General features: G+C 47.4%; 59 protein-coding genes (2 of these 59 cut by a window edge). 38 read left to right on the forward strand and 21 right to left on the reverse strand.

Annotated features, from left to right (window positions below):
* The 6 genes from SIC45_RS04085 to fabF form a co-directional block, all read left to right on the forward strand.
* Window positions 1–627: the 3' portion of an acetylornithine transaminase gene (locus SIC45_RS04085; RefSeq protein WP_319631160.1), read on the forward strand. Its footprint begins 531 nt before the window's first position; the window shows 627 of its 1158 coding nt (coding positions 532–1158); its start codon lies beyond the left edge, outside the window; it ends in the stop codon at window positions 625–627.
* Between the two features lie 24 nt (window positions 628–651).
* Window positions 652–1731, forward strand: coding sequence for a carbamoyl phosphate synthase small subunit (locus tag SIC45_RS04090; protein ID WP_319631161.1), 1080 nt, complete (start codon window positions 652–654; stop codon window positions 1729–1731).
* Window positions 1724–4888 carry a carbamoyl phosphate synthase large subunit gene (locus tag SIC45_RS04095; protein WP_319631162.1) on the forward strand — a complete coding sequence of 1055 codons (3165 nt, stop codon included), beginning with the start codon at window positions 1724–1726 and terminating at the stop codon, window positions 4886–4888. Before SIC45_RS04090 ends, SIC45_RS04095 begins: the two co-directional genes overlap by 8 nt.
* Before the next feature lie 3 nt (window positions 4889–4891).
* Complete coding sequence (argF, locus tag SIC45_RS04100; protein WP_298783729.1) at window positions 4892–5842, forward strand: ornithine carbamoyltransferase; 951 nt, start codon at window positions 4892–4894, stop codon at window positions 5840–5842.
* A gap of 127 nt (window positions 5843–5969) precedes the next feature.
* Window positions 5970–6143 carry a hypothetical protein gene (locus tag SIC45_RS04105; RefSeq protein WP_298783730.1) on the forward strand — a complete coding sequence of 58 codons (174 nt, stop codon included), beginning with the start codon at window positions 5970–5972 and terminating at the stop codon, window positions 6141–6143.
* A gap of 153 nt (window positions 6144–6296) precedes the next feature.
* Entirely contained in the window at window positions 6297–7541 is a 1245-nt protein-coding gene (gene fabF, locus SIC45_RS04110; RefSeq protein ID WP_319631163.1) for a beta-ketoacyl-ACP synthase II, read from the forward strand.
* 37 nt (window positions 7542–7578) lie between these two features.
* Here the strand turns inward: fabF and SIC45_RS04115 are convergent, their stop codons facing one another.
* The 5 genes from SIC45_RS04115 to SIC45_RS04135 all read right to left on the reverse strand — a co-directional run bounded on the left by SIC45_RS04115 (window position 7579) and on the right by SIC45_RS04135 (window position 12707).
* Window positions 7579–10134, reverse strand: a complete 2556-nt coding sequence (locus SIC45_RS04115; RefSeq protein ID WP_319631164.1) for a CBS domain-containing protein — start codon at window positions 10132–10134, stop codon at window positions 7579–7581.
* A 13-nt stretch (window positions 10135–10147) separates the two neighbouring features.
* Window positions 10148–10426, reverse strand: coding sequence for a hypothetical protein (locus SIC45_RS04120; protein ID WP_022793239.1), 279 nt, complete (start codon window positions 10424–10426; stop codon window positions 10148–10150).
* Between the two features lie 83 nt (window positions 10427–10509).
* Complete coding sequence (trpS, locus tag SIC45_RS04125) at window positions 10510–11499, reverse strand: tryptophan--tRNA ligase (RefSeq protein WP_319631165.1); 990 nt, start codon at window positions 11497–11499, stop codon at window positions 10510–10512.
* A gap of 28 nt (window positions 11500–11527) precedes the next feature.
* Window positions 11528–11704, reverse strand: coding sequence for a hypothetical protein (locus tag SIC45_RS04130; RefSeq protein ID WP_319631166.1), 177 nt, complete (start codon window positions 11702–11704; stop codon window positions 11528–11530).
* A 7-nt stretch (window positions 11705–11711) separates the two neighbouring features.
* Window positions 11712–12707: a sodium:calcium antiporter gene (locus tag SIC45_RS04135; RefSeq protein WP_319631167.1), complete on the reverse strand. Its 996-nt coding sequence runs from the start codon at window positions 12705–12707 to the stop codon at window positions 11712–11714.
* Between the two features lie 174 nt (window positions 12708–12881).
* On the opposite strand from SIC45_RS04135, the gene SIC45_RS04140 reads away from it, so the two are divergent.
* Both SIC45_RS04140 and SIC45_RS04145 read left to right on the forward strand, forming a co-directional pair.
* On the forward strand, window positions 12882–13163 hold the full coding sequence (locus tag SIC45_RS04140; protein ID WP_319631168.1) for a YciI family protein: 282 nt from the start codon (window positions 12882–12884) through the stop codon (window positions 13161–13163).
* Window positions 13164–13168: 5 nt separating this feature from the next.
* Complete coding sequence (locus SIC45_RS04145) at window positions 13169–14044, forward strand: NAD(P)-dependent oxidoreductase (protein WP_319631169.1); 876 nt, start codon at window positions 13169–13171, stop codon at window positions 14042–14044.
* A gap of 54 nt (window positions 14045–14098) precedes the next feature.
* On the opposite strand, the gene SIC45_RS04150 is transcribed toward SIC45_RS04145, so the two are convergent.
* Window positions 14099–14626: an HD domain-containing protein gene (locus tag SIC45_RS04150; RefSeq protein WP_022793245.1), complete on the reverse strand. Its 528-nt coding sequence runs from the start codon at window positions 14624–14626 to the stop codon at window positions 14099–14101.
* A gap of 320 nt (window positions 14627–14946) precedes the next feature.
* Here SIC45_RS04150 and SIC45_RS04155 point away from each other — a divergent pair, with 320 nt between their 5' ends.
* From SIC45_RS04155 to pepF, 7 genes are all read left to right on the forward strand, one after another.
* On the forward strand, window positions 14947–16155 hold the full coding sequence (locus SIC45_RS04155) for a putative glycoside hydrolase (protein WP_319631170.1): 1209 nt from the start codon (window positions 14947–14949) through the stop codon (window positions 16153–16155).
* Between the two features lie 204 nt (window positions 16156–16359).
* Complete coding sequence (locus tag SIC45_RS04160) at window positions 16360–16932, forward strand: GNAT family N-acetyltransferase (RefSeq protein ID WP_091614512.1); 573 nt, start codon at window positions 16360–16362, stop codon at window positions 16930–16932.
* 267 nt (window positions 16933–17199) lie between these two features.
* The gene (aldA, locus tag SIC45_RS04165) at window positions 17200–18651 is read left to right on the forward strand and encodes an aldehyde dehydrogenase (RefSeq protein WP_319631171.1); all 1452 of its coding nucleotides are present in this window, start codon (window positions 17200–17202) and stop codon (window positions 18649–18651) included.
* Window positions 18652–19032: 381 nt separating this feature from the next.
* Window positions 19033–19428, forward strand: coding sequence for a transcriptional regulator SpxA (spxA, locus tag SIC45_RS04170; RefSeq protein WP_022795164.1), 396 nt, complete (start codon window positions 19033–19035; stop codon window positions 19426–19428).
* A gap of 300 nt (window positions 19429–19728) precedes the next feature.
* Window positions 19729–20391, forward strand: coding sequence for an adaptor protein MecA (mecA, locus tag SIC45_RS04175; RefSeq protein WP_319631172.1), 663 nt, complete (start codon window positions 19729–19731; stop codon window positions 20389–20391).
* A gap of 102 nt (window positions 20392–20493) precedes the next feature.
* A complete protein-coding gene (locus SIC45_RS04180) occupies window positions 20494–21684 on the forward strand; it encodes a competence protein CoiA (protein WP_319631173.1) in 1191 nt (396 codons plus the stop codon).
* A 29-nt stretch (window positions 21685–21713) separates the two neighbouring features.
* On the forward strand, window positions 21714–23528 hold the full coding sequence (gene pepF, locus SIC45_RS04185; protein ID WP_319631174.1) for an oligoendopeptidase F: 1815 nt from the start codon (window positions 21714–21716) through the stop codon (window positions 23526–23528).
* Between the two features lie 42 nt (window positions 23529–23570).
* Here the strand turns inward: pepF and SIC45_RS04190 are convergent, their stop codons facing one another.
* The 4 genes from SIC45_RS04190 to SIC45_RS04205 form a co-directional block, all read right to left on the reverse strand.
* On the reverse strand, window positions 23571–24491 hold the full coding sequence (locus SIC45_RS04190; protein ID WP_319631175.1) for a ClpXP adapter SpxH family protein: 921 nt from the start codon (window positions 24489–24491) through the stop codon (window positions 23571–23573).
* 21 nt (window positions 24492–24512) lie between these two features.
* The gene (locus SIC45_RS04195) at window positions 24513–24899 is read right to left on the reverse strand and encodes a globin (protein ID WP_319631176.1); all 387 of its coding nucleotides are present in this window, start codon (window positions 24897–24899) and stop codon (window positions 24513–24515) included.
* A 183-nt stretch (window positions 24900–25082) separates the two neighbouring features.
* Complete coding sequence (locus SIC45_RS04200; RefSeq protein WP_319631177.1) at window positions 25083–25802, reverse strand: lytic transglycosylase domain-containing protein; 720 nt, start codon at window positions 25800–25802, stop codon at window positions 25083–25085.
* 75 nt (window positions 25803–25877) lie between these two features.
* Entirely contained in the window at window positions 25878–26465 is a 588-nt protein-coding gene (locus SIC45_RS04205; RefSeq protein ID WP_319631178.1) for a CYTH domain-containing protein, read from the reverse strand.
* Window positions 26466–26615: 150 nt separating this feature from the next.
* Here SIC45_RS04205 and SIC45_RS04210 point away from each other — a divergent pair, with 150 nt between their 5' ends.
* The 4 genes from SIC45_RS04210 to SIC45_RS04225 are packed head-to-tail and all read left to right on the forward strand — an operon-like array spanning window position 26616 to window position 29384.
* Complete coding sequence (locus SIC45_RS04210) at window positions 26616–26993, forward strand: hypothetical protein (protein ID WP_319631179.1); 378 nt, start codon at window positions 26616–26618, stop codon at window positions 26991–26993.
* 33 nt (window positions 26994–27026) lie between these two features.
* Window positions 27027–27662 carry a GTP pyrophosphokinase family protein gene (locus tag SIC45_RS04215; RefSeq protein WP_298783779.1) on the forward strand — a complete coding sequence of 212 codons (636 nt, stop codon included), beginning with the start codon at window positions 27027–27029 and terminating at the stop codon, window positions 27660–27662.
* Between the two features lie 23 nt (window positions 27663–27685).
* Window positions 27686–28480, forward strand: coding sequence for an NAD kinase (locus tag SIC45_RS04220; protein WP_298784479.1), 795 nt, complete (start codon window positions 27686–27688; stop codon window positions 28478–28480).
* Between the two features lie 4 nt (window positions 28481–28484).
* On the forward strand, window positions 28485–29384 hold the full coding sequence (locus SIC45_RS04225) for an RluA family pseudouridine synthase (RefSeq protein WP_319631180.1): 900 nt from the start codon (window positions 28485–28487) through the stop codon (window positions 29382–29384).
* Here SIC45_RS04225 and SIC45_RS04230 read toward each other — a convergent pair.
* Window positions 29360–30097, reverse strand: coding sequence for a metallophosphoesterase (locus SIC45_RS04230; protein WP_319631181.1), 738 nt, complete (start codon window positions 30095–30097; stop codon window positions 29360–29362). The two genes, SIC45_RS04225 and SIC45_RS04230, sit on opposite strands and share 25 nt — an antisense overlap.
* A 114-nt stretch (window positions 30098–30211) precedes the next feature.
* On the opposite strand from SIC45_RS04230, the gene fabI reads away from it, so the two are divergent.
* The 3 genes from fabI to SIC45_RS04245 all read left to right on the forward strand — a co-directional run bounded on the left by fabI (window position 30212) and on the right by SIC45_RS04245 (window position 31720).
* Window positions 30212–30994 carry an enoyl-ACP reductase FabI gene (gene fabI / locus SIC45_RS04235; protein WP_298783785.1) on the forward strand — a complete coding sequence of 261 codons (783 nt, stop codon included), beginning with the start codon at window positions 30212–30214 and terminating at the stop codon, window positions 30992–30994.
* Between the two features lie 148 nt (window positions 30995–31142).
* Window positions 31143–31367: a hypothetical protein gene (locus SIC45_RS04240; RefSeq protein ID WP_319631182.1), complete on the forward strand. Its 225-nt coding sequence runs from the start codon at window positions 31143–31145 to the stop codon at window positions 31365–31367.
* Between the two features lie 53 nt (window positions 31368–31420).
* On the forward strand, window positions 31421–31720 hold the full coding sequence (locus SIC45_RS04245) for an HNH endonuclease (protein WP_319631183.1): 300 nt from the start codon (window positions 31421–31423) through the stop codon (window positions 31718–31720).
* A gap of 10 nt (window positions 31721–31730) precedes the next feature.
* On the opposite strand, the gene SIC45_RS04250 is transcribed toward SIC45_RS04245, so the two are convergent.
* Both SIC45_RS04250 and SIC45_RS04255 read right to left on the reverse strand, forming a co-directional pair.
* Complete coding sequence (locus tag SIC45_RS04250) at window positions 31731–32159, reverse strand: GNAT family N-acetyltransferase (RefSeq protein WP_319632925.1); 429 nt, start codon at window positions 32157–32159, stop codon at window positions 31731–31733.
* Between the two features lie 19 nt (window positions 32160–32178).
* A complete protein-coding gene (locus SIC45_RS04255) occupies window positions 32179–32904 on the reverse strand; it encodes an alpha/beta hydrolase (RefSeq protein WP_319631184.1) in 726 nt (241 codons plus the stop codon).
* Between the two features lie 127 nt (window positions 32905–33031).
* On the opposite strand from SIC45_RS04255, the gene SIC45_RS04260 reads away from it, so the two are divergent.
* Together SIC45_RS04260 and SIC45_RS04265 are read left to right on the forward strand one after the other, a co-directional pair.
* The gene (locus SIC45_RS04260; RefSeq protein WP_022795240.1) at window positions 33032–33586 is read left to right on the forward strand and encodes a phosphatidylglycerophosphatase A; all 555 of its coding nucleotides are present in this window, start codon (window positions 33032–33034) and stop codon (window positions 33584–33586) included.
* A 143-nt stretch (window positions 33587–33729) separates the two neighbouring features.
* On the forward strand, window positions 33730–33915 hold the full coding sequence (locus SIC45_RS04265) for a hypothetical protein (protein WP_022795241.1): 186 nt from the start codon (window positions 33730–33732) through the stop codon (window positions 33913–33915).
* A gap of 96 nt (window positions 33916–34011) precedes the next feature.
* Here the strand turns inward: SIC45_RS04265 and SIC45_RS04270 are convergent, their stop codons facing one another.
* The gene (locus SIC45_RS04270; RefSeq protein ID WP_319631185.1) at window positions 34012–34833 is read right to left on the reverse strand and encodes an SDR family oxidoreductase; all 822 of its coding nucleotides are present in this window, start codon (window positions 34831–34833) and stop codon (window positions 34012–34014) included.
* Between the two features lie 182 nt (window positions 34834–35015).
* Between SIC45_RS04270 and hemG the strand changes: the two genes are divergently transcribed.
* Window positions 35016–36401, forward strand: coding sequence for a protoporphyrinogen oxidase (hemG, locus tag SIC45_RS04275; protein ID WP_319631186.1), 1386 nt, complete (start codon window positions 35016–35018; stop codon window positions 36399–36401).
* A gap of 37 nt (window positions 36402–36438) precedes the next feature.
* On the opposite strand, the gene SIC45_RS04280 is transcribed toward hemG, so the two are convergent.
* A complete protein-coding gene (locus tag SIC45_RS04280) occupies window positions 36439–36906 on the reverse strand; it encodes an NUDIX hydrolase (protein WP_319631187.1) in 468 nt (155 codons plus the stop codon).
* Between the two features lie 241 nt (window positions 36907–37147).
* On the opposite strand from SIC45_RS04280, the gene SIC45_RS04285 reads away from it, so the two are divergent.
* The 4 genes from SIC45_RS04285 (at window position 37148) to SIC45_RS04300 (ending at window position 41684) form a co-directional block, all read left to right on the forward strand.
* Window positions 37148–37570: a universal stress protein gene (locus tag SIC45_RS04285; protein WP_298783805.1), complete on the forward strand. Its 423-nt coding sequence runs from the start codon at window positions 37148–37150 to the stop codon at window positions 37568–37570.
* 154 nt (window positions 37571–37724) lie between these two features.
* Window positions 37725–39200, forward strand: coding sequence for a Na+/H+ antiporter NhaC family protein (locus SIC45_RS04290; RefSeq protein ID WP_319631188.1), 1476 nt, complete (start codon window positions 37725–37727; stop codon window positions 39198–39200).
* A 224-nt stretch (window positions 39201–39424) separates the two neighbouring features.
* Complete coding sequence (locus SIC45_RS04295; RefSeq protein ID WP_319631189.1) at window positions 39425–40867, forward strand: SLC13 family permease; 1443 nt, start codon at window positions 39425–39427, stop codon at window positions 40865–40867.
* A 154-nt stretch (window positions 40868–41021) separates the two neighbouring features.
* Window positions 41022–41684, forward strand: coding sequence for a type 1 glutamine amidotransferase domain-containing protein (locus tag SIC45_RS04300; protein ID WP_298783810.1), 663 nt, complete (start codon window positions 41022–41024; stop codon window positions 41682–41684).
* Window positions 41685–41789: 105 nt separating this feature from the next.
* Here SIC45_RS04300 and SIC45_RS04305 read toward each other — a convergent pair whose 3' ends face one another.
* The gene (locus SIC45_RS04305) at window positions 41790–43169 is read right to left on the reverse strand and encodes a Glu/Leu/Phe/Val dehydrogenase (protein ID WP_319631190.1); all 1380 of its coding nucleotides are present in this window, start codon (window positions 43167–43169) and stop codon (window positions 41790–41792) included.
* Between the two features lie 206 nt (window positions 43170–43375).
* Between SIC45_RS04305 and SIC45_RS04310 the strand changes: the two genes are divergently transcribed.
* Complete coding sequence (locus SIC45_RS04310) at window positions 43376–44488, forward strand: NADH:flavin oxidoreductase (protein WP_319631191.1); 1113 nt, start codon at window positions 43376–43378, stop codon at window positions 44486–44488.
* Window positions 44489–44617: 129 nt separating this feature from the next.
* On the forward strand, window positions 44618–45850 hold the full coding sequence (locus tag SIC45_RS04315; protein ID WP_319631192.1) for a YeeE/YedE family protein: 1233 nt from the start codon (window positions 44618–44620) through the stop codon (window positions 45848–45850).
* A 49-nt stretch (window positions 45851–45899) separates the two neighbouring features.
* Here the strand turns inward: SIC45_RS04315 and fumC are convergent, their stop codons facing one another.
* Complete coding sequence (gene fumC / locus SIC45_RS04320; RefSeq protein ID WP_319631193.1) at window positions 45900–47288, reverse strand: class II fumarate hydratase; 1389 nt, start codon at window positions 47286–47288, stop codon at window positions 45900–45902.
* A 198-nt stretch (window positions 47289–47486) separates the two neighbouring features.
* Here fumC and SIC45_RS04325 point away from each other — a divergent pair, with 198 nt between their 5' ends.
* Together SIC45_RS04325 and SIC45_RS04330 are read left to right on the forward strand one after the other, a co-directional pair.
* The gene (locus SIC45_RS04325) at window positions 47487–48332 is read left to right on the forward strand and encodes a 50S ribosomal protein L11 methyltransferase (protein ID WP_319631194.1); all 846 of its coding nucleotides are present in this window, start codon (window positions 47487–47489) and stop codon (window positions 48330–48332) included.
* Window positions 48333–48334: 2 nt separating this feature from the next.
* Window positions 48335–49303: a D-glycerate dehydrogenase gene (locus SIC45_RS04330; RefSeq protein WP_319631195.1), complete on the forward strand. Its 969-nt coding sequence runs from the start codon at window positions 48335–48337 to the stop codon at window positions 49301–49303.
* Window positions 49304–49351: 48 nt separating this feature from the next.
* Here the strand turns inward: SIC45_RS04330 and SIC45_RS04335 are convergent, their stop codons facing one another.
* Window positions 49352–50728, reverse strand: coding sequence for a sodium:alanine symporter family protein (locus tag SIC45_RS04335; protein ID WP_319631196.1), 1377 nt, complete (start codon window positions 50726–50728; stop codon window positions 49352–49354).
* Window positions 50729–50966: 238 nt separating this feature from the next.
* Between SIC45_RS04335 and SIC45_RS04340 the strand changes: the two genes are divergently transcribed.
* Window positions 50967–51269 carry a hypothetical protein gene (locus SIC45_RS04340; protein ID WP_298783826.1) on the forward strand — a complete coding sequence of 101 codons (303 nt, stop codon included), beginning with the start codon at window positions 50967–50969 and terminating at the stop codon, window positions 51267–51269.
* Between the two features lie 139 nt (window positions 51270–51408).
* Here SIC45_RS04340 and SIC45_RS04345 read toward each other — a convergent pair whose 3' ends face one another.
* Window positions 51409–51795, reverse strand: coding sequence for a sulfurtransferase (locus tag SIC45_RS04345; protein WP_319631197.1), 387 nt, complete (start codon window positions 51793–51795; stop codon window positions 51409–51411).
* Window positions 51796–52014: 219 nt separating this feature from the next.
* Between SIC45_RS04345 and SIC45_RS04350 the strand changes: the two genes are divergently transcribed.
* Window positions 52015–52350 carry a metal-sulfur cluster assembly factor gene (locus SIC45_RS04350; protein WP_022794038.1) on the forward strand — a complete coding sequence of 112 codons (336 nt, stop codon included), beginning with the start codon at window positions 52015–52017 and terminating at the stop codon, window positions 52348–52350.
* 145 nt (window positions 52351–52495) lie between these two features.
* Window positions 52496–52657, forward strand: coding sequence for a hypothetical protein (locus SIC45_RS04355; RefSeq protein ID WP_176967731.1), 162 nt, complete (start codon window positions 52496–52498; stop codon window positions 52655–52657).
* A gap of 42 nt (window positions 52658–52699) precedes the next feature.
* Here the strand turns inward: SIC45_RS04355 and map are convergent, their stop codons facing one another.
* The gene (gene map / locus SIC45_RS04360) at window positions 52700–53455 is read right to left on the reverse strand and encodes a type I methionyl aminopeptidase (protein WP_319631198.1); all 756 of its coding nucleotides are present in this window, start codon (window positions 53453–53455) and stop codon (window positions 52700–52702) included.
* Window positions 53456–53571: 116 nt separating this feature from the next.
* Between map and SIC45_RS04365 the strand changes: the two genes are divergently transcribed.
* Window positions 53572–54876 (forward strand): DUF2254 domain-containing protein, encoded by a 1305-nt coding sequence (locus SIC45_RS04365; protein WP_319631199.1) that lies wholly within the window; start codon window positions 53572–53574, stop codon window positions 54874–54876.
* A gap of 64 nt (window positions 54877–54940) precedes the next feature.
* Entirely contained in the window at window positions 54941–55501 is a 561-nt protein-coding gene (locus SIC45_RS04370) for an NADPH-dependent FMN reductase (protein WP_298783840.1), read from the forward strand.
* Window positions 55502–55536: 35 nt separating this feature from the next.
* Here the strand turns inward: SIC45_RS04370 and SIC45_RS04375 are convergent, their stop codons facing one another.
* On the reverse strand, window positions 55537–56583 hold the 3' portion of the coding sequence (locus SIC45_RS04375) for an MFS transporter (RefSeq protein WP_319631200.1). It continues 117 nt past the right edge of the window; the window shows 1047 of its 1164 coding nt (coding positions 118–1164); its start codon lies beyond the right edge, outside the window; it ends in the stop codon at window positions 55537–55539.

A 56583-nucleotide genomic window follows, 5' to 3' on the forward strand; every position in this document is an offset into this window, starting at 1 on the left:
ATGCTTGAGCCGGTGCAGGGTGAGGGCGGTGTTATTCCGGGAAGTCCGGCATTTATTCAAAAAGCCGCGGAGCTTGCCCGGCAGCACGGAGCACTGCTTATTGTGGATGAAGTACAGACAGGCCTGGGACGCACTGGTACGATGTTTGCCTATGAGCAGGCAGGCGTGAGCCCTGATATCGTAACGACGGCAAAGGCTCTTGGCAACGGATTTCCGGTAGGGGCGATGATCGGCAAAGGATATTTGCAGGAGGCCTTTGGCCCTGGGGCCCATGGCTCTACATTTGGCGGAAATCCGCTTGCTATGGCTGCTGTTGAAGGAACGCTTCAAAAGCTGATGAGTATTAACGCCCCGAAGATGGCAGCAGAAAAAGGACGATTTTTCACGAATCTTCTTGAAGAAAAAATCGTTTCCCTGCCGGTGGTAAAAGAAATACGCGGCCCGGGACTTATGATTGGCATAGAACTTACCGAAAGTGCTGCACCTTATGTACTCGCCATGCAGAAAAAAGGATTTCTGCTGATTGCTGCAGGACCTAATACTTTGAGGCTTCTGCCGCCGCTGACAATTCCGTACGATGACTTGGGAAAAGCCGCAGCAGCACTGAGAGAAGTGCTTGAAAAATAAAAAACGTACCAGGAGGGTTTGTAGATGAAAAGTTATATAAAATTGGAAACAGGCGAAATATTTGAAGGCAGCTGGCAGCAAGCCTTTCCGGATACGTATGGGGAAATTGTATTTTTTACAGGAATGACCGGCTACCAGGAAGTAATGACAGACCCTTCCTTTCACGGTCAGATAGTAGTCTTCACTTATCCGTTAATCGGAAACTACGGCGTGAATCCAACAGACAATGAAAGTACGCAGCCGCAGCCGGCGGGGATCATAGTCAGCGAAGCCTGCAGCAATTCGGGTCATTATGAAGGTGACCAGACACTCGCGGAAGCAGCGCTTGCGGCTGGCATTCCCGTTATGGAAAACGTGGACACGCGGGCTTTAGTCAAAAATATCCGGGAAAAAGGCGATATGGGCGCAGTAATGACCGGGAGCCCGGAATCTGTGGATGTCGGGGAATATGAGCCACTCGGAGAGCGCGATGTGATTAATACTGTAACGGTGGACAAGCAGATAACGGTCGGCAGCGGCGACCGGCACGTAGTAGTGATGGACTTTGGCTACAAGCAGTCGATGGTGGACCAGCTGAACAAAAAAGGGTGCAAAGTAACGATTGTGCCTTATGATACACCGAAGGATGCAATTGAAGATCTGGCTCCGGACGGCCTGCTGTTTTCCAACGGCCCCGGCAACCCGAAGCAGCTTGACCATTATTTGAGCACCTATAAGGAGCTTGCCGAAGCCTATCCGACTTTGGGTATCTGCCTGGGTCACCAGCTCCTCGCGCTTGCGTTTGGCGGGGAGACGGAAAAACTGCGTTTCGGTCATCGCGGCGCCAATCAGCCGGTGCAGGATCTGGAGACGAACAAAGTGTTTATGAGCTCTCAAAATCACAGCTATGTTGTCACCGGTGAGTCTCTTCCAAAAGAGTCTTTCCGGATAAAATACAAAAACGTCAACGACGGTTCGATAGAGGGCATGATGCATACGAAGTTTCCAATCATGACAGCACAGTTTCACCCGGAAGCCCATCCGGGTCCGGCAGACAGCGAAGAAATTTTTGATGAATTTTTGGAAACGATAGAGAATAAAGGGAGAGAAGCCACCTATGCCTAGAGATAAAAAAATAAACAAAGTACTGGTGATCGGTTCTGGTCCGATCGTCATCGGGCAGGCTGCAGAATTTGATTACTCAGGCACCCAGGCATGCCTGGCACTGCGGGAAGAAAACATTGAAGTTGTTCTGCTGAATAACAATCCGGCAACTGTAATGACAGATAACACCTGTGCCGACAAAGTATATTTTGAGCCGCTCACCGTAGAAACAGTGGAGCGGATTATAGAGCAGGAGCACCCGGACGGCGTGCTCGCCACCCTTGGCGGACAGACCGGTTTAAACCTCGCGCTTGCTTTTTCCGAACAGCAGACGCTCGAAAAGTACGGGGTGGAGCTTCTTGGTACGCCGATTGAATCCATCCGGCAGGGGGAGGATAGAGAAGCATTCCGCGCGCTAATGCACGAACTGGATGAGCCGGTACCTGAAAGTGAGATTGTGGAGAAAAAGGAAGAAGCATTGGCATTTGCGGAAAAAACGGGCTATCCAATTATCGTGCGCCCGGCGTACACCCTTGGCGGCGGCGGAGGCGGCATTGCCCAAAATGAAAAAGAGCTTAGCCACATCATCGAGGGCGGGCTGGAGGCAAGTCCGATTCACCAATGCCTGGTGGAAAAGAGCATAGCAGGGTTTAAAGAGATTGAGTACGAAGTGATGCGGGATGCCAATGACACGTGCATCACCGTCTGCAACATGGAAAACATCGACCCAGTAGGCGTTCATACGGGAGACTCCATCGTGGTGGCGCCGTCCCAGACCCTGACGGACGTAGAATACCAGATGCTTCGGAGCTCTTCGTTAAAGGTTATCCGGGCGCTTGGGATTGTGGGCGGATGCAATATCCAGTTTGCGCTCGACCCGGTCAGCAAGCAGTACTATTTGATCGAGGTAAACCCGAGAGTGAGCCGTTCTTCCGCTCTAGCTTCTAAAGCCACCGGTTATCCAATTGCCCGCATGGCAGCCAAAATCAGCATTGGCTATCACCTGCATGAGCTGTTAAATCCGGTCACCGGACATACGTACGCAAGCTTTGAACCGGCGCTCGACTATGTAGTAGTAAAGTTTCCGCGCTGGCCGTTTGATAAGTTTTCCTACGCAGACCGCACCCTTGGTACGCAGATGAAGGCGACAGGGGAAGTTATGGCTATTGAAAGAAATCTTGAGGCCGCGCTGCAGAAAGCAGTAAGGTCACTGGAGATTAAACTTGACGGGCTGGCTCTGCCGGAATGCAGGGAGACGGCTGATGAAAATATTTTAAACGAAATCCTGCAGCAAAACGATAAGCGGTTCTTTTACATTATGGAATGGCTTCGCCGCGGCGGGGATATGGAAACCATTCATGAAAAAACCGGTATTCAGTATTTTTTCCTGCGGACCTTTTCTGCCCTTATTCAAAAAGAAAAAGATATTGCTGGGATTTCCTGGGAGGATTGGGGTGAAGAGCAGCTGCTCCTGTGGAAAAAGGCCGGCTTTACGGATGAACAGCTGCATGTCCTCTCCGGAGTGGAGATTGGAGAAATACTTCAGCTGAGAAACAAGCTGAATATGTTCCCTTCGTATCATATGGTTGATACGTGCGCAGCGGAGTTCACTGCGGAGACTCCTTACTACTACTCCAGCTGGTACAAGGAAAGCGACCGCCAGGCCGAACCGGTCGAAAATAAAGTACTGGTTGTCGGTTCCGGGCCGATCCGGATCGGGCAGGGGATTGAATTTGATTACTGCTCGGTGCACGGGGCACGGGCGTTGAAAGAAGCCGGCTACGAAGCGGTAATTGTAAACAATAACCCTGAAACGGTAAGCACCGACTTTGAAATGGCGGATCATTTGTACTTTGAGCCGCTCACGGCTGAAGACGTGCTTCACGTAGCCAGGGAAGAGCACGTAACGAAAGTGATCGTACAGCTTGGCGGGCAGACAGGGATCTCGCTCACTGAGTCGCTTGAACAAGCAGGGATGGAAGTGCTCGGCACGACATCTGATATTATTGACCAGCTCGAAGACCGGGACCGCTTCTACCAGTTTATGCAGCAGGTGAACGTTCCGCATATTCCGGGAGTTTCCGGCCACAGCAGAGAGGAAACGCTGAAGCAGGCAGAAGAAATCGGTTATCCGGTGCTTCTCAGACCTTCCTACGTCATCGGTGGCCGTGGCATGGCGATTGCGACCAAAGAGGAAGAACTGGTGGAGTATATTGAAGATCCGGCCAATGATATTGAATACCCGATATTGATTGATTCCTACAAGCCGGGTACAGAGCTTGAGGTGGATGTGTTAACAGACGGCAGCGACATATGGATACCTGGTATCTTTGAACACGTAGAGGAAGCGGGTGTTCATTCGGGCGATTCCATGGCTGTAACTCCTCCGTTCAGTATCAGTGAAGAGGTAAAACAGCTTCTGGTGGACTACACGCAGAAAATTGCGGAGGGCATGGAGTTTCACGGTATCTTTAATATTCAGTTCGTCTATGACGCCGGCGAATTGTACGTGATTGAAATAAATCCAAGAGCATCGCGGACAGTGCCGGTTTTTGCCAAAATCACCGGGGAGAAAGTGATTGAAGGAGCGGTGCACCTTCTGCTTGGTCATTCACTTAAAACGTGGACAAATGAGAAAGGGCTTCATAAAGAGCCGGGCTATTATACGGTGAAAGCCCCGGTCTTTTCCAACGATAAATTAAGCGGGCTTGATCCGGTACTGGAAGCAGAAATGAAATCCACCGGGGAACTGATCGGCATATCAAAAGATCTTTCCGGGGCCTTCCAGAAAGCATTTGCCTGGTCGGAAACGCAAATCCCTCTTCTGTTCAAAAAAACGGGAAGTGTCTACTGCGAAATTGCTGCCGGGGAATACGAAAAAGCAAAACCCTCCCTGGACAAACTGGAAGGCATGGGCTATACATTAGTATTCCCGCAGCACAAACCATTTGATGAATGGATTTACTCAGAGGATGCTTCAGCATTTATCAGTATTCCGGAAATTGGCCATAAAACAGGCAAAGAGCGCCGCCAGAAAGCGTTAATTGAACGTAAAACGATCGTAACGAATGCACGTACGCTGAGTGTGATGGTTCAGGCGATTCAAGGGACGCCGGAGCTGCCTGCCCCAATTGAATCCTGGCTGCAAAATTACGCTTTGGCCGAAAAAGGAGTGTAGCAAATGGCAACAAACCTGAATAATTCTGCCTCAACACTGCAGCAGCAGAGTATGTTAACGCTGCTTGATTTTTCAGCGGAGGAAATCAAGCAGCTGCTTGAGCTGGCAGCACACATGAAGAAAAACCCCTCCGCTTATTATAATCATCTCGCGCATCGTTCCCTTGGAATGATTTTTGAGAATGCGTCAACGAGAACCCGCGTGTCCTTTGAGGTAGCTATGACTCAGATGGGAGGCCATTCCTTATTCCTGAGCCCCCGGGACATGCAGATCGGCCGCGGAGAGCCGATCCAGGACACAGCCAAGGTGCTTTCGAGGTACGTTGATGCGCTGATGATCCGGACAAACGATCACGGAAAAGTCGAGGCGCTCGCTGAACATGCAGACGTACCGGTTATCAACGCACTCACGGATCTGTATCATCCGTGTCAGGCGCTTGCTGATTTGCTTACGGTGCAGGAGCGGAAGGGAAGCTTTGAGGGCTTAAAAAGTGTCTTTATCGGCGACGGGAATAATGTCGCCCATTCCTGGATCATAGCAAGCGTGAAAATGGGGATGGACGCGGTGCTCGCAGCACCGGAAGGGTATGGCCCGGATCCGGACGTATGGAAGCAGATTGAGCAGGCAGCGGAGCAGTCAGGAGCATCTGTCACCCGCACAAAAGACCCTGAAGAAGCAGCAAAAGGAGCGGACGTTATTTATACGGATGTATGGACGAGCATGGGCTATGAAGAGGAGCAGGCGAAGCGCCTCGCGGCCTTTAAAGGCTTTATGATTTCTGAAGAGCTTACGGCAAAAGCTTCGGAAGACTACATGTTTTTACACTGCCTCCCGGCCCACCGGGAGGAAGAGGTAGCGGCTTCGGTCATTGACGGTCCTCATTCAGCTGTTTATGATGAAGCGGAAAACAGACTGCACGTGCAAAAGGCAATACTTGCTTCGGTCATCGGCTAGACCGGGAAACCGTTCCTGATATACAGGGGCGGTTTCTTTTATGCGAAGAAAGGAGGATAAACACTTGGATTAGCTTGTTTCTGCTTGTATAATTGCCGGGAAGCCGGTAAACAGCGGGAGGGATGACATGACAGTGAAGCGTGCCGCAGCAGGGGTAATAATTTTTATTTGCGTATTGATCGCTGTATATTTAGGCATCGTTTATTTTTTCCAGGGAAGCCAGACGACGGCCATTCTTACAGCTATCACGGGAGCGCTGATCGCCGAATGGACATACCACCGTTCGTTCGTAAAGGAATAAAGGTTATATGAATAAAACGGTGTGCAGAAAGTAGACAACCGTGCGTGACTCGTATAAAATTATTCCCAGACTAATGAAAATATCCAGCCTGGTTCGTACATAGGCACGGAGTATATACATGAGAATGTGGAAGATAACAAAGGAGAGAGTAGCATGAATGAAAACAGGCGAGTGGTTGTAACAGGAATGGGAACAGTCAACCCGCTGGGCCAGACAGTGGAATCTTCGTGGAAAAATGCTGTTGATGGAGTCTCCGGCATTAGTGCTATCGAAAGGATGGACGTCTCCGAGCTTCCGATGAAAATCGGGGGAGAGGTAACGGACTTCGATCCATCGGCTTATTTGGAAAAGAAAGAGCTGCGGAAAATGGACCGCTTCACTCAGTTTGCTATTGTGGCTTCTATGCAGGCACTTGAGGATTCCGGCTATACAATTACTGAAGAAAATGCAGCCCGGACCGGCGTTTGGATAGGCTCCGGCATTGGCGGCATGGAAACGTACGAAACCCAGTTTCAGAACTTTATGGAGCGCGGCTATAAACGCGTCAGCCCGTTCTTTGTACCAATGATGATCCCGGATATGGCTTCCGGCCAGGTGTCCATTTACACAGGTGCCAAAGGAGTGAATTCCTGTACGGTGACAGCATGTGCCACAGGCTCCAACTCGATTGGGGACGCGTACAAAGTGATTCAGCGCGGCGATGCTGATGCTATGATTACGGGCGGCACAGAAGCTCCGATCACAAAAATGGCGATTGCCGGCTTTAGTTCAGCCAAGGCGATCACCATGAATGAAGACCCGAATACAGCGTCGCGTCCGTTTGATAAAAACCGGGACGGGTTTGTGATGGGCGAAGGAGCGGGCATACTGATGCTTGAAAGCCTGGAATCCGCCGAAGCGAGAGGGGCAGAAATCTACGCTGAAATCGTCGGCTACGGCTCTACCGGGGACGCGTATCATCTGACCGCCCCGGCTCCGGACGGTGAAGGTGCCCAGCGCTCCATGCAGATGGCTATGGATGATGCGGGACTTACAGCTGAAAACATTCAGTACATTAACGCCCATGGTACGAGTACACAGTACAATGATAAATTTGAAACGACAGCTGTACGAAAGGTATTTCAGGAGCATGCAGACAATGTATGGATGAGCTCCACCAAATCGATGACCGGTCATCTGCTTGGAGCGACCGGAGGTATTGAGGCAATATTTAGTATTCTTTCTTTAAAGGATAACGTCGTACCTCCAACTATTAACCTGCACGAGCCGGATCCGGAATGTGATCTTGATTATGTGCCAAACGAAGCCCGGAAAGGTGATATCCAAGCCGTTTTAAGCAATACCTTTGGTTTTGGCGGACATAATGCTACGCTGGCATTTAAAAAATGGCAGGCATAAAAAAGTCTGGGCCCCTGTGCCCAGGCTTTTTTTGTATTTAGGACTGATAGCTGTGAATAAGAGATTCAGCGTAATCCAGTGCTTCTTGGGAGGAAGTAATTTCTTCGTTAATAATCCCTTTTTCGGTTTCGCTGATAATGAATTTATAAAGCGGTCCGGGACGGAGGCCAAGACGTTGAAGTTCAGCGCCAGAAACCCACGACGGCAGGTCCTGCCACTTGTCCTGATACTGTCTGAGCAGAGCCGCTTTTTCCGGCTGCCCGGCACTGTATTCAAGGCAGTAAGCAGCAATTTCAACAGAAAGAGGGGACACATGGGCAGCAGTGCGGTGAAAATCACCGGGTTTTTCGATGGAGGCATCCCAGCTTTCATCGAGCAGGTGGTGTACGTGCCGGACAAGCTGTTTATCCTGTTTCCGGACGGCGACCCGCTCGGCAGAAAGCACCCGCCCGCTTTCCTGCAGAAATAGCGGAAGCAGGGTCATAAACAATGATGACTGGAGACCGGTAATATACGGAAGAAGCCGTTCGGCCGGGTCGTCCCATACAGCGCCAGGAAGGAACGCAGATAAAACATCAAGCTTCTGAAGACGATAAAACAGCTGGGCGGGAGGCATTTCGGCAGTCAGGCGCTGAAATTCAGCGAGTATTCTATCAGTAGACAGCGCATGAATAGCATTAACCGCCTGCGCAATAAACGCTTCCGTCTCATGATCCATCGCAAAGCCAAAACGGTGTTCAAAGCGGACGGCACGGAGGATACGGGTCGGGTCTTCCACAAAGCTTAAATTGTGGAGCACCCGTATGGCCCCCCGTTTTAAATCCTCGAGCCCTGAAAAGTGGTCGATGAGATCCCCAAACTCTTCGGGATGAAGAGCAAGAGCCATGGCGTTGATCGTAAAATCCCTCCGAAACAGGTCTTCTTTCAGGGTGGAGCTCTCCACGTCCGGCAGGGAGCCGGGTTTTTCATAAAATTCGGTCCGGGAGCTTGCGATATCCATTTTTAACCCGTCCGGCCAGGTAATCGTAGCAGTGCCAAAGGCTTCGTGCTTGTGGAGTTCGCCGTGCCATTTAGAAGCAATGTCCGAAGCGAAGGCTATACCGTCGCCTTCAACGGCAATGTCAATATCTTCATTTTCCTTCTGCAAAATAATATCGCGAACGACTCCACCGATCAGATAGGTGCGCAGATGCTGCCGGGCGCCCTCCTCTCCAACGGCCCGAAGCCACTGCTGGATAGAGTCCGGCAGGGTCTTGCGCATATTTTCTTCCATATTGACGGTTTCAGAGGCAGTGGAATCTTCACGCAGACGGGCAATAATATCACTGCGCGAGACGAGGCCAATTAATGCTCCGCGGTGATCAATGATGGGGAGCCGTCCGACGTTATGGTGGACCATCTGCTGCTGCAGCTCTTCAAACCGGTGATAGGGGGCTGCGGTATGGAGATTGGAGCTCATATAGCCTTTGACCGGAGCGTGTCCGAGCTGATGGTGCATGGCTTTATCAATATCGCGACGGGAAATAATGCCGACTAATTCATATTGGTCGTTTACTACCGGAAAGCCGCTGTGTCCGTAACGGAGCACCATATCTTCTGCCTCCCGGATCGTCGTTTCAGGCTTCAGTGTTTTTACGGGTCTGCTCATCAGCTCTTCTGCCGTAATGGAGCGGCCGATTGCAGATTGAAGCTGTGATTTGATCTGGTCGTAAACATCGTCGAGCAGCTGATCCTTGATAGTGGCCGATCCGGCACGGGAGTGGCCGCCTCCGCCGAAGGGGGCTAAAATGTCGGGGAGGTGAATACGGTCGGTGGCCGAGCGCCCGATAACAAATATTTTGCCCTGGGCCCTGGTTAAAGTAATGACAGCGCTCGCACCGGTTGTTTCTATTAAATTGGAGGTAACGGTATTCAAGCCGCCGATATGCTTGTCGCCGGAATCGAATTTGGTAATCAACAGCTGAAGCCCTTCGCGCTCAATGACCTCTGCTGCTCCGAGGTAGGCCCGCAGAGCATACTGCTGATCCGGAGAAAGTGAATCCTCCATGTATTGGCCGACGGTATCCAAATTCATCCCCTGCTCCATTAAAAATACAGCAGCCTGAAGGTCTCTAAGCGTTGTACTAGGATAGACGAGCGATCCGGTATCGGTATAAAGACCGAGAGCAAGAAGGGTAGCTTCGACCGGAGTAAGAGAAAGCTGGCGCTGCATCAATTCTTCAATGAGAATAGTGACAGCAGCTCCTGTCGGTTCAATCCGGGCATCAATAGAGGCCTCCGTTGAATCAGGTGCTTCTTTATTTGTGTGATGGTCATAAATGATCCAGTAAGGAGCCGAGGAAAAGGCAAGACCATCCCTGGCCCGATCCGGCTCGGAGACATCGGTTAAAATCACTGTATGCAGATCGTCCCAGTCGATATGCCGGGAGGAAACAAACGGGAATTCATCCTTAAAAAGAGCGAGGTACTCGTTGACTTCCTCGGACTGGTCGTCCTGCAGAACGAGGCGGGCTTCCGGATAAAGTCTGGAAGCAGCTACAGCAGAAGCGAGAGCGTCAAAGTCCATATGGCGGTGGGTTAAAATTACATCCATGGCAGCTGCCTCCTTAGTCGTTATTTTTCACATGCATCAAATGGCTGTGGAAATGATTGAGAGCCATCGTAAGAATGGCCTCGGGGCGCGTCTGATCAGCCTCCATGTTCACCTCGTCAAAATAGCGGGTGATATCTTCAAGCTGGTCCTTCTGCTCTTTGTATAAGTGCACCTGCAGTACCCGGGTTTCGTTCGCAAGCTCCCGGGCAAGCTGATTGATGGACTGCTGCAGCTGTTCGGACTCTTTCAGTAGTTCCCGCAGCTGTTTTTGCTTTTCTTCTCGTACAGTCACTTGCGACCCTCCATGTGCGAGATGTGTTTTCCCTATACTAATACCCGGGAAGGAAAAAATAAAAGCTCCCGACTTGGGAGCTTCTACCGTTTTTTTCGTTCAAGACCCATGGCCCGCTCTGCTTTTGCGAGCATTTTTGAGGAAGCCTGACGGGCCGTTTCGGCGCCCTGGTCCAGGATGTTATCGAGCTCCGAAGAGTTCATCAGATCAGCGTGGCGCTTCTGAAGCGGTACGAGAATATCAGCAACGGCGGCACCGGTCTCTTCTTTAAGAGAGCCGTAGCTTTCTGAGCTGAGTTTCTGCACTGCCTCTTCGATGCTGATGTTTTTGGAAATGGCGTAAATAGTAAGGAGGTTGCTTACTCCGGGTTTGTTTTCAGGATCATAGCGAATCTCCCGTCCGGAATCGGTAACAGCGCTTTTCATTTTCTTCATGATTGTCTTTTCATCATCAAGCATGGAGATAAAAGCCTTTTGATTGGAGTCAGATTTGCTCATTTTTTTCTCTGGGTTCTGAAGAGACATAATCCGGGCTCCGCTGCCCGCGATTTTTGTTTCCGGAACAGTGAATATATCGTTGTACTGTTGGTTGAACCGTTCCGCGAGTGTCCGCGTCAGCTCGAGGTGCTGCTTCTGGTCTTCCCCGACAGGGACAATATCTGTCCCGTATAACAGGATGTCCGCAGCCATCAGCGGTGGGTAGGTCAAAAGAGCGCCGGGCACGCCCGAGCGGCCCTCCGCTTTGTCCTTAAACTGGGTCATGCGCTCAAGCTCCCCTATATAGGCAATGCATTGCAGCATCCACCCAAGCTGGGCGTGGGCAGGAACTTCCGATTGAATAAAGATGGTTGCTTTTTCAGGGTCAAGCCCGGCAGCGATATACAAAGCTGCGAGGCTCCGGGTGTTGTGCTGAAGCTCCTTCTTATTTTGGGGTACTGTAATGGCGTGCTGGTTTACGATACAAAAAAAGCTCCGGTAGCCTTTCTGTAAGTCGACAAAGTGTTTTATTGCTCCTAAATAGTTGCCGATGGTTGGCGTACCACTCGGCTGGACGCCGGAAAAAACGGTTTTCATAAGTATACATCCTTTCGTTGTCAAAAACTTATTCCTGTCGGCCTTTATACTTAAGGACAAGCACAGCGGCCCATTCAAATACGAGTAGAATAAAAAGCAGAAATCCCGGCCAGGCGGGGAAATCGGACAGCCGCGCCTGAAGGACAAGCGCTGCCCCCCACAAGAAAGCTGTTACGGCCATCCATAAACGTATCCGGTCTGTCATAGCTTCATCACCACTCTGATCCGAGACCAATAAACGTTAAATACGAAGCAATAAAATAAACGATGACAAGCGTGATGGAGGGCCAAAGGTAAAAGGCCGGTGTTTTTCGTTTACTGCCCCGGAGGACAGCATAAAATACTATGGCAGCGAGGAGCGTGATGCCAAGAGAAGTCACGAGGTTTGTCCGGCTTGCAGCGGAAATGATCGGTTCGCCTCTGTAGAAAATATCGCTCAGGGCAAGCAGAGTCAAATTGAAGAGGTTGCTGCCCAAAATGGATCCGAGAGCCAGGTTGTAGTTTTTCAGCTTCATCGCTACATAAACGGAAACGGCTTCGGGAAGCGAGGTCGAAGCAGCGATTAAAAAACTTCCGATAAAACTCGAGCCGAGTCCGGTGATGACGGCGATACGGTCACCGGTGGTAGTGAGAACCGTACCGGCAGCGAGCGTAAATAAAGCAGCGATAATAAACCCCGTTCCAGCCTGGCGCAGAGAGATATCGGGTTTTTTCACGTCCTCTTCTTCCTCATCAGGAATGACGCCTTCATTCTGACGGTTGGCCCAGACAATCCCTGCTGCATAGAGGACCAGAAGCATGAGCGCATCAACGCCGACGCCAAAAACGCTCCAGGAAAGCTGCAGTAGAAAAGCCGCTCCTGTGACAAAAGCAAGCACGGCCCCCAGACCGGCAGTGTATGTATGGCCGGGGGAGACGCGGTTAAACAGCTGCTTACGGCGATAAAAAATATCGAATGCAGCAATGATAAGAATATTAAACAGGTTACTCCCGAGCACGTTTCCCACCGCAATGTCCGGGTTATCCAAAAATACGGCCGTTAAGCTGGTGGTAACCTCGGGCAGCGAAGTGGCCCCGGCCAGCAAGAGGGTACCGACCATCATACCGCCAAGAGAAGATTTTTCACTGATGATGTCGGAGTACGAAGACAGCTTGGTAGCTGCGATAACTGTAACGACAGCTGCCACAAAAAAGAATAAAAAGACCAACGATGTATCTCCTCTCACAAACATTATTTCAATGTAAAACGCTTTAGAACAGGGTTAGTGTATCGTAACTTCCCCCCAAGGTCAAAAGGAAGAAGCGTGAAAACCCCTTCATCTATGTAAATATTGGATGACAACGACTATAATAAAGTAGAAAGATTTCAAAGGAGGACTACAATGAAGATATTTGCCGTCTTACTCACCATGAAGGATGAAGAAAAATCACAAAAGTACCGCCCGCAGCATTTGAAGTTTCTCGAAGATGAAGAGCTAAATGGAAATGTGCTTGCGTATGGACGTTTCGTCGACGGCGCCGGCGGTTTAATCATGTATCGCGGAGAAGAAGAGGAGGCCGTCCGGGAAATAGTGGAACAGGATCCTTACATACAGCTTGGCGCCCGGGACTACCATATGCATGAGTGGGATATGAAATCACATGTATGGACGAAAGGGGAATAGTACTTATGAAAAAAGCTGCTTTCATCGGACTTGGAAACATGGGCATGCCGATGGCCCTGAATATTTTGAATAAAGGATTCGATGTCTACGGGATCAATAAAGGAAACGAAAAAGAAGACCGCTTTCAGGAAGCCGGGGGCACTACCGGCATTACCCCGGCAGAGGCGGCTGAACAGATGGATATCGTCATGACCTGTCTTCCAAAACCGGAGCATGTAGAAGAAATGATGCTCGGTGAAAACGGCGTTATTACACACGCCTCGCCGGGACTTCTCGTAATTGATTTCAGTACCGTCTCTGCAGAGCTTCATGAAAAGATCGAAGCAGAGGCGGCGCAAAAGAATGTAGATTATCTGGATGCTCCGGTAAGCGGCGGTACGACAGGGGCTGAAGCCGGAACACTTGCTGTAATGGTTGGCGGAAGCGAACAGGCTTTTGAAAAAGCCAGAGCGATTTTTGAAGCAGTGGGAAAAAATATTACGTATGCCGGGAGCATCGGCAAAGGAACAAAAGTAAAGCTGATTAATCAGTACATGGTAGGTATGCATACTGCAGCGGTAAGCGAAGGGTTAACGATGGCGGAAAAAGCCGGAGTCGATCTGGAAATGCTTCATTCCGTTATCACAAACAGCATGGGACAAAGCAAAATCTATGACCGGCACTATACGGAATTCCTTCATGAAAACAAAGAGGAACCCGGATTTGCTCTGGAACTGCTTTTAAAGGATCTTGGGCTGGCCAATGAAATGAGTGATCGTGTTGGAGTACATCCCAGGGCAGGAAGAGAAGTCCTTTCTTTATTCGAGGAGGCGGAGCATGAAGGGTTTGGAAAAAAAGACATGAGCAGCTTGTTTAACTACGTGAAAAACATCGAAAAATAAAAAATATGTAGACACAGAACCTGCCTTCCTGCGTGAAGGCGGGTTCTTTACGTTTTACGAATGCATAGCTTCAGCAACGGCCTGCTCAAGACGATCGTCAAGAGAAGACAGGCGGGTGAAGGCCTCTTCTTCAGTGATAGTCCGGTAGTGATGGCGTCCGGACGGCTCTTCATCGAGTTCATCTGCATCAGCCACCACCTGCTGCAGCGGGGTCCGCTGAATATTGGCAGCCGGGAGATAGGAATCGGTATGAAGTAAAACAGCCATACTGACCTCCTTTGCCCGTGACGGATCTTCGCCGAGCCGGATTAAGAGCTTGTGCGCACGCTCTGCTCCTTTGATGGCGTGAATGTCGTTTGTACGGTATTCTTCGAAATCCCATTTTCCATTTTTGTAAAAAAGATAATGGCCCATATCGTGCAGAAAACCGGCTTTCACTGCTAAATCCACATCCACGTTTCGTTCTCTGGCAAGCTCTAATGCTATATCAGCCACGCGGATGGCATGGGCGAGTCCGGAACGGCGGACATATTTTTGAGTAATAGGGTGCTTGTAAATATCAATCATCGTCACTCTGCTCATTGGTGCTCCTCCTTTATAGATTATTTTGCAAAAGGGACCCCGGCCGATGAAGGCTGAGGACCCTGTGGAAGTATCGCAAGTTTTAAAGATATTTTTAACATTATAATAACTAAATGCCCAGAATGCAAGAGAAATGAAAGATTAACTAACATTCAATAATTATTTAAATATGAATATTAAGTAACAAAAATTAGCGGAAAATAAAAAAGATGGTTGGTAATATATATATTTAAACGTATAATTAAACTAAGAAAAAAATTCCATTAAATAGTGACTATTGGATTGCTTTTTTTACAAAAAATAATGAAGGCAGGGACAACATGAAAAAAAATTTAGGTATTTGTGCCTTAGCTGCTGCATTAACTGTTACCTCGGGATTGACTGCAGCAGAGGCAAAGGCGGACGAAGGAAACGGGAGCGATCTGGCTTCAATGACAACTGGTGGACATACATTAACACTTGCAGGCAGCATGCCGCGCTTTACATATGATTCGGGACTTAATTTCAGCTATCCGGAAGAAGGGGTCAAAGGAATATATGTTACTGGCCATTCGGCGGGAGGCGATCGGATGGATAAGTTAATTGATCTGGTTGACTCGACAGATTTAAATGCCATGGTAATAGATATTAAAGATGATCACGGAAACTTAACGTTCAGCGTCCCGGAAGGATCAGACCTCCCTGATATAGGAAAAAATATGATCAAAGACCCCGAAGCGCTGATGAAAAAACTGGAAGAGCATGATATATACCCGATCGCAAGAATCACAACTTTTAAGGATAATGTACTTGCCAACAAGCATCCGGAATACTCCTATCAGACAAGCGGGGGGGACACATGGTCGAATGGAAGCGGCCATATGTTTACAAACCCTTTTATGAAAGAAGTCTGGGATTATAATCTTCAGATAGCGGAAGAGGCAGCCAGGCTTGGTTTCCAGGATATTCAGTTTGATTATATACGTTTCCCGGAAGGATTTGAAACAAGGGATGACCAGCTCAAATATTCCACGGGAGATTATGATAGCGGAGACGACAATGTACAGGAACGAGTGGATGCTGTTACGGATTTCGTCGCCTATTCTGAAGAGACGCTTCAGACTAAGTATAATGTAAATGTTTCAGCAGATATCTTCGGCTATTCTGCCACCCAGGAACGGGCGCCGGGCATCGGCCAGGATTTTCGGTTAATCTCTGAGAATGTAGATGTTATCAGCTCCATGATTTACCCAAGCCACTGGGGAAGCGGCTATTTTAATATCGACAAGCCGGATACAAAGCCGTACGAGGTTATCGATGCCTATGCGGAGGCAGAAAACAAGATTTTATCTGGTCTTGATGAGCAGCCGACAACCCGGCCATGGATTCAGGACTTTACTGCAAGCTATTTGGGAAGCGGTAATTATCTGCAGTACGGAAGCGCCGAAGTGGAGGCACAAATCCAGGCGCTGCAGGATAACGGCATTGAAGAGTACCTGCTTTGGGATGCCCAGAACTCTTATTCCAAAGGTACGGATTATACGCCGTAAAAAGCATAATCCAGAGGGGCGGAAGTTAAAGACCGCTCCTTTTTGCTGTGCGCACGAGCGAGAAAGAGCAAATGCAACAACGTCCCACTGTGAGGTTAATATGCCGGGAAAAGCGCTCTCAAGAGTCTTAAATAAGTACTGAAGACACTTACTATATAAAGGTATTCGCGTTATAATAAAGATAACACAAATTTGGGGGTCATTATGTCTAAACTAAACTGGTACGAAAAATTGAACCAATACTTTCCAGTTGAAGAGATGAAATCTAAAAAGCATATGGAAGTTCTGCTGGATGAAAAAGGTGATATTTACCATAAGGATGAAGGGCCTCTTCATGTTATGATGTATGTAGAGACAGAGGAATTTGTTTTTATCGATTATTTGCTGGTATCGAAAGAAGCAAGAGGGGAAGGTCTCGGGCAGAAATTACTTGACAGTCTGAAAAGTAAGAATAAACCGATTATTCTGGAAGTGGAGCCTCTTGATTACGAAGAGAGTGATACGACAAAACGATTCCGTTTTTATGAAAGAGCCGGCTTTCGTCAGGCGAAATCCATTGGCTACAGCAGAATTTCCCTGGCAACCAATGAAGTGAATACGCTCGAAATTTTATACTGGTCGCCGGACGATGCCTCGGAAGAAGTTATTTATGAAAAAATGAAGCATACGTACAAAAACATTCATACGTATAAGGATGAAGAAATCTACGGAAAAGCGTATCAGGACGTGACGGAAGTTCTTACGTATGATGACAAAGACGAATTGAAGAACGCTTAGAAAGGAGGGCGAAGAGGTTATGAAAAATGCGGTTGCAAAAAAACGCAGGAAAATGAAAAGAGAAGTGCTCAGAGATATGCTTAAAAAGAACCTCAAGGGCCTGAATAAAGAAAAATCGCCCGAAAAGGGCGTTCCGACTCCTTCAAGACACACCGCTTAATACAGTGCAGGCGCAGCTCATAGAAGCTGCGCTTTTTTTGACGAAAGGTTTAAGAGTCGGGCTGCGGTGGAAAACCCTAATTTGTAATGAAAATTGGAGGGTTTCTGATGCAGACACATCAACTGTACATTAACGGAGAATACGTAAACGCTTCTAGTGATGAATATATTGAAATTGAAAATCCGGCTACGGAAGAAACGATTTCCCGAACGGTAAAAGCAACAAAAGAGGATGTGGACAAAGCTGTTGCAGCCGCCTCTGCTGCCCAAAAAGGGTGGGAGCTGACACCAAATATCGAACGCGGAAAAATTGTCCGTGCCCTTGGAGATAAAATAGAAGAGAATAAAGACCGGTTTATTGACCTTCTTCAGGAAGAGCAGGGCAAAGATTATGGTCTGGCAAGCGGTGAAGTGGATCTTGCCATTGATTATTTCCGCTATATGTCCGAGTGGGCAAGAAGAATAGAAGGAGAAATCCTGCCAAGCGACCGTGAAAATGAGAATATCTTTATTTATAAAAAACCTATTGGTGTTGTCGGCGGTATTGTGCCGTGGAACTTTCCAGTGTTTATTCTGGCCAGAAAAGTGGCAACAGCGCTTGTCACCGGCTGCACGATTGTGCTGAAGCCAAGCCAGCAGACCCCAAATACAGCTGTCGAATTTACAAAGCTTATCGACGAAATGGACGAAGTGCCAAAAGGGGTTTACAACCTGATCACAGGCACAGGCTCAGAAATAGGAAATGCTCTGGCTTCCCATGAAAATGTAGACATGATAACAATGACCGGAAGCGTGCCTGCAGGAACGAAAGTAATGGAGGCTGCGGCGCAGAACATTACAAAAGTTAATCTCGAACTCGGCGGGAAGGCACCGGCCATTGTAACGGCGAACGCAGATATTGATACTGCAGTGAAGCACATTACGACCTCCCGGCTTGCTAATAACGGCCAGGCCTGTACAAACGCAGAACGGGTATATGTGCATGAAAGCATAGCTGAAGAATTTACCAAACGTCTGCAGGAAGCGTTCGAACAAAAAACAATGGGAGACCCGCGCGCATCCAAAAATGCTGACGTCGGCCCGCTCGTGAGCAAAGACCGCCTCGATGAAGTGCACGCGATGGTGGAAAGTGCTAAAAAAGACGGGGCAAAAGTAGTTGCCGGCGGTGAACCAGGCGATCAAAATAAAGGTTATTTTTACAAACCAACGGTGATCAGCAACGCCCGGCATGACATGGAAATCATGCAGGAAGAAATTTTTGGTCCGGTTATCCCTATCGATACGTTCCAAACGCTTGATGAAGCAATTGAAAAAGGCAACGATACTGTCTTCGGTCTTTCTTCCTCCGTTTATAGTGAGGATATGAATGAAATTATGAGAGTTGTCAACGAACTGCGCTTTGGCGAAACGTACGTCAACCGGGAAAATTTCGAAGCTGTCCAGGGCTATCACGCCGGCTTCCGGAAATCCGGACTCGGCGGCGCCGATGGCAAGCATGGAGTGGAAGACTTCTTAGCTACTCACGTTGTTTATATGCAGTACAATAACGAAAAAAATTAAAGAAATTTGGCTGGAGGATGAACCTTCAGCCAATTTCTAACGTATATATGGTAAGGGCGGAAATAATTAAATGAGTTGTTGAAAAACAAACCAGGTAATTGAGAATCGTTCATTTAAAGTAAAAAGTGAACAGTTTAAATGAATTGTCACAAAACGTTAACAAATTGTGCGCTTAGAAAGTTTTAGAACCATGTTGAAGAGGTATAAATAAAGTATTGTTGAATTAAAGTCCAAAAGTATAAACATTCACAAACCAGTTAAAACCTCTTTTCAAATTAGAATAATTATTGTATAATAATCCTGTGACTAAAAAGCAGAGAATATTATACGTTGTTTTCGCCCATTTTACTCCCATAGTTGGGGAAGGAGAGATTTGTTAACATGGTGACATTGCTTACATCTCCAAGTTGTACATCCTGTCGGAAAGCGAAAGCATGGTTGGACGAACATGAGATCGCTTATAATGAAAGAAATATTTTTGCGGAACCTTTAACTGTGGATGAAGTGAAAGAAATTGTCCGCCTGACGGAGGACGGCACCGATGAAATCGTCTCCCGCCGCTCAAAAGTATTTCAGGAATTAGACGTGGAAATGGAAAACCTTCCATTGCAGCGCCTTTTCCAGTTAATCAGCGAACATCCCGGTCTGTTGAGACGGCCGATCATTTATGATGATAAACGTTTACAGGTTGGATACAATGAAGCTGAAATCCGTCGCTTCCTTCCAAGAAAAGTCCGTACTTTTAACTTGATGGAAGCGCAAAAAATGGTAAACTAAAAAGAAAGAAAAATTTCGGCGCCGGTCGGAATTTTTCTTCTTTTTATAATTACGCTTTGTTTTGCTAAAATGAGTTTCTTTCCTTGACATGAGTGTGATTTTATCTGAAAATATAAAACCAAACCAGTGTTAAATTATTGATGCTCCGCTCCCTCAACGAACGTTGCATCCTGGGATGAGCACAACTCACAAAGGGTCCAGTACGGCGCTATGATTAAAAGGATTACTATATGTTATTGTTAGGGTATAGTATTTCATAGTAAGTAGAAGACGACCCTAGCTTGAGGAGGGAGAAGAATAGTGGAAATCGAAAGAATCAACGAGTCGACAGTGAAGTTTTACATTACGTACACGGATATTGAAGACCGCGGTTTCGATCGGGATGAGATTTGGTATAACCGTGAACGTGGAGAAGAGTTATTCTTTGATATGATTAATGAAGCTCACGACTTAGAAAACTTTGAAATAGAAGGACCGTTATGGATTCAGGTACAGGCACTTGATCAGGGTATGGAAATTGTCGTCACTAGAGGTCAGGTCACCGATGGAAATGTGAAGCTTGAAATTCCGGTATCAGAAAACAAAGAGGAAGCTCCAGTGGACGATAACATCGTGGACATGCTTGATGAACAATACCGTTCGTCTAAATTAGACAGAAACGGGTCTCTTGAGTCTGAGGATCTGGAAATCGTTATTTCCTTCCAGGACATGGAGGATTTGATCAGCTTGAGTAAGGCCTTCCATGTATCGGATGTTCACAACGAAGTATATTTCTTTGAAAATCGGTATTATCTCTATTTAGTATTCGATCAGCGTTATACAGAGGATGAACAGGACAACATGGTGAGTCACGTGCTGGAGTATGGTAATGAATCTGATCTGTCTATTTTCCGTATACGTGAGTATGGTACGACGATTGCATCTGAATATGGTCTCCAAACCTTCAATGAAAACTTTTCATAATTGTGTGTATCTCTAAAAGGCTGGCGTGTGACGCTGGTCTTTTATTTTTATTTTACATACCCCCTCCCCGCATTTTATCCCCCGGAAAAGAAGGCTGATCTCATGTTTAATGCTCTCAATGCGGACGGCCGGGCAGTTTCAAGCCTGGATTCCGCCAATTCTCCCCCTTACTACTGCCCGGAGTGCGGGCACGAAGTACATCTGCGTAACAAATCAAATGCCCGTCCTCATTTTGTTCATCCCCGGCGTGCAGACTGCCGCCTGCTTTTTGGAGAATCCAGGGAGCACACCCAGGGGAAGACCCTGCTTGCCAGCTGGCTTAAAGATCAAAATCTTTCTCCAGTTATTGAGAAGCAGCTGCTGGAGGAGGGAAGAAGGGCGGACGTATTCGTCCAGTGGACAGAGCGCGAAGTGGCGCTGGAGATACAAAGGAGTACGATTGATTCACCACAGCTTTTGACGAGAAGCCGTACATATGCAGAAAAAGGAATCCTTCCACTGTGGTTTTTTTCATCAAAACTGGTGCAGCGAAAAAATGCTGGGAGTTGGTTTTGGAACGAAGCAGTATGGTCTTCTATACTTTCCGGATATTTTAATGCGGTGCCTGTGCTGAATCCCTCTTCCCGGGAGCTTTCGATCGTGCAGCCGCTTTTTGAAGCTTCGCCCAGGCGCATAGCAGCGTGTGCCTTAAGAATCCCTCTGGCTGATATAAAGCTGGAGTGTTTTTTCACTCCTTTGAAGCTTTCATTTAACTGTATTGAAGAAATACTTGCACATAAAAGCAAGTGGCGCTTTTCGTCTTATCAATTTAAAGGGTGCGCACAGTATTGGGGCAGCCTGGATATATATACCCGGCACCTCTCTCATATTAGTCTTCATCCTGCCGACCTCGGCTGGCCGACACCGTATTGTTATGTTTTCCGGGGCCCGCCGCTCGTATGGCAGACCCTGTTGTTTTACCGGGTTATTTACCAAAAAAATGATACATTGAACAATATTTTAATTCTAGTGCAAAAGGATCCGTTGCTTTCACCATTGATACGCCCTGGTTTACGTACGGAAGTTTATCTGCGTCATGCGGTCTGGCATTTTTTGCAATGGCTGAAGGCCCGCAAGACGGTCTGTGTTCATCAAGGGCGCTGGCACTTGAAAAAAGATCTGTCGTTTGAAGCATCGGCGGAAAAGGGATGGTCGCAGGATCGCAGTTTAGCTAGAAAATTCACGGCATATACTAAAAAGCTTGAGGCAGAAAAACGATTCATTGGAACAACTGGAAATAGTTCGATACAATAGAAGAGAAAGATAAAGGGAGGTGCGTTCCATTGAGTTCATCTGCTGTAGAACAACTGCCAAAACGCGAAGAAATCAGTGAACAGTATAAATGGAATTTAGAGGATATTTTTTCAAGCAATGAAGGATGGGAAGACGAATTCAAGCACATTCAAAACCTGATTCCGGCAATCGAGTCGTATAAAGGACGCCTCGGGGAATCGGGTCATATGCTGTATGAAGCCCTGCAGCAGCAGGATAAAATTACAGAGCGTTTCAGTCGCTTATTTGTTTATGCGCATATGCGTTATGATCAAAATACAAATGAATCGCTGTATCAGGGAATGGAGGACCGTGCAAGAAGACTGGCGAGCCAGCTTGGCCAGGCTACGGCTTTCCTCGTGCCGGAAATTTTAACTATCCCTGAAAAAACAATTCAAGCATTTTATGAGGAAGAGCCGGAGCTTCGATTGTATGAACACGCACTTGATGCTATCAATAAAGAACGCCCGCATGTGCTGACAGAATCAGAAGAAGCACTTCTTGCGCAGGCTTCTGAAGTGATGGCTGTGCCGGGAAACACCTTTGGCATGCTAAATAATGCAGATATGGAATTTCCGTCCATAAAGGATGAGAACGGAAACGATGCCCAGGTGACACACGGACGTCTGCTGAACTTTCTGGAAAGCGATGACCGCCGTGTGCGCGAAGAGGCTTTTAAAGCTGTCTACAGCACCTACAGCAGGTTTAAAAATACAATTTCAAGCACGCTGGGCGGACAGGTGAAAAAGAATACTTTTAATGCAAGTGTCCGTAAATATCGTTCAGCTAGAGAAGCTGCGCTGAGCAATAATCATATTCCGGAGAAGGTGTATGACCAGCTTATTTCGACCGTTCATGATTATCTCCCACTGCTTCACCGTTATGTGAAGCTGCGTAAGCAGGTGCTTGAACTCGATGAGATTCATAACTATGATTTGTATACGCCGCTGGTCAAGGACATTGACATGAAAATGACGTACGAGGAAGCAAAAGAAACCGTTCTTGAAGCGCTGCAGCCGCTGGGAAAGGAATACACAGAAACAATTGCCGGCGGATTTGAAAAAGGCTGGGTAGACGTTTATGAAAACGTTGGAAAACGGAGCGGAGCCTATTCCTCCGGAGCTTATGGGACAATGCCGTATATTTTAATGAACTGGCAGGACAGTATTAACAATGTATACACGCTGGCCCATGAACTCGGACATTCGATGCACAGCTATCTGACTCATCAAAATCAGCCTTATCCTTATGCTGATTACACCATTTTCGTGGCTGAGGTAGCTTCTACTGTCAATGAAGCGCTGCTTACCAGACACTTACTGGCAAAAACGACAAATAAAACAGAAAAAGCGTATTTATTGAACCAGTACCTCGAAGGCTTCCGGGGAACGGTGTTCCGTCAGACAATGTTTGCTGAGTTTGAGCAGTTAATCCATGAAAAGGCAGAAGCAGGGGAAGCACTGACGCCCGATCTGCTGAACGCGCTTTATTATGAGTTAAATGAACAGTATTTCGGGCCGCATATGACGCTCGATGATGATATTGCGCTGGAATGGGCAAGGATTCCTCATTTTTATATGAACTTTTATGTTTATCAGTATGCCACCGGCTACAGCGCTGCGGCTGCTTTGTCCCAGCAGATTGTTGAAGAAGGAGAGCCTGCGGTGGAACGCTACCTGCAGTTCCTGAAATCGGGAAGCTCGGATTATCCGATCGAAGTTCTCAAAAAAGCAGGAGTCGACATGACTACTTCGACTCCGATTGAACTGGCCATGAAGTCCTTCGAAGATACCTTGAATGAACTGGAAGAACTGCTGCTTCAATAAAAAAATCCGCGGAGATGCGTTTACATCTCCGCGGATTTTTTTTCAGGTAACGGAAGGCACGTACTCCCAGTAGGCTCCATTTTTTAACGGCACATGCTTCATTTTTCTTAACAGCACAAGCTGTTTCAGCTGCTTTTCAGCTTCCTTTTCACTCCAGTCGAATACGACAGAGACCTCTTTGGTCGTAATTCGCGGATAGCGGGAGAGAAACCTTTCAAGCGTTAGTGAATGAGAAGGCTCCGGAGCGTGCCCGAGCATGTCGGAGAGAATTTCTTCGTAGACCTGATAGGGATACAGCCCGGAAACCTTCAGTCCTCCATCTTCAACGTGATCGTTAAAAAACACGAATGTTGGAGCTTGATCGACCTCCATCTCGCGGGAGGTTCTGATATCGCAATTCAGAGCTTTCCGGGTACAGGCAGAATGTATATCGCGCTGAAATTCTTCAATGTCCAGCCCGGTAGCTTCCGCAATCTGGATAAGCTTTTCTTCTGTGGAGATGTCCTGGCCATGCAGAAACAAATTCTCTCTAATATTCCGGAAAAACACTGAAGCCAGCTGCTTTCCCTGCATTTCTGCAGCCTTCATGGCGAGCGCAGGAATGTAAGCAGAAGGAGCCGAGTGCTTCAGCCACACGCTTCCGTCTGCCGGCATGCCGGTACGGGTAGCCACTTCCTCATAAAACAGAGCCATTTCTTTTTTCATATCTTCTTTCACCGGCTTCTGTTTTTCTTCACTCCAGCATTCAATGTTTGAAGTGAGCAGAAGCTTTGGCGTGAAATAGTGGCCGTATTCGATGAGCAGCTTTTTTAATACAGGCTCAAACGCCCAGCACTCCGGGCATAATGGATCCATAAAAATATATAATTCAAGCGGCTTTTTCGATAAATGTGTGTCGGTAGACTGCGGCATACTGCAGGAACCGGAACTGTCATCACAAAAAGAAAAATGCTCGTTGCCCATGACCAGTTCACGCTCCTTTCATTATGAATTTTCTTCAGTAGTATTTATCATGTGCTGTGCTGTCACCACAAGCCGCTGAAACATTTCCTGTCTGACGTCGTCTTCCATATTTATTTCTTCCATCGCTTCATCCATGCATAACAGCCAGGCCTTCGCCCGTGTTTCCGTAATTGGGAACGGGAGGTGGCGGGCCCGCAGGCGGGGATGACCATGTTCTTCTGTATATAAAGGCGGACCGCCTAAAAATTGAGTCATAAATTGCTTTTGTTTACGGGCGGTTTCCGTAAGGTCGTCCGGAAAAATAGGAGCCAGATCCGGATGGGCGCCAACCTTTCCGTAAAACGTATTAATCAGCTCGGAAAGTTTTTCTTCGCCAATCTGGTTAAAGCTCGATTTGAAAGCAGCCATAGTGAACCTCCGGAACAACGTTTTGACGTTCATACCTGAAAAGACAAAGCACTGGGACAAAACGTAATTATTGTATTTTCAATTTTTATTCTAGCAATGAGACCCGGCAACCGCAAATATTTTGAACGAAAAGGAACCCGGGGCAAAAAAACAACCCCGGGATGGAGTTGTTTTTAAAACGGATTATACAAGATCCTGATAGTTAGCAAGTACATTAGGCACGTATTTCTGGGTTTCTTTAAATGGTGGGATGCCGTCATATTTATCCACGTTGCCCGGACCGGCGTTGTAGGCGGCAAGAGCAAGTGTTTTGTTGCCATTGTATTTACTTAGCATATCTCTTAAATAGCGAATCCCGCCGTCGAGGTTTTGTTCCGGGTCCATCGGGTCCTTTACTTTCAGCATAGAAGCAGTACCCGGCATCAGCTGCATCAGTCCCATAGCACCGGCATGACTTTTAGCATCCGGATTGAAGCCGGATTCCTGCTTTACCAGAGCACGAACAAGCTTACTGTCTACGCCGTATTTTTCAGATAAACGCTCAATTGTCTGCACAATGCCCGAGCCTGAAGTCTGTTTAGACGAAGAAGTATTTTCAGAGGCGGGAGCCGTTTCTTTTTTTACTTCTTTGGCGGAAGGATCCGTGGAAGCACTGGATGCTTCGTCTCCTAAATGGCTGAAATAGCTGCTGGCACTCACCGGGTTTAAGAACAATGAGGAGGAGACGGGGCTGAAGCCGCTGCTGCTCTGTTCAGACATGATGGCCTGAGTTGATTTCAGGGAATCGTATAAAAAAGAACCGAAACGCCCAGCAGCAGAAGCTGTTTGCGAAGGGGCGGACGGCTGGCTGTTTCCTGCAGCTGCATTGGTTGAAGACGGGAAAAGAGAGGAAGAAATCGTCAAAAACATTCACCCCACTAATAAGATTCAGATAAGAAAAATATACCAGTATTTCAAATGAAGAACAATGTGCGTATGTTACTGTTTTTCATTCTGCTCCCGGCTGCGCTGAAAGAGACGTTCAATTTTGTTTGGTGTGCTGCGCAAGGGAAATTGATGCTGCTCTGCCAGTTCATTCATCCAGGCAGAGACGTCTTTTTCGCTTGGTCCTTCTATTTCAAGCTCATAATCGGTGGCCCCCAGGTAATGACTTCGGTCAAAAAAGATTTCTCCCGTACGGAAAGGCTGGGTGGCCCGGTAGGTCGTGAGGGTGCCTATATTTTCAACAAGCCCGGAGCCAATCAGCGTCTGAAGGCGTCCGGCAACGTCACCGGCAGGCAGTATCCCGCCTGTGATTGCTTCCTGTGCCTCCTGGGCAGTAATGTTCTGATTCCATTCGGTGAGCCCCTCCTGGGCGGGCTCCTTTAACGTTAAAGTGAAAGAACCAGCACGCTCGCGTATACGCAAAGCAGATTTTCGGGCACGCAGGTCGAAGCTGCTGGTATCAAAGTATGTATTTTTCTGCGAAGAAAAATCGTTTTCCTCAAGAGCGAAGCTTGCTGCAAGAGAGGAAAACTCCTTCTCCGTTAGAAGGTTCTTCGCTTCAATTTCCTGTTCTTTCGCCATGGTAAATCTTCCTTTCTGATACCGAATTACTGGAAAAACGCTATGCATTATCTTATCATATGGTTTGCGCTCTGTCTGTGTACATAAGTTATGATAAAATTAGGTACAGACAAGAAACGTATACTTTCCCTGTGTTGGAGGAATTATGACATGCAGCATATACTAACTGTAAATCATTACGAAGAAGAAAATGAATCATTAATAATGTATCCGGTGGAAGAATGGCCGGAAAAGGAATGGCAAAAATTACGGGACGGTGGACAAATGCTTGCAGATTCCGATGCTTTAACGCTTGTTTATGTCCTGGATATGGAAGACGAATTTGTGCAGCTGCGTATTCCAAAAAGAGTGTGGCCGCTTTTGAAAAAGGCTTATGATAACGAAAAACATGTTTATATAAAAAACGGAAGTGCCCTGCATTTAGAAAATTTTCATGAAGAAATTGATTATTTAATGGATAATGTGCCCGGAAACGGGAATTACGGTACTGAAATGGTATCTGCATTTGAAGAAGCGTTTAACGTATAACCTCATAATAATGTAAATGAGTGGTGGTAAACCATGAGTAACTGGCAGACATTCCTTTCGCCTTATATGCAGGCGGTAGAGGAAATAAAGGTGAAATTAAAAGGGTTAAGAGAGCAGTACCAGATGTCTTCACAGCACACCCCGATCGAGTTTGTGACAGGCAGGGTCAAGCCGGTAACAAGCATTCTTGATAAAGCCCAGCGCAAAGATATTCCGCTCGATGAGATCGACACAAAAATGCAGGACATCGCAGGTATTCGCATTGTCTGCCAATTTGTGAGCGACATTGATACCATTGTGGAGCTGATGCGGACAAGACAGGATTTTGAGGTTTTGGAGGAACGGGATTACATTAAGGAGAAAAAAGAGAGTGGCTATCGTTCTTTTCATATGGTCGTTTCTTATCCTGTACACACGATCGGCGGCCGAAAGGACGTCCTCACAGAGATTCAGGTACGGACCATGGCCATGAATTTCTGGGCTACTATTGAACATTCTTTAAACTACAAGTACAGCGGCGAAATTCCGGAGGATATTAAACACCGGCTGCAGCGGGCTGCCGAAGCTGCATTTCAACTCGATGAAGAAATGTCCAAAATTAAAGGCGAGGTACGGGAAGCACAGCGTATCTATATGCAAAACAGGGAAAGTGAGGGTCCAAATACATGAGTATCCCGTCCACCGATGAAAATATGCGATATAATGTTACGTCCCGGGGAGATGACACCTCCAATGAAATCAGGGACAAAGTGCTTTCATACCTAAATGAATTCGGTCTGATTCACGACGAAATTCATCCGGATATCGTTATTACTGTAGGGGGCGATGGCACACTGCTGCAGGCGTTCCATCATTATTATGAATCACTTGAAGACGTCTGCTTTGTAGGTATACATACCGGCCACCTCGGTTTTTATGCAGACTGGCAGCCTGAAGAAGTGGAGAAGCTGGTGATTCACCTTGCAAAAACGCCGTTTCAGGTGGTGGAGTACCCGCTTCTTGAGGTAATTGTCCGTTACAATGAACATACGAGATTCGAACGGTATTTAGCCTTAAACGAGTGTATGGTAAAAACGCTCGAGGGATCTCTCGTGTGCAATGTAGACATTAAAGGCGAACATTTTGAAACGTTTCGCGGAGACGGCTTATGTATTTCCACGCCGTCCGGTAGCACGGCGTATAACAAATCCCTGGGTGGAGCGATACTGCACCCTTCCTTATCAAGTATTCAAATAGCCGAAATGGCAAGCATCAATAACCGGGTCTACCGGACGATCGGCTCGCCGTTAATTCTGCCGCAGCACCATACCTGTCTTCTGCGCCCGGTGAACGATGTGGATATGCAGATCACTATTGACCACATCACTCTTGTCGATCAGGGCATTGAGTCCATTCAGTACCGGGTAGCAGAGGAAAAAGTAAGATTCGCCCGCTTCCGCCCGTTCCCTTTCTGGAAGCGCGTGAAGGAATCGTTTATCGGGGAGTAAAGGGATGCGGACGATTACATGGAAGGTGCCTGCCGATGCAGAGGGCCGGGAGATAAAAAGGTTTTTGAGCCAGTATAAGGATGTTTCGCGACGTGTGTGGAAGAAAATTGATACACTCCCCTTGTATATAAACGGGGAACAGGCCCGTGGAAACGACCGGTTAAACGCTGGGGACGAGCTGCAGATAAGCATTCCATCGGGAACGGTGCCGGCTCATTTTAAAGAGTCCCGGGAGCAGCTGGAGGTGTTGTATGAGGATGAGGACGTAATCGTCGTCAACAAGCCTGCGGGACTGCCGACGCTTCCAGGTAGAGCAGTAGGGGAGGAATCACTCGCAGGGAGACTTGCCGGCTATCTGCGAAGCAAAAATATACATTCTGCCATCCACCCGGTATCAAGGCTCGATCGTGGAACGAGCGGTATCGTGCCATTTGCCTGCCATGCCTACGCTCACTCCCGCATGGAAAAACATATGGATGCCGGATCCAGAAAAGAGTACATCGGGATGGTCGAAGGCAGGTGGCCGCAGGAATTTACGTATATCGATGTTCCGATCCGTCCGAGCACGGAGAGTCTGGTGGAACAAATAGCAGCACCGGACGGCAAAAGAGCTGTGACTACCGCAGAGGTGATCGAAGCACTGCCTGAGCATACCGTTTTAAAGTTTGGGCTAAAAACCGGACGGACGCATCAAATCCGGGTGCATGCCTCTGCGTCCGGTTTTCCGCTTGCTGGTGATACGCTGTATGGAAATGAAAATGAATATTTGAAAAGACAGGCGCTGCACGCCTTCCGTCTGGATTTCTTTCATCCGGTACAGGAAACAATGATCACTGTCACGGCTCCGCTCCCTGAAGATATTAATGATTTTCTGGCTTCTCAGCGGCTGAAGGTATTTAAGTGATCCGGCTGCAGCGGCATAGTGGAAGGAACCTCGACGAATTCATGCTCCGGGTAACGATAGGCGGTAAGCTTGTTTCCAAACGAACAGCCCGTATCGATATTTACGGTCCGGCCGACAAGTCTCGCTTCCCATACAGGAGTATGCCCGTAAATGACGAAAGGCCTTCCGCTGTACGAGGGGGCCCAGTCTATACGCTCAGGTTCGCGATTGGCGTTTAGCTTTGTCGGTCCGTACAAAACGACATTGCGGGCCCTGCGGTCCGTACGGCCGATCAACTCCTCCTGCATGCCGCCGTGGGACGCAAGAACATTTCCATCGTCGAACAGCTGATACAGCGGTGCCTGTTCAAACAGGTGCATAAATTTCTGCTTTACCTCCTGCTGCTCGTCCGGTAGAAGTGCTTCCCACTCCTGGATAGTCTTTTCAAGCCCGTGGCCTACCTGGACCGGGCGCCCTAAAAACCAGCGGTATAGTTTGTCGCAATGGTTTCCGGGCAAATACAGGGCATTTCCGCCTTTAACCATTTGGTCCGTTATACGGATGACCTCTATAGAATTCGGGCCGCGGTCGGTGATGTCGCCAACGATTATAAGCTGACGGCCACTGGGATGCCTGTAATTTTGATTATGATCATAGCCGAGTTCTGAAAGTATTTCGTTCATTTCGTGTGCGCAGCCGTGAATGTCGCTGATAAAGTCAAAATGTCTGTTCACTCAGACCTCTCCCCTCTAAAAAATGACGGCTGTTGGACAGCCCTGCGGTTCAATGATATAAAGGTAAAGAAATTATTTGATATTGATACAATCATATCTAAAGGAGAGACAACGATGCAATTATCATTAGAAGGAAAAACGTTTGTCATCATGGGTGTTGCCAATAAAAGAAGCATAGCCTGGGGAGCTGCTGAAAGCCTGGCGGAAGCAGGAGCCGATTTAGTATTTACATACGGACAGCAGCGCACCGAAAAAAGTGTCAGAAAATTGGCGGATTCGCTGGACCAGAAAGAACCGCTCGTCGTTCAGTGTGATGTTACCAATGACGAACAGATCCGCGAGTGCTTTGCAAAAATTAAAGAAGAAACGGGAACGATTCACGGTGTCGTTCATTCCCTGGCTTATGCAAAAAGAGAAGAGCTCGAAGGGGAATACTTGAATGCTACACGTGAAGGTTTTCTTTTGGCCCAGGAAATCAGCGCGTACTCCTTTACGGCTGTAGCGAAGGCCGTAAAAGAGTTCGATTTAATGACAGAGGGAGGCTCCTTTGTGACGATGAGCTACCTCGGGGCAGAGCGGATCGTGAAAAATTATAACGTCATGGGCGTAGCGAAGGCTTCTTTGGAGGCGAGTACCCGCTATTTGGCAAATGATCTTGGTGCAGACGACATTAGAGTTAATGCAATCTCAGCCGGTCCGATTCGTACACTGGCAGCTAAAGGCGTTTCCGGCTTTAATGATACCATTAAGGCTATGGAGGAGCATGCCCCGCTGCGTCGCACAGTTACCCAAAAAGAAGTCGGAGACACCACTGCCTTTCTGATGAGCGGAATGTCGAGTGGAATTACAGGTGAAGTTATCCATGTTGACGGAGGCTATCACGCGTACGGTATGTAAAAGCAGATCTGCAGAAACATGGCGAGTACTGCATTATTACCATTTAATAACGGGTTGAAATGCTTAATATATGGAATAAAGGGTAAAGAATACTAGTGATCATTTTTTCAGCAATCCATGCTTGTAAACAGTGGAGGAGGGGCTGAACATGGCACTTGTAGTTCCATATATTAATGCATCAGCCGTTAATTATGCCAATCGCCAGCAGCCGCCGGCTAAGCCGGGAGTACACCGCGTGCAGCGGGTGCAGCCGGTAGAACCGAAACGATATTCGAGTGAGCAGCAGGAAGCTTATAAGGCACTCGAAAAGAGGCATGGGCGTATTTTAGAAGAAGAAAATAAAAAAGGGCGGCGCATTCATACGCTTGCCTGAGAGAGCTGCCGTCCGGCAGTTCTCTTTTTATTTTGGAAAAGGAGGGAAAGTGGTTGAAACAGGAAAAATCGGTGGGGACGTGCGAGCTTTGCGGAAGAGAAGAAGTCGAACGCACGGTGCACCACCTGGTGCCAAAGGATGAAGGAGGAACGCACGGGGCCACTGCCTGGCTGTGCAAAGCCTGTCACAGGCAGATACATGCTTTATACAGTAATAAAGAACTGGCAGTAAGGCTGAGCACGATCGAACAGCTGCGGGCCGATGAAAAAATCTGGAGGTTTATTAAATGGATACGAAAGCAGCGGGGAGAAAAAAGGGTGAAGGTAAGACGGTCGAAAACGAAAAAAAGGTGAGCATCTCTGCTCACCAGCTAAGGGACTTTTTCATTTCAACATGGGGGATGCCGGCATCCATAAACTCTCCGGACGTGACTTCGTATCCTAGGGATTGATAAAAGCCGGAAGCGTATTTTTGTGCATTAAGCTTCATGACGGGCTTTTCCATTTCCAGAGCTTTATATTCCATGGCCTGCATGAGCAGACGTCCGCTTCCAGTGCCACGGAAGGAAGCATAAATACATACACGCTCCGCTTTAGCATACTCCTCTTCAAACCGGATCCGTGATGCTCCAATGGCCCGTTCGCCGTCATATACGACGAAATGGATGGCCTCTTCTTCAAATTCATCAATTTCTTCTTCCTCGGGCACGTTCTGTTCCTCGACAAAAACCTCAAAACGGACCCGGAAGGCATCTTCAAGCTGCTGCCTGTTACTGACTTCGTACACTTCAATCATAAAATGCAGTCCTTTCTCAATCCAGTTCAATATCAAACATATAAGCAAGCGAATGAAGCACGTCCTGCTCCCACACCTTCCATAAATGCCCGCCCTCGAGCTCTTTATAATGATAGTGGGACGCCTTGGCCGAAAGGTATTCGTACAAATCACGGTTTGGTTTTAGAAAATCTTCGACCGTACCGGCCGTCGTATCTACCTCCTGCTCTTTTGTACCAATAGTGTGGTACATCGTAAAGGAAGGCCAGTCCTCCGAGTTTTTCAGGGCGTTGAATACGGTGTCGTTAACAAGCGGTGAATGCATCACGACCCGCTGAAAAATGTTAGGATAACGAAGAGCAGCCATTAAAGACACCGTGCCGCCGAGTGAATCGCCAAGCAGTGTTCTTTCCTGAGGCGAGGATCCCGCGTGATACTCTTTTTCCATAAATGGAAGGAGTTCTGAGGCCATAAATTGAAGGTAATCAGTGTGGCCGTCCTCATCGGGATGGTACCAGTTTCTGCGCTGGCGCACAGAAGGATAGGGGACGCCTACGATGACGGTGTCGGGAGCACCTTCCTCCATCGCCTGTTCGGCGTAGCGGACTAAATGGCCGAGCCGGAAGTAATCCTTGCCGTCCTGGGCAATAATTAAATGATATGTAGACATAGGAGTGAATCCATCCGGGGTGTAGATACGTAAATCAAAAGAGTGATCCAATATTTCACTGTGAAATGTGACATCCTGCTGGGTACCGTCCATGACGTTTCACAATCCTTTCATAGGGAAATAGTATTAGTGAAGTCCCTTATTGTTGCAATAGCTATTGTAACATAATTTTAAGGGCTTTTATGTATTCCGGATTGCACTCGATAAAGGAGGCAGCAATATGACTAAAGAAAAAGTATCAAGTGAAAAAGTAGAAAAAGCAGCAAGGGATATGCTCGAGGAGCGCGGAGTTTCCCTTCAGGACATTGCAGATATCGTATATAATATGCAGGCAAAATATGCTCCGAATCTGACGATGGATGACTGCCTGGAAAGCGTGGATGCTGTATTGTATAAAAGGGAAATCCAGCATGCTATCCTGGTGGGCGTGGAAATTGACAAGCTGGCTGAAAATAACCAGCTGTCCGAGCCGCTGCAGTCACTGGTTGATACGGATGAAGGCTTATTTGGTATTGATGAGACAGTGGCGCTTGGTTCGGTATTTGGGTTCGGGAGTATAGCCGTTACTACATTTGGATATTTGGATAAAGCCAAGGACGGTATTATTAACGAACTGGACACAAGCGAAGATAAAGTGCACACCTTTTTGGATGATCTGGTCGCAAGCATTGCATCGAGTGCTTCTGCACGTCTTGCACACCGGATGCGTGACAAGGAAGAAGAGCGCACGAGCAGGCAGATTAAACACCGGGAAGATGAAGAACTGATCGGCTGAAAAAATCATGAGTAACCCCGCAGTTTTTCGGCTGCGGGGTTTTTGTGCGGATGATCATTGTGCTTAACAAATAAAACGATTGGGAGTACAATTATGTAGAGAAAAAGCAATTATAAATATAAGGTAAAGGGGTAGAAATTCTAGTGCAAGAAACCAAACCACGCTGGATATACTGGAAAAAGACCTTCCATTCAAAGTTTCAGGCCGGCTGTCTCAAAGCAAAGCTGGAGGAAAACTGGCACAACGGATATGAACTGGGACCACTCGTAGAAATAAGAAAGCTGCGCTCCAATAAATATGTGGTGCGATATACGTACGATGAAGCTTAAAGCTTACACATACAGCTTCACGAAAAATAGATTGAATAAGAAAAGGTAAGAGCCGTTTTATGCCCTGGGCATAAAACGGCTCTTAGTTATGACAAGCTATTCAGTGCTTTCCTTCCATCCTTGTTCAAACAGCATTTTTCCCGGCCAGGTGTAGGCCATCAGCCCACCATCAGCTAAAATAGTTTCCCCAGTAACAAAGGAGCTGTCGTCCGAGGCAAGAAAAAGAGCTACCGTGGCCATTTCCCTTGGATCTCCAAGGCGCCCCATCGGAGTGACCCATTTTTGTGCCTCGCGGAACTGCCGGCCGCTTTCTTCCTCCTGGCTGCCGGCAAGATCATCAATCAACGGAGTTTCAATAGTCCCTGGGGCGAGAGCATTCGCCCTGATTTTATTACGTCCGTAATCAATCGCCATTGCTTTTGTCATATTTGTAATACCGCCCTTGGCCGCGTTATAGCCTGAACGGTCCAAGTCGGCAGCAAGCCCCGACATGGAAGAGACATTGATTATAGAACCGCCTTTTTCAAGCATTAACGGTATAATATATTTGCTCACTAAAAAGGTTCCCCGCAGATCAACACTCATGATCTGGTCGAACAATTCCACTGGATATTCATGAAGCTTGCCTCCCTCCTGATCAATACCGGCGTTGTTGAACAAAATATCGATGGTTCCGTAAGTATTGTTCATATGCTCTGCAAACTCCTGAACGCTTGATTCGCTTGAAACGTCGAGCTTAACAGAAGCAGCTTTTCCGTTATTATTATTGATGGAAGAGACAGTCTCATACAAATCGCTTTCATTCACATCGGCACAAATGACCTCTGCTCCTTCTTCAGCAAATACCGCCGCAGTGGCTTTTCCAATTCCGTTCGCGGCGCCAGTTATAACTGCTGTTTTTCCGTTTAATTTCCCCATGGATATGTCTCCTTTCAAAAATAGCAGGTATCAGCCTGGTACTAATACCTGTTCCAGTCTCCTGGTAAACATTTGTAAACGAATGCATAAAATGATTTTATATATTTGCATCAAATAAAGAACGGCGGCATAATTTTAGGGAGAGCATAAAAATCGTTAGAACACAGAAAAGAGGAAGACTGATGAAACGTATTACCGTAGTCGGCGGGGGAATTACAGGGCTTACCGTTCTGTATTACCTGCAGAAATGGAAGCTGGAAAGCAGCAGCGATATTGAATTGACACTCGTGGAAAAAGAAGATAAAGCAGGCGGTAAAATACGGACCGTCCATCATGAAGATTTTATTATGGAGACGGGGGCGGATTCTGTTGTAGCCAGGCACAGCGCGGTGCTTTCGCTGGTTAAAGAAATAGGTCTTGAAGAAGAAATGGTGTATAACAGCACCGGAGTGTCATACCTGTATGTAAAAGACCAGCTGTACCCGCTCCCAAAGGATGCAGTCTTTGGCATTCCATCAGGACCTGTGTCGCTTTTAAAAAGTCCGCTTATTTCCTGGAAAGGAAAGGCCCAGGCACTTGGGGACTACGTAAAAAGGAATAAAAATTTTACGAAAGAAAGCTCAGTAGGGGAGTTTCTCGAATCCTTCCTGGGCCGTGAACTGGTGAAAAATCAGATTGCACCGGTTTTGTCCGGCGTGTACTCGGGGGATATTTACTCCCTTACTATGGCATCGACGCTGCCGTATCTGGTGGATTATAAAAATGATTTTGGAAGCATCATGCGGGGAGTTGCTAAAAACAAAAAAGCGTTCGGAGCGGGGGCAGGAAAAAAATTCATTTCCTTTCGAAATGGTTTGTCTTCGCTGCCGGAGGCGCTGCTTTCAAAGCTAACCGATACAGAGGTGCTGTTAGAACGGCAGGTGGAGCATATTACAAAGAAAGGGGAAGCGTATCAGGTGAAGCTTGACAGCGGAGAAAGCCTGGACACTGATGCTGTAGTTATAGCTGCGCCTCACCGGACTGCGGCGGAGATACTGCAGGATGAAGAAATGACAAAGATATTTAATCAGTTCCAAAGCTCATCTCTATTAAGTGTATATGCTGGTTTTTCCCTGCCGCCGGACAGTCTGCCAAGGGACGGGACGGGGTTTATCGTTTCTGAAAACAGCGACCTTGAATGTAATGCGTGCACATGGAGCAACCGGAAATGGACGCATACGTCGAAAGGGGAAAACGTGCTGGTGCGTTTGTTTTACAAAAGCTCCAAGCCTGCGTATCAGCGAATGCAGGAAGGTGGAGAAGAACTGATAAAGCAGACAGCGCTAAACGACCTGAAAAAAAGCCTGCATATCGAACAGCAGCCTGTAAGTCTTGAAGTAACAGACTGGGAACAGCTGATGCCAAACTATCATATTGGGCATAAGGCAGCTGTTGAGGAGCTTGAAGGGCTGCTGAAGGAGAAATTTCCAGGCATTTATGTGGCCGGTGCTTCATATTACGGGGTTGGTATCGGAGCCTGTATTCAAAACGGGGTAAATACGGCAGAAGCTCTGTACAAATATATTTAAAAAGCACGCCTCTTCCATCGGGAAAGGGCGTGCTTCATTACGTATCAATTGAATGCCTGTGGTGCAGGTAATCCTTCATAACCGCCTGCTGGCCGTCTACGATTGTTTCAGGCAGGGCCGAAGGGTCCAGGAAAGCCACCGATGCTGACTCATTAGGATCAGGCTGGATGGTGCCTTCTAAATGTTCAGCGGTATAGGCAACAATTACACAGTAAAAAGGGTCCCCGTTCGGTGCAATCACAAACGTATCCTCCCCGGAGTAAACATTAAAAAGACGGAGGCCTTGGGCTCGGAGACCAGTTTCTTCCAGGGTTTCCCGCACGGCTGTTTCTTCAGCTGCTTCCCCGAGCTCCATTAAACCTCCGGGAAAGCTCCAGCTCCCCGGAGGACTGGTTCTTTCCTGCAGCAAAATACGGCCTTCATCGTTTTCTGCAATAACGAGAGCGCCTACGAGAATTACTGTTTCTTTTCCGACGAGCCGCCTTAAATTTTCTACATATCCCATATGCCCCCCCCTCTCCGTGATATTTTCTCTACCATATCATGAAAATATGAGCAGGAGAAAACCAGTATTCATATTCATACGTAAAAATATGGTATGTTAAAGTGAAAGAATCAATCATACCCGGAATGGAAATACATTTCGCCGTTATTGCAGGAAAAATACTGTATAAACTGATCAAAAACCGGGAACAATACATTAAAAGCAGGAAATCGAGAGCAAAGTAACAGGGGGGGACGCTTGTATGTTTAAACGATTATTAATTGCAGTAGACGGCTCCGACCACTCTGCCCGTGCAGTGGAAAAAGCGATTGAAAGCATTGCGCCGGAGCTTTCCGAAGTTTATGCAGAGGTAGTTTATGCTACGACCTCCGCCCAGACGAAATCAAGCAGACTCAGCGAACACGAATTGTACATCCGGAAGCAGAATGAAGAAGAAATCCTGCAGCCGGCGGTCGAACGGCTGAGCGAAGAAGGAATAAGAGCAGAAAAAGTGGTGCTCCACGGGGACCCGGCAGCGGCTATTAGTGAGTACGCAAACGAATATGAATTCGATTGTGTTGTCGTGGGCAGCAGGGGACTGAACCCGCTGCAGAAAATGGTTATTGGCAGCGTAAGCAGAAAAATCGTGGAACAGATCCGTCATCCTGTGCTTGTTGTAAAATAGTTGTGCAGTGCTGACATAAAAGCTGCTTTTTCTACAGGCAGCTTTTTTATTATCGGAATTCTTTTCCTGGTGTACGTTTGTCCATTACAAACAGGCACAGGAGTGATAGAATGGTTTTCGTGCTGAATAAATATTATACATAGGAGTTTTCCACATGGCAGAACAAGAAGAGAAATTAGAGAGAGCCGTAGGGGCAAAATCTATCGAAAAATTGGATTTCAGGCTTGGGGCGTTCGGTGCTGCAGTCCCGCTGTTGTTTTTTGTTGTCTGGGCGATCACCACCAGTGTCCTTCAGCTGACCTCTGAGATTGGACTGGTCCTGGGGGCAGTGATCGGACTGACTCTTGGCATGCTGTTTAGTAAAAGCCGGTGGGCAGACTACGCCCAGGGTCTGTTTGACGGACTGGCCCAGCCTATCGGCGTAATCGCCATGGTAGCCTGGTTTTATGCAGGAATGTTTGCACAGGTGCTTCAGGTAGGCGGTTTGGTGGAAGGGCTTGTATGGACAGGAATAGCCACAGGTGTGACTGGCGGCCTGTTCACCGCAGTAACATTCCTGCTTGCTGCAGTCTTCTCGACAGCAGTCGGTACCGGCTACGGTACGACCGTGGCGTTCTGTACGCTGATGTTTCCGGCCGGTGTAGCTACAGGAGCTGACCCAGTGATGCTGTTCGCTGCAATACTTGCCGGTGCAGTCTTTGGCGACAACCTTGCTCCTGTTTCTGATACTACGATCGTTTCCGCGACGACACAGAATGCGGATGTACCGGGTGTGGTGCGCAGCAGATTCAAGTACGCCATTGCAGCAGCTATTCCAAGTGCCGTATTATTTGCGGTATTTGGCGGGGGAGACGGCAGTGCTGCCGCCAGGGTTTCCACAGCAAGCGTGGTGGAGGACGTATCGCCGGGCGGCCTGATTATGCTTCTGCCATTTTTACTCGTGCTTATATTGGCATTATCCGGCCAGCATTTAATCACTTCGTTAACGTGGGGAATTGTGTCTGCCATTCCGTTAATCGTAATTTCCGGTCTTGGTTCCTTTTCGGACATTATTCGTTTTAACCCTGAAGCAGATGCGGTAGTTGAAGGCGCGTTAATCGATGGTATCACCGGCTATGTGAACATGGCCATATTGATTTTATTAATTGTGGCGGCAGCTTATCTGATGAGACTCGGTGGAACGATGCAGGCGATTACCAACGGCCTGGTTCGCTGGATTAAAAATTCCGTACGCCGGGCGGAGCTCTCGATGTGGGGCATTGTAGCTCTTTTGAACAGTTCCATTACTATCAACACGGCTGCAGAAATTGCTGCGGCCCCGTTTGTCCGGGATATCGGGGAAAAGTACAGGATTCACCGTTACCGACGGGCGAATCTGCTTGACGCAGTAACATCTGCGCTTGGCTACATTTTTCCGTGGGGAGCTCCGGTGCTTCTTGGCTGGTCTACGATCCAGACAATGCAGGAGCAGTATAACTGGCTGCCGGTAGTCGAGCCTACTGCAGTATTTCCATTCGTCTTCCAGGGGTGGTTTCTTGTCCTGATTATGCTGCTTGCAGCAATTACCGGATGGGGGCGCCGGTACGAAGGAAAGAACGGGGAAGAGCTTCGCGAACGTCCTTCGGAATAAATCAACAGCGTGCTGCTTCGGCAGCGCGCTTTGTTTTGTTTACAGGAAATTTTTGAAAAAACAGAGGCGGTTGTTATATTATCTGCGAAACAACAATACCATGATGAAAAAAATTAGTGAAAATGCATGAAAAAAGTTTCTAATTTGAATCAGAATAACCAATGAACTCTGCCTTTGAATTCTCTAATATAAAACGTAAGAAATTCAAAAAAGGTGGAGAATAAATGAATGATCGCACAGAAGAGATGGAAATGCAGCAGCCGCAGTCTGAGAAAAAACGCAGGTTTCAAATGCCTCATATTTACGTCATTTTATTCATTTTTACTGCTTTAGCAGCGATTGCCACCTACATAGTTCCTGCCGGGACATTTGAGGAAATCCCGGGACCGGAAGGAAGAACAACGATTGATCCTGATTCCTACCAACAGATCGCTTCGGATCCGATAGGAATCGTTGATTTTATGCTTGCCGTGCCGAATGGTCTGGTCGCGGCAGCTGAAGTAGTATTTTTCACCTTCGTGATTGGCGGTATGTTTATGGTGCTTCGCCGCACCGGTATTATTGAAATTGCTGTGGACCGGTTAACACGGAAATTTTCAAACAAAAGCCTTGCGGTAGTACCTGTACTGATGTTTGTTTTTGCGTTCATTTGCAGCCTGATAGGCACCCAGGAGCTCAGTCTTGTGTACGTGCCTGTTATTTTACCGCTGATGATCGCCTTAAAGTACGACTCAGTGACCGCAGCGGCTATTGCGCTAATCGCTACTACTGCAGGTTTTACCGCCGGCTTTCTGAATCCAATTAACACTGGGCTTGGCCAGCAGGTAGCAGACGTACCATTATACTCAGGGCTTGGGCTGCGTATCGCATTATTTTTGACACTGGCTGTTATCGGAGTTCTTTGGGTGATCAGGTACGCAAGAAAAGTAAAACAGCGGCCGGAAATGAGCCTGACCTATGAAGAAGACGAAGAAAAACGATCATTATACCTGCATACGGATGATACAAAAACGTATACTTTTCATAAACGTCAAAAAATTGCTTCCGCATTTATTTTCATATTTTTTGGAATACTCGTTTATGGTGTACTCGCCCAGGGGTGGTTCATGCTTGAAATGGCTGGATTGTTTATCATAATGGGCATTGTGGTCGGCATGATTGCAGGGTTGACACCGACTCAGGTTTGCGATGGTTTCAATGAAGGCTTTCGGGATGTACTGGTCGGGGCTATGATTGTCGGCGTTGCAAGAGCGGTAGCCGTAGTGATGGAGGAAGGACAGATCATGGATACAATAGTCCATGGCCTGGGCACAGCAGTAAGCGGTATGCCAGTCGTACTCAGCGCTGTCGGAATGTTCGTCATTCAATTTTTATTTAACTTCCTGGTTCCTTCAGGAAGCGGGCAGGCGCTCGTTACAATGCCGATCATGGCTCCACTCTCGGACCTTCTTGGAGTGACACGGCAGACCTCCGTACTTGCTTATCAGCTGGGGGACGGCTTAGGTAATATTATTTTTCCCACCTCCGGCTATTTCATGGCTACGCTCGCGCTTGCCGGGGTCCCATGGCACAAATGGGTGAAATTTTATTTTCCTCTGCTTCTTATCTGGATGGGGATCGCAATAATCTTTTTAACAGGAGCCCAGCTGCTGCAGTGGAACGGCTGAGCGTGAGCAGTTTGCTTTGCATAGCTGCCGGTTATGAGTAGAATAGGTTCTGCATCAGCTTGAAGGATGTTTGAAAAGATGGGAGAGAGGAAAAGCATCTTTACATTCTTTCAGGCTAAATCAGAAAGTAATTGTGGAAAGGGTGACAATCGTCATGGCAAAAAACGTATTAATGGTTGTAACAAGTCATTCCAAAGTGAACAATGAAGCAAAAACAGGCCTGTGGCTTTCCGAATTTGCGGAAGCATATATTGAATTTCAAAACAAAGGCTATAATGTAACTATCGCAAGTGTAGACGGCGGAAAGCCGCCGATTGATGAAGGAAGCGTGCAGCAGGAAACGCGCCAGGAAATTCTGGATGCAGAAAAATACCTCGATGAGACAGTACAGGTGGATACCGTTTCTGCTTCAGATTTTGATGCCATTTTCATTCCTGGAGGACACGGCGCAATGTTTGATTTGCCGGAAAGTCAAAAAGTCCAGGAACTGATCCGTGAATTTTATGAAGCGGACAAATACGTGGCCTCTGTCTGCCACGGCCCGGCGGCACTGGTTAACGTTACTCTTTCAAACGGGGAGCCGCTTGTTTCCGGTAAGCGGGTGAACGCTTTTACGGATTCTGAAGAAGAAGATACCGGCCTCACAGCACACATGCCGTTTCTGCTTGAAAGCCGTCTTCGTGAGCTTGGAGCCGAATTCGTTACGGCACCAAACTGGAGTGAGCACGTGGAATCCGATGGTTTCCTGATCACCGGACAAAATCCGCAATCGACAGAAGCTGTAGCCAAAGAATTCGTTCAAAAATTAGGCAGCTAAAGCTGGCTGAAAAAAAGAAAGTCCCGGCTTTCCAACGAAGCGTTGGAGGCCGGGACTTTTTTGCAGAAAAGACCGTGCGGCTGCCGCACGATCTCATTTGTTGGATTAATATAATTTTCCGCGAATATGAAGCATTGTACAGAGTGAGGTGATGGAATGAATATAGCAGTTCTGGCGAAGAGCAAAAGGATCGCCGAAAAACTCGGGAAGCACGCGGTCCATCGTTTCTTTCATTTTATCGTACAAAATCTTTGTGACCTGCTCTTCAGAATAATACAGTGTCTCCCGCCCCTGCAGCCACTCAGAATAAGATACGATAACGCCGCCGGCGTTGGCAAGGATGTCAGGGATAATGACAACACCCTGTTCGGCCAAAATGGCATCGGCTTCGGATGTAATAGGGGCGTTGGCCCCTTCAATAAGAATAGAGGCTTTAATATCCTGCACATTATCTTTATGAACGACTCCGCCGAGAGCGGCGAAAAATAGAGCGTCTACATCGAGGGAGAGAATATCGTCACGGTCCCGTATATCGGCACTAATGCCAATATCATGAATCTCCGCTTCAGTAGTGGGAAGATCCCCGTTATGATCGTTGGAGAAATCAAGAAGAGCAGGAATGTCGAGACCGTCTTCATTGTACAGCGTGACATTCTGGTCGCTTACGGAAACCACCTTCGTATCGAGATAATCACAGTTATACGCCTGTATTGCAGTAATTGATCCTACATTTCCGAAGCCCTGAACAGCTATGGAAAGCGGCCTGCCATAGAATTCAAGCGCAGTTTTGAAAAATTTATTTTCCGATGTCTGGAATTCATCGCGCCGGTTTTTCAGAAAGTCATGAAGCAGGTAGCGTAAAGTAAAGTAAACACCTTTTCCGGTAGCTTCTCTTCTGCCAAGAGAGCCACTATTTTTTACGCTTTTGCCGGTAAAGCTTCCCCGATATGGAATGCCGGGGTTAATATTTTTGTATTCAGCCATCATCCAGTCCATTTCTCTGGCACTCGTTCCGGCGTCTGGAGCAGGAATATCCTTATCCGGACCGATTACATCGTTGAAGTACTGAACGTATTTTTTGCATACGAGATTTAAATCTTTTTTAGAGAAATCCTTTGGATTAATGCTGATGCCGCCTTTGCCGCCGCCAAATGGCACGTCGTGAAGAGCATTTTTAATAGTCATCAAAGAAGCAAGGGAAGAGACTTCTTCTTCATTAACGCTTTCGTGAAAGCGGATGCCGCCCTTATAAGGCCCCATGGTGTCGTTGTGCTGCACCCGGTACGCTGGCACGCGTACTACTTCGCCGTTTTGAAGGGGAACACGGAGAAACGATTTGTGTACATGGTTGGGGGTGGAAAGGATGGAAATAAGAGAGGAAAAGGCTGTTTCGCGCTCCTGTCCTTCATAGTCGGGCAGGAAAGTCTTATCCTGCATCAATGCATCGAGCGATTCCTGAATAATCTTTGTCGCTTTATCTGACATATAATGTCCTCCTTAAGGTATTTGTACCTATGTAAGTAGTTCTAGTAAAGGATACCACTTTTCAGAACACTGCAAACGGATTCGGGGAAATTGTCATTAAAAAATTGTAGCCTTTGAGCGGATAAGTTGCGTTTGAAAAAACGATGCGTGCATACTAACTTTTGTATACTGCTTATATTATGTGCACGAGAAAGGAAGTCGTAATAATGACAGAGGAAACATCCAATCAGCAGGCGGCAGCTCCTTTATTTGAGCCCTTTCAAATAAAAGATCTGCATCTTGAAAACAGAACAGTAATGGCCCCGATGACAAGAGGGTTTTCCCCGGGCGGCATACCAAACGAAGACGTTGTCGCCTATTACCGGCGCCGGGCTGAAAATAATGTGGGACTGATTGTTACGGAAGGGACCGGCATCAATCATCCTGCCAGCGTGGAAGACCCGGGAGTGCCGGCATTTTACGGCGAAAGAGCCCTGGAAGGATGGGAAAAAGTTGTAGAGGCAGTGCATGAAGCGGGAGGAAAAATCATTCCCCAGCTATGGCACGTGGGCATGACCCGGCCGGTTGGAGCAGAGCCGAACTCTGAGGCTATGCCAATTGGGCCCTCCGGTTTAGCTTTAAGCGGCGAAGCGGTATCTGCACCGCTTACCGGGGAAGAAATTGAGGAACTGGTGCAGGCTTACGCAGACGCTGCGGCAGCGGCGAAGCGTATTGGCTTTGACGGCATTGAAATCCACGGTGCCCACGGATATTTAATTGACCAGTTTTTCTGGGAGCAGACCAATAAGCGTACGGATCAGTACGGCGGGAACTTTGTCGAACGGACCAGGTTTGCCGTGGAGGTAATCGAAGCCTGCCGCCGGGCTGTAGGCGAAGATTTCCCTATTTTCTTCCGGTTTTCGCAGTGGAAAATGTCTGATTTTGAAGCGAAGCTTGCAGCCACGGCAGACAAACTGTCCCAGTTTCTGGAGCCGCTGTCTGAAGCAGGTGTAGACGTCTTCCACTGCTCCACCCGCCGCTTCTGGGAGCCCGAATTTGACGGTTCTTCATTGAATCTTGCAGGCTGGACAAAATATTTAACCGGCAAGCCTTCTGTTACGGTAGGGTCTGTAGGGTTGAACGGCGTTTTTACAAGCTTCGATAAAGCAGAAAATGATGATATCCAGGAATTAGTCAACCGGCTCGAAAATGATGAATTTGACCTGGTTGCAGTGGGCCGTCCGCTGTTAACGGATCCGGCCTGGGCGAAAAAGATGCAGGAGGGCAGAACGGAAGATCTGGTTCCGTTTACCAAAGACGCATTAAGTGAGCTGTATTAAGTCCGATTGTCTGTGAATCATGAACTCTCCGGCCGATGCCGGGGAGTTTTTTTATATTGGATGTGTGAATGATGACGGTGAGGGAAAAGAGGAAGAGTGTTCTAATACATATTTAGTCAGGAGAAATAAATGAAAAAAACGAACACCGCAGCAGGAACCTCTGTTTTAAACAATCCACAAAATATCGTTTCGCTAGTATGCGTACTTATTGTACTTGCACTTTCTTTCATTTCTTATCAGGTATCGGGCTGGCAGTATGTCATTCTGCTCTGGATTGGCTTTTTTCTTGGCTTTTCTCTTTTTCACGCCCGCTTCGGCTTCTCGGCCGTTTATCGGCAGATTATTGAAAAGGGCAATACTGAAATGCTCCGGGCTCATATGCTGATGCTCATTCTCGTATCGACTTTTTCAGCTGCAATTTTTATTATCAGTCCAGCTTTATTTGGCACCGTCCCTATTCCAGCGCTCTCTGCTGTGAGCATCGGATTGATAGCCGGTGCTTTCATTTTCGGTTTTGGTATGGAAATAGGCAGCGGTCTTGCTCCTTCTTCATTTTATGAAGCAGAGGGCGGCAGAACCGCTTTGATTTGCACATTGGCCGGTTTTACGGCGGGGGCAATGGGAGGGGCTGCCCATTTTGGCTTTTGGAACACCTCCCTTCCTTCGTTTGATCCAGTATCGCTGGCGGTGGATACAGGAATCGGTTACATATGGGCCTGGGTCATTCAAATGGTTTTTCTCGGATTAGTTGCTTTTGGCTCGTATGTGCATAAAAAACGAACAAGGCCTCCGGCACTTCCGCCGCTGCCTTCGGCTGCAAGCTGGAGCCGGATAATTTTTGGCTCCTGGCCCCTATGGGTCGGTGCTGTTATCCTGGCCGTATTAAATGCGCTCATTTTTCTCGTGCAGGGAGAGCCGTGGAAGCTGACAGCTTCCTTTTCTCTATGGGGCTCAAAGATAGCTATGGCTCTTGGAATGAATGTGAGCGGCTGGACATACTGGTTTGAACAGGGCCAGTTTGTTGCCCTTCATCAATCGGTACTAATGGATTCCATGAGCATTATTAATTTCGGTGTGATTTCCGGCACTGTAGTCACTTTAGCGATGAACCGCCAGCTCCGGTTTTCGGGTATCCCCCTGCGGGTTGCTTTAATCGCCCTGATTGGGGGAGGGCTGATGGGATACGGGGCCAGTATTTCATTTGGTGCCAATATTGGTGCGTATTTCAGCGGTATCGCCTCCTTCAGTCTGCACGCGTGGATATGGCTTGTCATGGCTGTACTTGGTGTGTATACGGCCTATTACCTCAGCAATCAACTGCCTTTGTACCGGTACAGAGAAGGCAGAAGAGCCGATAAATAAAAAAAGCCTCCCAGGGCGTTGTCTGCCTGGGAGGCATTGTTATCATTTCTTATTCACTAGGGGAAACCATTTTCGCTGGATCGACAATTAATTCAAACTCTTCTTCATTCAGCATGCCGCTTTCAAGCACGGCTTCCTTCAGCGTCTGTCCGTTAGCATGGGCCGATTTGGCAATTTTCGCCGCATTTTCGTACCCGATATGCGGATTCAGTGCAGTGACGAGCATTAGGGAATTTCGCAGGTGAGCGTCAATGCGTTCCTGATTTTCTTCAATACCGACCGCACATTTATCATTAAAGGAAACGAGCGCATCAGCAAGAAGGTAGCTTGACTGCAGGAAATTGTAAACAATAACCGGCTTAAACACGTTGAGTTCAAAGTTGCCCTGACTGGCAGCAAAACCGATTGTGGCGTCGTTACCCATTACCTGTGCTGCAACCATTGTCAATGCTTCGCTCTGGGTCGGATTCACTTTACCAGGCATAATGGAGCTTCCCGGTTCATTTGCCGGGATGGAAATTTCGCCGATACCGCAGCGGGGGCCGCTTGCAAGCCAGCGTACGTCATTTGCAATTTTCATGGCATCTGCTGCCAGTGCTTTTAATGCCCCATGCGCATAAGAAATTTCATCATGGCTGGTGAGGGCGTGAAATTTATTTGGGGCAGAACGGAAATCCTTCCCGGTGTAGGAGCTGATTTCTTCAGCTACGTATTCCCCGAATCTTGGGTGGGCGTTAATGCCTGTCCCAACAGCTGTTCCGCCGATCGCAAGGTCCTTCACATGATCGATGCTTTCTGTAATCATTTCAGCGGAACGCTCGAGCATCCGGTGCCAGCCACTGACCTCCTGGCCAAGCGTAAGCGGAGTAGCATCCTGAAGATGCGTGCGGCCGATTTTAATGACATCTTCAAACGCATTCATTTTATTCTCCAGAGTTGCACGAAGTGCTTCCACGGCAGGGAGAAGCTGATCCTCTACTTTTTGCACAGCGGCTACGTGCATCGCCGTGGGAAAGGTATCGTTTGAGCTCTGGGAGCGGTTAACGTCGTCGTTTGGATGCACGCTTTCGGAGGATCCTTTTTCTTCGAGCAGTTGGGAAGCGCGGCGGGCCACTACTTCGTTCATGTTCATATTCGACTGGGTACCGCTTCCGGTCTGCCAGACAACGAGTGGAAAGTGGTCATCGAGTTTTCCGGAAAGAACCTCGTCACAGGCTTCAACGATGGCGTCGGCCTTTTCCGCTTCAAGCTTATCCAGGCGTTTGTTTGCAAGAGCCGCAGAGCGTTTTAAAATGGCAAACGCATATACGACATCGATCGGCATAGTTTCCTGGCCGATTTTAAAGTTTTCCAGGCTGCGCTGGGTCTGGGCACCCCAATGCTTGTCCTTCGGTACATGCATGTCTCCAAGTGTATCTTTTTCTACGCGATAGTCCATCGATAGGTCGACCTCCTACTAGTATCAATAAGGTAATTAGAGTAAGCACTCTTTCTCTAGATTAAAGAACATTCGAAAAAAAAGAAAGGCATTTCAAACGAGAAATACTAATTTCATATTACAGATGTCAGGCAAAAAAAATAAATGCTGAGTGAACATTAGTTCTGCTATAATTTTTACGAAAAGGGGGCAGCTGATATGTGGTATTCACTCGAAGTCCCGTCCGGGGATAATGAAGCGTGGAGCCTGCGGCTCTATGAACATGACATTTATACTTTCTATATTGATGAAGCCATACAGACAATGAAGGACGAAGACGGATATACATATGAATTCAGCAGCGGGGAAAAAAGCAGGCTGTATGTCTACGTAGAAAATGCGTCTAAAGATGAATTAGGCCGAATGCTTGAGGTGCACGCTCACGATTTGCACGAATGGGAGCCGCCGGAATGGACAGAATCTTCCTATGATAACGTCAAACTGACGAACGGATGGAAGCTTGTGTATCCACCGTTTCCGAAAAAACAGGAGGAACGGGAGCTGTGGCTTGATCCGCAGGGCGCATTTGGCACAGGCATCCACGAAACAACAAGAGACGCTCTTGAATGTATCGTCGCCCGGGCGGAAGGGACGAAGGCAGCAGACATTGGTGCAGGAAGTGGAGTGCTGTCGATTGCCCTTGCAAAAAAAGGCTTGGATGTAACTGCTTATGACGTGGAGCCGGTAACTAGGGAAATAGAGCAGCAGGCAGCGTTAAACGGTGTGGAAAACCAAATTCAGGTGTGCGAACAGAACGTAGTTGATACGGTCTTTCCGTATGAGGCATACGATTTAGCGGTTATCAATATCGGGGCAGATATTGCGCTGCGCTGGCTTGAACGCGCTGATTCTATAGAAGTGCTACCCCCGGTCATTATCATATCCGGGCTGGTGGACTGGTCGGTGGAACGTGTGAAAAAAGCATTCGGGGATAACAATTATGAGGATGTTTGGCACAAACAGACGAATGAATGGCACACTATATTATTTCAAAGGAGAGTCTGAGAATGACAAAGCCACATGTTTTTGTTACAAGACCAATGCCTCACTGGCTGACGGAAAAGCTCGAACAGGAAGCTGTGGTGGACGTGTGGGATAAAAACGAAGCGGTTCCCGAGGAGGAGTTAGTCCGGAGAACAGCGGAAGCAGATGGGTTGTTCTGTACTGTATCGGAGCCGGTGACGAGAAACGTTATTGAACAGGCGCCGCGGTTAAAAATAATAGCAACAATGGCAGTTGGATATAATAACATTGATCTGGAAGCGGCAGAGGAAAAGGGGGTTAAGGTGGCCCATACTCCCGGCATACTGACAGAAACGACAGCGGATCTCACTTTTGCTTTACTGATGACCGCAGCACGAAGGCTGCCGGAGGCCATGGACACTATCCGGCAGAATGAATGGGGGTCCTGGGCGCCGTTTGCATTTACAGGACAGGATATTTATGGTGCAACCCTGGGTATTATCGGCATGGGGCGTATCGGGGAAGCCGTGGCTAAAAGGGCTGGCGGTTTTGATATGAACATACTTTACCATAATCGTTCGCGGAAGCGGGAAGCGGAAGAACGGACGGGCGCTGTATACGCGGAGCTGAATGAACTTTTGGAGCAGGCTGACTTTATCTGCGTGCTGGCACCGGCCACCCCGGAAACAGAAAAGCTGATAAACGCGGAAGCTTTTCGTAAAATGAAAAAATCAGCTGTGTTTATTAATACCTCAAGAGGCACGACTGTAGATGAGCAGGCGCTTGTGGATGCGCTTCGGGAAGGAGAGATTTTCAGCGCCGGTCTTGATGTGTTTGAAAATGAACCTATCGGTGCAGACCATCCTCTCCTCAGCCTGTCCAATGTTGTGGTGCTCCCGCATATCGGCAGCGCCAGCGAAAAAACGCGCCGGGAGATGGCGGACATGACTGCAGATCATATTTTACAGGGGCTCCAGGGTCTTCCGCTCACGCATGAAGTGCCCGGAAAATAAAAAGCAACCCGCAAGCCTGAAATGGGCTGGCGGGTTGCTTTAGTTGTGTTATGACTTGTTCCAGGTAGCTGTACCATTTTTTTCTTCCTTCATTCGCTTGCGGAAGCGAACTGTTTCCGCGGTGATGACTCCGGAAAGCCCCAGGAGGGCGATCAGGTTTGGAGCTGCCATCAGGCCGTTCATCGTGTCTGCAAGTGACCAGACAATTCCGAACTGAACCACAGCGCCAAAGAATACAGCGATAACGAAAACGACGCGGTAGGCAAAAACAGCCCTATACGTTTTGAAAAGGTAATAAATACAGCGTTCTCCGTAGTAGGACCAGCCCAGAATAGTAGAATAGGCGAAGAAAATGAGTCCTACAGATACAATAATGCTTCCTGCAGGTCCCAGGAAGTGTTCAAATGTGGCGGCAGTCAGCGGAGCTCCGTCTAAATCACCGCTTACAAAGCTTTGGCCCATCACAAGAGAAATACCGGTAATGGAGCAAATAATGATTGTATCAATAAAAACCTGAGTCATGGAGACGAGCGCCTGCCGCCCCGGGTAATCGGTACGCGCAGCAGCTGCCGCAATTGGGGCGGAGCCAAGTCCTGCTTCGTTGGAGAAAACACCGCGTGCCACTCCGTACTGAATCACAACCCCAACGGCTCCGCCGGCTGCGGCCTGGCCGGTGAATGCATCGGAAACGATGGAGCCGACTGCGGCCGGAACGAGATCCAGATTGCCAAAAATAACAATCAGGCCACCGACCACATAAAAGACAGCCATAACCGGAACAATAAATGAAACGACCCGGCCAATCGATTTGATGCCGCCAAGAATCACAACCCCGGTTAAAATACTGAGCGCAATACCGGTGATCCAGGTAGGCACATTCCAGTTGGAGTCCAGCACATCGGCAACAGAGTTGGATTGGACAGTGTTGCCGATCCCAAATGCGGCAATTGCAGCAAATACGGCAAACAGGACGGCCAGCCATTTCCATCCGAGCCCTTTTTCTATGTAGTACATCGGTCCGCCGGCCATGCGGCCGCGTTCATCCTGAACCCGGTACTTCACAGCCAGAATAGCTTCCCCGTATTTTGTAGCCATTCCAAATAGTGCACTGATCCACATCCAGAAGACAGCACCCGGGCCGCCGATCACCACAGCTGTAGCAACGCCTGCGATGTTACCGGTCCCGACAGTCGCAGCCAGAGCGGTCATCAGCGATTGAAAGTGGGAGATGTCCCCCTCTGATTTTTTGTCCTGCTTGGAAAAGGCAAGCTTTAAGGCATAAGGAAGAGTAGAAAATTGCAAAAACCCTAAACGAACTGTTAAAAAGATACCTGTCCCCAAAATAAGAATTAAAAATGGAGGGCCCCACACAATGCCGCTGATGGTGGTAAGTAATTCTTCAACGCTGTTCATAAAACCTGACATATGTAACAACTCCTTTCCATAATGTAACTGTACATAAGATGTTATAAAGACGTGAACAGTTTGTTAGAAAAGTTTACTATAAAAATAATAAATTGGGTATATGTTTTGTAAAAATTATGAAAATTTCCAGGGGAGAAAAACAACAATTTCTTTAAAAGATTTAGAATATGATGTTTTAGGGAGAAAAGATTCGGGCATTCGTATAGGTAGACGTAATCGGATGAAGGAGGACTAGACAATGAAAAAAGTAAAAGTAGATGAAGTTTTTACAGAGGAAAAGGAACAGCTCCGTTATACAGATGGTGAATTAGAGGTCCGTGATGATAACGGAGAGGATTGGGAAGTGAAGCTGTACGGAGTCGAAAATCAGCGTTTCTTCACAGATGCCCTGAAAAATAACGAAAAGAAGCATTTAACATTTGAAACTGATAAAGGAAGCATGTACGGCCTCGTGTCCGTAGAAGCACTGGACAATGCCGGCGTGGCTAACGAAGACGTAGTAACGCTTGTAGGCACCGGACCGTTAAACGGTTTTTCGTAAGACAGAAAATAATTAAGAGTAAATAGCGGTGCAGGTGCTACAGCCTGGATCGTTATTTTTAACTTAAAGAGGGAATCATTTAAAATACTAAAGCATAAAGCAGGCAGCCGGTTTAATGGCTGCCTGCTTTATGTACATATTACGAACCGCTGCACGGGAGCTTGACTGGCGGATAGCCCTGCTCGCCTCTTCGCACCACAGCGTAGCCGGTGACGGTAAAACCATTTTTAAGCAGCAGCCGGGTGCTTAGATTTCTTGAAACCTTATCAGGAGCAACGAGAAACACTTCTTTTTTCGGAACGGTCTGTAAATGTCGTTTTAGATACGGATACGGAAGAGCAAACGCTCCACGTACCGGGTTGCGGTCTGATTCCTGGTATTCGCGGACGTCCAGAATGTGGGCACCGGTCTCCTGAATTTGAGGAAGGGAAGAACAAGGAACGCGTAAAACGGGCATCCAGCGTTTAAATGCCGGTATCATAACGAGAACAATAACAACTATGGTAATACTAAGCCAAAAAAGCATCAACGCACTCCTCATTCCTTTCTTATAGCGATTCATATTCTATATTTTTTTACAAACAGATTCAAGAACTTTGCTTACGCTGCTTTTACACTTACCCCTTTATGGATCACCTATAACAATTTCATGCTATTAATTATTCTTAGGAAATTCAAGCATATTGGTTTCAGGGGGAAGTAATTTTTGATAAGGTTAATACAGAAAGTAGGAGGTGAAGCTTCCATGCCAGAAACAGAAGAAAAAAGAGAATTGGAAGAACGAGTTTGGGCGGAACTGGAAAATGTAATTGATCCGGAGCTCGGTATTGATATCGTAAACCTGGGCCTTGTGTATACAGTAACAGTTGATGACGACAGACAGGCGAATATCGAAATGACCCTGACTGCAATGGGCTGCCCACTTGCAGGTACAATCGTTAACGATATTAATTTCGCCATGAATGATCTGAAGGAATACGGAGAAATCAGCGAAGTGGACGTGGATATTGTTTGGAATCCACCTTGGAGCAAGGACAAAATGTCCCGTTACGCAAAAATCGCTTTAGGTATTCCGGATTGATGAAAGGGAAGCCGGTTGGAGCAATCCAGCCGGCTTCTTTTTATTCTGGCATTATTTTCACTAGTCAGAAAAAATAAAATTTTCGGTTGAAATGCACTGGAGAATGGTTTATTATGTAAACATACTCAAAGGAGGCATTATTGTTTTGACAAACAGTCAACTGAACACAACTGAAATGATCGACAAAGGGATGCAGCAGTCTCACAGCATGAGCGTAGAGGAATCGGTTCGCACGATTGAAAACATCATGCAGGTCGAAGCAGCACGTCAGCAGGACTATGAAGACAATAAAATTGAAAATTTGTAAGTAATGAAAAGCGCGGACCATAATGGCCGCGCTTTTTGACGTTTATATGCTCTCCTGGCCCGTTAAAATAACCGGGCCTTCTTCTGTGATCGCGATAGTGTGCTCGTACTGGGCGGAATAGCCTCCGTCCCGGGTGGTGGCGGTCCACCCGTTGGAGGTCATTTTGCTCTGCCAGCTGCCGGTGTTGACCATTGGCTCGATCGTAATAACGTGGCCCGGTTTTAAGCGGCCGCCTTTGCCCGGGGCGCCGAAATGAGGAATCTGTGGATCTTCGTGGAGAGTAGGCCCGATGCCGTGTCCGGTAAAGTCCCGGACGACCGAAAATCCTTCGTTTTCCACATATGCTTGAATCGCGTGACCGATATCGCCGATCCGGTTACCGGCTTTGGCCTGTTCAATTCCTTTATATAAAGATGATTCCGTAACCTTCATGAGTCGTTCGAGTTCATTGCTTACTTCTCCAACAGCATAGGTCCAGGCGGAGTCTGCCAGGGCTCCGTTTAAATTCACAACCATATCGATTGTAACAAGATCACCGTTTTCAAGAGGGCGGTTCCTTGGGAAACCATGACAGATTTCATCGTTTACCGAGGCGCAGGTCGCGTATTTGTATCCTTGAAAGCCTTTTTGTTCAGGCGTGGCACCGTGCTCTGCCAGAAATTTTTCGGCAAAATCGTCAATTTGTTTTGTGGTGACACCAGGTTTGATCATTTTGGCGATTTCTTTATGACAGGCAGCAAGAATTTTCCCCGCTTCGTGCATAAGTTCAATCTCTCGTTCTGTCTTTAACGTTACCATCGTCTGTCTCCTTTTATTCAGTATCAATTACTATTGTAAAACATTCGTTTAAGAAATGCATTGTTTGATGATTTCCTTTATAATTGCAGAATTGCACGATAGAAATGGGGGAAATTATGAACCAACAGAAATGGTATGTACAGATCAGGGACAAGTTTTGGTTCGTTCCAGGCTGCTACGGTATTCTTAGTTTGATTATAGTAATAGGAGCTTCTATTATGGACCAGCAGCTGCTGCGCCCTGTTTATAACAATGTGCCTTCTATGCTGCTCGTAGAAAATAACACTGCTACTTCCCTGTACAGTGCATTAGTAACGGCATTGCTGACGCTGACCACCATCAGCTTTTCTTCGATAATGGTCGTACTGACAACGTATGCGACACAGTTTACGCCAAGAGCCCTTCAGGATTTTATGAAAAGCCCGACGACGCAGCATACGCTTGGGGTGTTTACATTTGGAGTGCTGTTTACCCTGGTAAATATGCTGCTCTTTTCAACCGAAGGTAACAACCAAATTTTGATGCCAATGCTGACAGTTCTTGTGGCGCTTGGCTGTCTGGCTTTTTTTATAATCTTTATTTATCACTCTACCCAGTGGCTGCAGGTAAATCATTTAATCAGCAACATACGGGCCGATGCTTCTAAGGTGATTCGGGATGCATACACATATTCCGGAGTGAACAGCTTCAGCGAATGGAGCGATGATTTCCGGAATGACGAAGAAACCATTGTTCATGCCGAACGGTCAGGGTATACCAATATGGTGAAAATGCCTGAACTGATTGACTGGGCCCGGCAGCAGGAAGCCGTCGTTGAATGCTTGTTTCAGGTGGGAGACTATGTTCATCAGGGCGAGCCACTATTTCGCTACTGGTCAAAGTACAGTTTATCCCCGGAAATATTAAGAAATTTTTTATTGGTGGGAGAAGAGAGAAGCAATGTTCAGGACATCGAATTCTCCATGCAGAAAATTGTAGAAATAGCGCTGCGGGCCATTTCCCCGGCGATCAACGATCCACATACAGCTGCCAACTGTATAAATCGTATTGGCGCGCTGCTTTCTGAACTCAGCTATGAGCACAGAAATGATCAATACTTTGCTGACAATCAGAATGAGCTGCGGTTATTTATGCCTGTAAAGCCCTTTAGAGAATATTTATATAAAAGCTTTTACCAGCTCAGGCTTTACGGCCGTGAAGATATTTCGGTAATGGCGGCCTGCATGGAAGCACTGACGATGCTTGTGAAGACTGGAGATTCGTCTGTGCTAAAGGAAGTGGAATCATTTTCCCGTTACATGGAGCAGGCGGTCGATGAGGAACAGCTTGCGGACTGGGACAGGGAATACTGGGAGGAGCGTGTACAGGAAAAGGATACAGCTCTGCATCAGGCACTTACAAAAAGTAAGCAGATAACTTGAAACAGCCAGTAACGTGTGTGTATGATATATAAATGAAGTTCAACACGAAAGGATGAAAGATCAAATGAAAGTAGCAGCTATTGTAGGAAGTATACGTCAGGAATCCTTTAACGGAAAATTAGTGGAGTACATGCAGGACCGTTACAGCGACATCATGGATATTGATATTTTAGATATCCGCGATCTTCCGCACTATGATCAGGACGAGGAAAGCAATGCTCCGGACTATGTGCAGGAGTACAAGCGTTCTGTACGTGAAGCGGACGCCGTACTTATTGCAACTCCGGAATACAATGGTTCAATTTCCGGCGTGCTTAAAAATGCTCTGGATTGGAATTCCCGGGTCGATTACGACTTTGCCGGCAAACCAACCATGCTGGTGGGAGCTTCTCTTGGCGGCCTGGGCACCGTGAAAGCGCAGATGCATCTGCGCCAGATTTTGAGCGCTCCGGGCATGAGTGCAAAAGTACTTCCCGGAAATGAAGTGCTTATTGGAGCTGTGCATGAAAAAATGGACGAAAACGGAAACTTAACGGACCAGGGCACAATTGATTTTCTCGATAATGTCGTAGCCGAATTTGAACGCTTTTATCAGGAAGCAACGGCTGTAGCCAACCGGGCATAAAAAGGATCCCTGCAGAAATATCTGCAGGGATTTTTTTACGCTTTTGGAGCTTCGGTCTGTTCGGTTTGCAGATCTGTTCTGCTCCATCCAATAAACAATAAAGCTGCTGCGCCAAGAACACCGGCGACCAGGTATGGAAGATGGGCTGATAATGAATTACCGATTAATCCCGACATGACCGGTGCAAAAGCAGCACCAAGCCAGCGAAGGAAATTATATGCTCCGGAAGAAATACTGCGCTCGTAAGGCGAATGCTCCATCACATGGCTGGTAAATAAAGAATTATTCAGACCGGAAAATAATCCTGAAAGTACGATGAACATAATCATTAATATTGAGGAGGACGCAAAAAACAATCCTAAAAGCGTTAAAATAAAAGCAGAGAGGGTGAACGGCAGTAATTTCACAGGAGTAAACCGCATCTCAAGCCTTCTCGATAAAACAGCCGAGCCGAAGGCCAGGCATAATCCCCATCCAAAAAAGACGAGACCGATTTGAATAGAAGTTAAAGATAAAATTAAAGGGGAGTAAGCAAGCACGACAAAAAAACCATAATAATAAAACATGCCGGCAAGCGCACCCTTAATGAACGGCCCGTGTGTAAAAAGATGACGAAGCTCCTGCCATCCAGCCGTAGCTTTAGCTTTTTTAGGAGCGGGCGGATGGACGAAAAAGATAACTAAAATAAAAGCGATAAGCATTAAAAGACTTGTACCAAAAAAAGGAGCACGCCAGGATAGATCCCCGAGAAGGCCGCCTACAAGCGGACCGCCGGCGAGGCCCAGGCCAATTGCCGCCTCATACATACCTACCGCTGTTTCCACGCTCCTCGAGAGAGCGATTAACAGGGTCATAGCAGTGGCGAAAAACATGGCGTTGCCAAGCCCCCAGCCGCCGCGAAAAAGGGCCAGTTCAGTAATGCCTCCCGCCACACTGCAAAGCAGGGCGAAGGCTGTAACGATCAAAAGCCCGGCGCTCATCAGCCGTTTATCACCAAACCGGCTCGAAAGGATCCCGGCAGGAATCATCATGCAGGCCATAACTAAAATATAGGACGTAAAAAGCAGCTCCACCTGCCAGTG

This window comes from Marinococcus sp. PL1-022, from assembly GCF_033845285.1.
In the GTDB taxonomy this organism is placed as follows: Bacteria; Bacillota; Bacilli; order Bacillales; family Marinococcaceae; genus Marinococcus.

Coding starts and splice junctions, on each gene's coding strand:
- SIC45_RS04295 (WP_319631189.1), top strand. CDS start 39,425: ATGAATGATCGCACAGAAGAGATGGAAATGCAGCAGCCGCAGTCTGAG.
- SIC45_RS04140 (WP_319631168.1), top strand. CDS start 12,882: ATGAAGATATTTGCCGTCTTACTCACCATGAAGGATGAAGAAAAATCA.
- SIC45_RS04210 (WP_319631179.1), top strand. CDS start 26,616: ATGCAGCATATACTAACTGTAAATCATTACGAAGAAGAAAATGAATCA.
- SIC45_RS04225 (WP_319631180.1), top strand. CDS start 28,485: ATGCGGACGATTACATGGAAGGTGCCTGCCGATGCAGAGGGCCGGGAG.
- SIC45_RS04300 (WP_298783810.1), top strand. CDS start 41,022: ATGGCAAAAAACGTATTAATGGTTGTAACAAGTCATTCCAAAGTGAAC.
- fabF (WP_319631163.1), top strand. CDS start 6,297: ATGAATGAAAACAGGCGAGTGGTTGTAACAGGAATGGGAACAGTCAAC.
- fumC (WP_319631193.1), bottom strand. CDS start 47,288: ATGGACTATCGCGTAGAAAAAGATACACTTGGAGACATGCATGTACCG.
- SIC45_RS04220 (WP_298784479.1), top strand. CDS start 27,686: ATGCGATATAATGTTACGTCCCGGGGAGATGACACCTCCAATGAAATC.
- SIC45_RS04270 (WP_319631185.1), bottom strand. CDS start 34,833: ATGGGGAAATTAAACGGAAAAACAGCAGTTATAACTGGCGCCGCGAAC.
- SIC45_RS04325 (WP_319631194.1), top strand. CDS start 47,487: ATGTGGTATTCACTCGAAGTCCCGTCCGGGGATAATGAAGCGTGGAGC.
- SIC45_RS04305 (WP_319631190.1), bottom strand. CDS start 43,169: ATGTCAGATAAAGCGACAAAGATTATTCAGGAATCGCTCGATGCATTG.
- SIC45_RS04150 (WP_022793245.1), bottom strand. CDS start 14,626: ATGAGCAGAGTGACGATGATTGATATTTACAAGCACCCTATTACTCAA.
- spxA (WP_022795164.1), top strand. CDS start 19,033: ATGGTGACATTGCTTACATCTCCAAGTTGTACATCCTGTCGGAAAGCG.
- SIC45_RS04205 (WP_319631178.1), bottom strand. CDS start 26,465: ATGGCGAAAGAACAGGAAATTGAAGCGAAGAACCTTCTAACGGAGAAG.
- fabI (WP_298783785.1), top strand. CDS start 30,212: ATGCAATTATCATTAGAAGGAAAAACGTTTGTCATCATGGGTGTTGCC.
- SIC45_RS04195 (WP_319631176.1), bottom strand. CDS start 24,899: ATGGCTGCTTTCAAATCGAGCTTTAACCAGATTGGCGAAGAAAAACTT.
- SIC45_RS04190 (WP_319631175.1), bottom strand. CDS start 24,491: ATGGGCAACGAGCATTTTTCTTTTTGTGATGACAGTTCCGGTTCCTGC.
- SIC45_RS04370 (WP_298783840.1), top strand. CDS start 54,941: ATGAAAGTAGCAGCTATTGTAGGAAGTATACGTCAGGAATCCTTTAAC.
- trpS (WP_319631165.1), bottom strand. CDS start 11,499: ATGAAAACCGTTTTTTCCGGCGTCCAGCCGAGTGGTACGCCAACCATC.
- SIC45_RS04315 (WP_319631192.1), top strand. CDS start 44,618: ATGAAAAAAACGAACACCGCAGCAGGAACCTCTGTTTTAAACAATCCA.
- SIC45_RS04115 (WP_319631164.1), bottom strand. CDS start 10,134: ATGGATGTAATTTTAACCCACCGCCATATGGACTTTGACGCTCTCGCT.
- SIC45_RS04340 (WP_298783826.1), top strand. CDS start 50,967: ATGAAAAAAGTAAAAGTAGATGAAGTTTTTACAGAGGAAAAGGAACAG.
- argF (WP_298783729.1), top strand. CDS start 4,892: ATGGCAACAAACCTGAATAATTCTGCCTCAACACTGCAGCAGCAGAGT.
- SIC45_RS04155 (WP_319631170.1), top strand. CDS start 14,947: ATGAAAAAAAATTTAGGTATTTGTGCCTTAGCTGCTGCATTAACTGTT.
- SIC45_RS04335 (WP_319631196.1), bottom strand. CDS start 50,728: ATGTCAGGTTTTATGAACAGCGTTGAAGAATTACTTACCACCATCAGC.
- hemG (WP_319631186.1), top strand. CDS start 35,016: ATGAAACGTATTACCGTAGTCGGCGGGGGAATTACAGGGCTTACCGTT.
- SIC45_RS04215 (WP_298783779.1), top strand. CDS start 27,027: ATGAGTAACTGGCAGACATTCCTTTCGCCTTATATGCAGGCGGTAGAG.
- SIC45_RS04090 (WP_319631161.1), top strand. CDS start 652: ATGAAAAGTTATATAAAATTGGAAACAGGCGAAATATTTGAAGGCAGC.
- SIC45_RS04145 (WP_319631169.1), top strand. CDS start 13,169: ATGAAAAAAGCTGCTTTCATCGGACTTGGAAACATGGGCATGCCGATG.
- SIC45_RS04345 (WP_319631197.1), bottom strand. CDS start 51,795: ATGCTTTTTTGGCTTAGTATTACCATAGTTGTTATTGTTCTCGTTATG.
- SIC45_RS04160 (WP_091614512.1), top strand. CDS start 16,360: ATGTCTAAACTAAACTGGTACGAAAAATTGAACCAATACTTTCCAGTT.
- SIC45_RS04105 (WP_298783730.1), top strand. CDS start 5,970: ATGACAGTGAAGCGTGCCGCAGCAGGGGTAATAATTTTTATTTGCGTA.
- SIC45_RS04240 (WP_319631182.1), top strand. CDS start 31,143: ATGGCACTTGTAGTTCCATATATTAATGCATCAGCCGTTAATTATGCC.
- SIC45_RS04180 (WP_319631173.1), top strand. CDS start 20,494: ATGTTTAATGCTCTCAATGCGGACGGCCGGGCAGTTTCAAGCCTGGAT.
- SIC45_RS04310 (WP_319631191.1), top strand. CDS start 43,376: ATGACAGAGGAAACATCCAATCAGCAGGCGGCAGCTCCTTTATTTGAG.
- SIC45_RS04260 (WP_022795240.1), top strand. CDS start 33,032: ATGACTAAAGAAAAAGTATCAAGTGAAAAAGTAGAAAAAGCAGCAAGG.
- SIC45_RS04350 (WP_022794038.1), top strand. CDS start 52,015: ATGCCAGAAACAGAAGAAAAAAGAGAATTGGAAGAACGAGTTTGGGCG.
- SIC45_RS04290 (WP_319631188.1), top strand. CDS start 37,725: ATGGCAGAACAAGAAGAGAAATTAGAGAGAGCCGTAGGGGCAAAATCT.
- SIC45_RS04330 (WP_319631195.1), top strand. CDS start 48,335: ATGACAAAGCCACATGTTTTTGTTACAAGACCAATGCCTCACTGGCTG.
- SIC45_RS04095 (WP_319631162.1), top strand. CDS start 1,724: ATGCCTAGAGATAAAAAAATAAACAAAGTACTGGTGATCGGTTCTGGT.
- SIC45_RS04130 (WP_319631166.1), bottom strand. CDS start 11,704: ATGACAGACCGGATACGTTTATGGATGGCCGTAACAGCTTTCTTGTGG.
- SIC45_RS04280 (WP_319631187.1), bottom strand. CDS start 36,906: ATGGGATATGTAGAAAATTTAAGGCGGCTCGTCGGAAAAGAAACAGTA.
- SIC45_RS04365 (WP_319631199.1), top strand. CDS start 53,572: ATGAACCAACAGAAATGGTATGTACAGATCAGGGACAAGTTTTGGTTC.
- SIC45_RS04285 (WP_298783805.1), top strand. CDS start 37,148: ATGTTTAAACGATTATTAATTGCAGTAGACGGCTCCGACCACTCTGCC.
- aldA (WP_319631171.1), top strand. CDS start 17,200: ATGCAGACACATCAACTGTACATTAACGGAGAATACGTAAACGCTTCT.
- SIC45_RS04255 (WP_319631184.1), bottom strand. CDS start 32,904: ATGGACGGTACCCAGCAGGATGTCACATTTCACAGTGAAATATTGGAT.
- map (WP_319631198.1), bottom strand. CDS start 53,455: ATGGTAACGTTAAAGACAGAACGAGAGATTGAACTTATGCACGAAGCG.